Origin of the sequence: Bradyrhizobium sp. SZCCHNS3016 (genome assembly GCF_032484535.1) — a bacterium.
GTDB lineage: Bacteria > Pseudomonadota > Alphaproteobacteria > Rhizobiales > Xanthobacteraceae > Bradyrhizobium.
This window is the reverse complement of record NZ_JAUETE010000001.1, coordinates 512,791-570,296: the sequence shown is the minus strand read 5'-3', so window position 1 is coordinate 570,296 and position 57,506 is coordinate 512,791. Positions and strand designations below refer to the sequence as shown.

The window sequence follows — 57,506 nt, the reverse complement described above, 5'->3', positions numbered from 1 at the left end:
GCCAGCTTGTGGCCCATCTCCTCCAGCTTGTGGACGAAGGCGTGACGGCCGGAATGCTTGCCCATCACCAGCGAGGTCTGCTTCACGCCGACCGTCTCCGGCAGCATGATCTCGTAGGTCTGCGCGTTCTTCAGCATGCCGTCCTGATGGATGCCGCTCTCATGCGCGAACGCGTTGCGGCCGACGATCGCCTTGTTGTACTGCACCGGGAACGAGGTCGCAGCCGACACCACCTTCGAGGCATGCGTCAGCTGGGTGGTGTCGATCTTGTTCCAGTACGGCAGCTTGTCGTTGCGCACGCGCATCGCCATCACGACCTCTTCCAGGGCCGCGTTGCCGGCGCGCTCGCCGATGCCATTGATGGTGCATTCGATCTGGCGGGCGCCGGCGCGGACGCCGGCCATCGAGTTGGCGACCGCCATGCCCAGGTCGTTGTGGCAGTGGACCGAGAACACCGCCTTGTCGGAGTTCGGCACGCTCTCGCGCACGCGCTTGAACAGGTCGTAGTACTCCTCCGGCACGGCATAGCCGACGGTGTCGGGAATGTTAATGGTGGTGGCGCCGGCCTTGATCGCAGCCTCGACGCAGCGGCACAGGAAGTCGAACTCGGTGCGGGTGCCGTCCTCGGACGACCATTCGACGTCGTCGGTGTGGTTGCGCGCGCGCGTCACCGAGGAGATCACCAGCTCGAACACCTGCTGCGGATCCATCTGCAGCTTGTACTTCATGTGCACCGGCGAGGTGGACAGGAAGGTGTGGATGCGGCCGCGCCTGGCCGGGCGGATCGCCTCCGCACAGCGGTCGATGTCCTTGGCGCCGGCGCGCGACAGGCCGCAGATCACCGCGTTCTGGGACCGCTTGGCGATCTCGTTGACAGCCTCGAAGTCACCGTCGGACGCGATCGGGAAGCCGGCCTCGATGATGTCGACGCCCATGCCGTCCAGCATGGCGGCGATGTTGAGCTTCTCCTCGAAGGTCATGGTGGCGCCGGGGCACTGCTCGCCGTCGCGCAGGGTGGTGTCGAAAATGACGACGCGGTCCTTGTCGGACTGAACGGGATTGGACATCTGCTTTCCTCGAACTTTTCGGGTGGTGCGCGTGGCTTCCAGAGGCGCTGAAGGGTGTTTCGGTGTCGAAGCAGCCCCCTGAGTGCCCAGGCGCATCCCGCCCAGCCGGCCCTCAGGGGCAGCTAAGAAGCAGAAGCTCGATCGCGCCGATCAGGCCGGCGGGCTGCAGCGCGGCGAGCGCGATCGTCCGGGCGTCTGCCCCGGCGATGGCCTCGATCTCTGCGCTGCGAATCAGCATTGCCAAACCCTTTTGTGAGAACACGAAAACTGTGCGGCAAAACCATTGATGGTTGGTTGCCGAGGTGCCCTCGACAGCACTTTTACTGGGAATGGGAGGGTCTCGCAACGCCGAATAATGGTCAGGAGGGGTGACGTATTGAGGGGGACTGCCCAGCGGCGAGGTCCCGCCCCGCCCACCGCTGTCATACCCGGGAAAGCGGGTATCCAGTACGCTGCGGCCTCTCGGCTGAACCACAACCGTCCCTGGAATACTGGATCGTCCGCTTTCGCGGACGATGACAGTTGGGGTGGAGCGACGCGCTCCCCCCGCGTGATTGACGCAACACCCGCGCGCCTCACTCTCATCAGACCTCGGCCAAACAGCCTGCATCAGAACGCACCTCATCATCCCCGCAGCACGACCGTGCCCAGGCTGATCATCAGCATCAAAGCCCTCGTCAATCGAGGGTGCAGGGAAGACCGGGCGTCTGCCGACACCCGCGGCCCCCGTGCGTGAAGAAGTGCACGGGGCAGGAACCACAGGTACGGCCAGGACATCCCGGCCTCCCCTGCGCAACGGCTTTACGACTTACTTCGTGCTCTCCTCGGGGACCGGCTTGATTGCCCCCGTCACCGGCGCGCTCGTCATGAACAGCGCCGGCTTGACACCAGCATCGGGGTGCCAGGACCACACGACTTCGCCGTCCGCAAGGACACCGTCGTCCACCGGCACCCTCACGGCCATCGCTCCCCGCACTCCACGTATCGTGACGACGCGTACGCCCCTCTTCGACGAGGCGGGATGGCGCATACAACCATGATTTCTGAAAAAAAGAAAGTAGAATTTTTGTGCATGATGCAGCGACACGGCCTGTGATAGGCACGAGCCATGACCAACCGCCTCTTTCTCCACGGCGTCCCCGATACGCCCGCGATCTGGGGCCCGCTGATCGCAGCGCTCGGCGAAACCGTCGCCGTGCCCTGCCTGCCTGGCTTCTGCGGCGAGCGGCCCGCGGGCTTCGCAGGCACCAAGGACGCCTACGCGGACTGGCTCCTGGCGCTGATCGAGGCGCAGCATGCGGCGTTCGGGCCGATCGATCTGGTCGGGCATGATTGGGGCGCGCTGCTGGTGCTGCGGGCGGCGTCGCTGCGGCCCGAACTGGTGCGCTCCTGGGCCGTCGCGGGCGCGGCGCTCGATGCGAACTATCGGGGACATCTGATCGCGCGGATCTGGAACACGCCGATCCTGGGCGAGCTGTTCATGGCGCTGTCGTCACAACGCATGATGGCGCGTGCGTTCCGCCAGAGCGGCCTGCCAGCAGAGCTTGCTGCGCGCGAAGCCGCGGCATGGCAGGCACCGATGCGCCGGACGATCCTCACGCTGTATCGTTCCGCCAACGCGCTTCGCTTCAGCGGTGACTGGATCAAACGGCTGGCGAATCTGCCACGCCGCGGCCTCGTGATCTCGGGCACGCGTGATCCTTACATGTCGCTCGACACCCTCAGCCGCTTCGCGCAGCGCCATGGCGCCCAGCTCCATGTCGAGCAGGACGCCGGCCACTGGAGCATCGTCGAGCGGCCGCAGAGCATTGCCGCCGCGCTGCGGGCGCATTGGTCCGACCGAGAGGGCCGATGAGGATGATTGCCGTGTGAGGCCATCGTGCCTCGCACGTCTCCCTGGGGTTACGGATCCCGGATCGGCGCGCGCGTTGCGCGCTTGTCCGGGACGACACGGGATATGAGGCGAGCGCCGGTGGCAGCATGACGTCATCAATGGACGCTTGGTCGCGGATGCTCCGTTGGCCCACAACGCCAGCTCAACGCTCGTTGCTGCGCAATCTCGTCTACCAGGCGCAGATCGAGTAGCGCCGGATCGGGCGTGAAGCAGCCGTTCACAAATCGGGCGCTGCGCAAAGCTATTCGCGCGAAAGCTCCAGTTCTGCGGCGCGCGCGGCGATCATCACGCAATCTTTGATTGATTGTCGCGCTCTGATAGCATGTCCTACGCACCGTTCGCCGGGGGAAATGCCATGTTGCGTGTCAGGACCGGATTCTGGTTTGCCGTCGCCCTACTGCTCGTTTGTCCGCTCACGCCCCACGCGGCCGCCGATGAGGCGAGCCGAGCCGGCTTTCCGCAATCCGACTGGCCAATCGCCACCCCCGAGGATGAAGGGATGGATTCGGCGGCCTTGGCGAAGCTGGTCGCCGCGGGCAAGACGTTCAGGTTCGACAGCCTGCTGATCACGCGCCATGGCCGCATCGTGGTCGATGCCAGCTACGCGCCCTACAAGGCCGACGAGCCGCACATCATCAATTCCGCGACCAAAGCCGTGGTCTCGACGTTGATTGCCATGCTGCTCAAGGACGGCGTGCTCGACAGTCTCGATCATCCGGTGCTCGACTTCTTCAGGGACCGCAAGATCGACAATGTCGACGCGCGCAAGCAGGCGCTCACGGTGCAGCACCTGCTCAACATGACCTCCGGGTTCGACTGGGACGAGGGTTATAGCGGCGGCGCCGAGACATCCCTCTACGAGATGGGCCGGAGCCCGGATTGGGTGCAGTACATCCTTGACCGGCCGATGGCGCAAGCGCCCGGCGAGATGTTCTACTACAACAGCGGCAACTCCCATCTGCTCTCCGCGATCGTCACGAAGCTCACCGGCAAGAGCGCGGAGGACTTCGCCAAGGAGAGGCTGTTTGGGCCGCTCGGGATCACCGAGCACACCTGGTTCAAGGATGCCCAGGGAATTTCCGCCGGCGGTTTCGGGCTGGCGCTGAAGCCGCGCGACATGGCGAAGATCGGCTACCTCTATCTGCGGCGCGGCCGCTGGGGCGAGCAGCAATTGCTGCCGCCGGACTGGATCGAAGCCGTCAACCACGCCACCGTCAGCATGAATGCGAAGTTCGATCCGGGGCTCTCCTACGCCGATCAGTTCTGGGCCCTGCCGGACAAACACGTATTCATGGCGGTCGGCTACCACTGCCAGGTCATCATGGTACTGCCCGACCGCGACATCGTGGCGGTGATGACCGCGCGCGAGTTCTGTCCATTCCGCAAGCTCGCCAACACCATTTCGGCGACTGTGACATCTGACAGCGCCCTGCCTGCGGCGCCGGAAGCGGCAGCCGAGCTGGCCGCTGATGTCCGCGAGGTCGCGACGGAAACGCGAGGCCCGGTCGGAGCCGTGCCGGAGATGGCGGCTTCCGTCTCGGGCAAGACCTACAGCTTCCCGCCCGGCCCGCTCGGCATCAACACGATCAAGCTGGACCTCACGGGAACGGAACCGCAGGTCACCTGGGACATCCCCTCGCGGGACCGCGCCGGAGGCACGGTGCATCTGCAGAGCCCGATCGGCCTCGACGGCTCCTATCGCAAGACGGCGCTACCCAATCCGTGGCAGCCCTACATCTATCGGGCCATGAAGGGCAACTGGATCGACGCCACGACCTTCGCGATCGACGTGCAGTTCATAGGTCAGGGCGAAGAGCGCACCTGGCGGCTCAGCTTCGATGGCGACAAGGTGACCTTCAAGACGAAGGGGCGATACGGCAAGGAACTGGCGGTCGAGGGGCAGGCGCTCAAATGAACCTTTGAGACCGCCGCGACGCATGTTCGTCTCCTCGCTGGGCGGGCCTGATCAATCTCAATTATACTGCTGTCGCATGCCGCCTGGCGGCATAGGGATCCTTCGTGATCGATAGCGCTCTGCGTGTCGCAGGCGGCGGATGCGATCTCCCGTCGTTTTCTCAACCAACGCATCTCGTGTATGTCTGCCCTCCCGCCGAGGCTCTCGCTCCGCGGCGGGGGATCGTTTTTCGATTGCGGTGGCACAATGTTGGGATTGCTGGAGCGGCTGGGGCTGCGTTTCGAGGATACCGTCGAGGAGCGGCGTTTCGTCGACCATTACGTCCGCGGCAGCACCGCCTGGACGCAGATCGCGATGCTGCTCGGCGCCCTCACCTTTGCCGGCTACACGCTGTGGGACTGGGTGCTCTATCCCGAGATCGTGCCGACCACGTTCGCGATCCGCGGCGGGACCGCCGCGCTGGTGCTGCTGCCGCTGACGGCTTTGCTGTCGACGCCGGCGCGCCGATGGGCCGAGCCGATTCACCTGGTCTATTGCGTGATCCCCGGCTGCGTGCTGCCGACGATCTACTGGGTGCTGCCGTCGGGCTTCACCTACTCCGCGGCTGGCATGATCATCGTCATCCTGTTCGTATCGACCATGCTGCCGTTGCGCACCGGCTCCTACGCGATCTTCTGTGCAACGAGCTGGAGCGCGCTGGCGGTGGCCGAGAGTCTTGCGACCGAGCCGCTGCCGCTCGGCCTGCGCTTCATCGATCATTCGCTGGTCGGCAATGCCTGCCTGCTCTCGCTCTATGCCGTCGGGGCGCGGGAGTACCAGGCACGCAAGCAGTTCCGCACCGCCGAGGCGCTGCAGCGCGAGAAGGAACGCTCCGAGGCCTCGTTGCGCGATCTGCATGCCACGCAGGCCCATCTGGTGCAGGCCGAGAAGCTGGCCTCGCTCGGCCAGCTCGTCGCCGGCGTCGGCCACGAGGTCAGCACGCCGCTGGGCCTCGCGCTGACCACCTCGACGGCGATGGAAGGCGACGTCGAGGCGATCGCCCGCATGCTCGGCGGCGGCCCGGTGCGCCGCTCGGATCTGGCGCGGGGGGTCGAGCGGCTGCAGCAGGGTCTGCACCTGACGACGCAGAGCCTGCATCGTGCCTCCGAGATGGTGCACAGCTTCAAGCAGGTCGCCGTCGACCAGGCCAACGAAACGCTGCAGACCTTCGAGCTGCAAAGCTGGATCAGCGATCACGTCGCGAAGCTCCGCCCGCTGCTGGCGCGCCAGGGACTGACGGTCGTGCTCTCCTGCCCGGAGGGCATCGTGCTCACCAGCTATCCCGGCGCGCTCGGACAGGTCATCAGCATCCTCGCCTTCAATGCGGCGACGCATGCCTATCCTGGCGACATCAGCGGCGTCTTCACCGTGGAGGTCGCACCACCCAGCGAGGACTCGGTGCGCATCGTCTGTGCCGACCAGGGCGTCGGCATGCGCGACCACGTGCGCGGCCGGGTGTTCGATCCGTTCTTCACCACGCGCCGCGAGAAGGGCAATGCCGGCCTCGGTCTGCACATCGCCTTCAACCTCGTCGCGTCCACGCTCGGGGGCCGCATCGAGCTCGACAGCCAACCGCAGCAGGGCACGCGCGTGACGCTCGACATTCCGCTGATCGGCCCCGGCAAGCCGGCGGAGCTGGAGCTCGCAGCGGCACAATAGTCCCGGCCGATCGCGCGTATCGATGGGGCACGATGAGCGCGCATTCCGGCACGACGTATCCGATGCGCTGACAAGGGTCGGCGCCGAGTCCCGAAAAATGAGACCGACGGTGCTTCATTCGCCAAAGCGGGTGAAGAAGCGCCGCGCATGCGCAACGTCTGCGCGTTCGTGCATCGGTCTGCGCACGCCATGATCAGTTCGCGCGCGAGGCCGCAAAGCTGCCGCGTGCGCGCGCATGTCCGAACCAATTCAGAACATTTCGGCGCCGCGCTGCTTAGAGCAATTCAACGACACGCGGCGTGTTCATCGCTCGACCTCGTTGCTACACACCACGTCATGCAAACCGTTCGCTTGAACGGCGCGACGTTGGAAGTGAAAGTAAACGATGACGAAGATGGAAGGCCGGCGCGATCCGCGCTCCGGCACGTGTCACACGATTGCGATCCTGAGTGCCCTGACCGCCGACCTGCTCTGCTCCTCCACACTGCATGCCCAATCCGAGCTGCCGCCGGTGACGGTGGACTCGTCCACACCGAAGCGCAAACCTCAAACCACTCCCGGCGCACCACAGCGCCGCGCCCAGGCGCAGCCGTCACGGCGCGCCGCGCAACCACCGCCGATGCCGACGCGCGCCGAGCGCGCCGCAGCCGAGGCCGCGGTGCTCGATGCCGCCAAGCTCAACTACAGGGCCATGCCGAGCGCGACGACCCTGCGCAGCGGCGCCTCGCCGCTCGATGCGGCGCAGTCGGTCAATGTCGTGCCCGCGCAGGTGATCAAGGATCAGTTGCCGCGCAATCTCGACGACGCGCTCGCCAACATCTCTGGCGTCACCCAGACCAACACGCTCGCCGGCACCCAGGACGCGGTGATGCGGCGCGGCTTCGGCGACAACCGCGACGGCTCGATCATGCGCAACGGCATGCCGCTGGTGCAGGGACGCAGCCTCACCGCCGCCGTCGAGAGCGTCGAGGTGCTGAAGGGGCCGGCCTCGCTGCTCTACGGCATCATGGATCCCGGCGGCATCGTCAACACCATCAGCAAGCGCCCCGAACTCTATCAGCACGGCTCGGTCACGCTGCTCGGCTCGGCCTATGCCAACGACAGGACCGGCGCCGACGGCACGATCGACGTCACCGGCCCGATCGGCGACGGCGGCCTCGCCTATCGCTTCATCGGCTATGGCGTCAGCGAGGACTACTGGCGCAATTTCGGCCGCCACCGCGAGATGCTGGTCGCGCCGTCGCTCGCCTGGTACGGCGACATGACGACGATCCAGCTCGCCTACGAGCATCGCGAGTTCATCAGCCCGTTCGATCGCGGCACCGCCTTCGTCAACGGCGCGCCGCTCGCGATCCCCGCGACGCGGCGGCTCGACGAACCCTACAACAACATGTGGGGGCAGTCCGACCTCGTTCAGGCCTCGGTCGAGCAGAGGCTCAACGAGGACTGGAAGCTGACAGCGGCCTACAGCTACAACACCGAGACCTACAGCGCCAACCAGTTGCGCATCACCTCCATCGACGCGACCACCGGCGCGGAGACGCGCAGCAACGACGGCACCTGGGGCTCGCTCAGTCGGGTCAGCTACGGCACGTCTTACCTGCAGGGCGTCTTCTGGATCGGCGGCCTGCGCAACGAGGTGCTGTTCGGCGGCGACGCGCAATATCGCACCATCTATCGCCAGGACCTGATCCGCCAGAAGGTCTCGAGCTCGTTCGACGTCTACAACCCGGTCTATGGGCTGATCCAGCCGGGCACGACGATCTCGGCCACCGACAGCGACCAGACCGACAAGCTCGGCACCTACTCGCTGTTCCTGCAGGACACGCTGCATCTCACCGACAGGCTCGCGCTGGTCGGCGGCGTACGCTACATGGACTACGAGCAGATCGCCGGACGCGGACGCCCGTTCAAGGCCAACACCGATGTCGCCGCCGACAAGGTGCTGCCGCTCGGCGGCGCCATCCTCAAGCTCAGCGACCAGCTCTCGCTCTATGCCAGCTACACGCAATCGCTGAAGCCGAACTCGACGATCGCCCCGCTCAGCGGCGGCGTCGTGCTCGGCTCCAGCATCGCGCCGGAGGAAGGCACGGCCTGGGAGGCCGGCTTCAAGTTCGACCTCGACAAGCGGCTGTCCGGCACCATCGCCGTCTACGACATCGACAAGCGCAATGTGCTGGTGTCGCAGACCAATGCCAGCAACGTGGTCGAATACACCACCGCCGGCAAGGCGCGCTCGCGCGGCGCCGAGGTCGACGTCACCGGCAAGCTCTCCGACCACTGGAGCATGATCGGCAGCTACGGCTACACCGATGCTCGGGTCACGGAGGATCCGGTCTATGCCGGCAAGCGGCTGCAGAACGTCGCGCTCAACACCGCCTCGCTCTATCTCGTCTACGACTTCGGTACCGCCCTGCCCGGCCAACTGCGGCTCGGCGGCGGCGCGCGCTATGTCGGCGACCGCGCCGGCGATGCCGCCAACAGCTTCGTGCTGCCGTCCTATGTGGTCGCCGACCTCTTCGCGACCTATGAGACCAAGCACCAGAACCTGCCGGTGATCTATCAGCTCAACGTCAAGAACCTGTTCGACAACGTCTACTATCCGTCGGCGGTGAGCGCGCTGAACGTCGCGGTCGGCGATGCCAGGCGGGTGTCGCTGTCGGCCACGGTGAAGTTCTAGCAACGAGGCAGGGAGGACGCCGCTTGACGCCATTGCGCATCAAACCAGCGCTGCTGCAGATCCACTCCGTCCTGGGCCTCGCGGCGGCGCTGATCCTCGCCTTGATGGGCCTCACCGGCGCGGTCATGAGCTTCGAGGACGAGATCCAGGCCGGCCTCAACGCCTCGCTGGCGCGCGTCGCTCCGCGGGTGGAGGCGCGGCTGTCACTGGCCGAACTGGTGGCGCGGCTGCAGGCTGATCCAGCGCTCGGCAAGGTCTCGGCGGTCACGCTGTCGCGCGATCCCACCGCCGCCGTGCGCGTCCGCTTCGCGCGCGGAGAGGACGGCGGGCGGCCAACCTCGGCGCTGGTCGATCCCTATGACGGCCGCATGCTCGGCCCGATCAGCGGCGAGGCGTTCTTCGCCACGGTCCGCCGGCTGCATCGCTGGCTGCTGCTGCCGGGCGACGGCAATGGCGCCGGCCGCCAGATCACCGGCGCCGCGGTGCTCGGGCTCGTGGTGCTGCTGATCACGGGCCTCGTGCTGCGCTGGCCACGACGGGCCGGCAGCGCGACGCTGTGGCTCAAGCCGCAGCTCGGCCTGAACGGTCGCGGCCTGCATCGCTCGCTGCACAGCGTGATCGGCACGTGGGTGCTGCCAATCTACCTTGTGATGGCGCTGACCGGTCTTTCCTATTCCTACGCCTGGTACAAGGACGGCCTGACCTGGCTGCTCGCGCCGTCCTCGTCGCCCGCCCCGATGCCCGGCAAGGCCTCACGCGACGCCCGGGCAGATTCCACAGCGCAGGCCAAGCTCGTCGCGCTCGACGCAGTGTGGGCCACGTTGCGCGAACAGATCGGGGATCGCTTTGCCGTAATGCAGATCACCTTGCCCACGGGCGTCGGCACGGCGGTGCGCGTGCGCACCTGGCCGAGCGAGGCGCACGACGGCAGGCGCGACGAATTCCGCATCGACGGCGCGACGGGCCGGCGGCTCGCGGCCGAGCGTTACGCCGACAAGACCGTGGGCGAGCGCGCCCTGGCGCGGATCCTGGATATCCACCGCGGCAGCATTCTCGGCTGGCCCGGCCAATTCGTCTTCATGCTCGCCGCCGCGCTGATGCCGCTGTTCGGAATCACCGGCGTATTGCTCTACGTCTCGCGCAGACGGCTGCGCCGTCGGCCAGAGCCGGCACGGACGATCCAGCTCGCTCCGGGCGAATGAGGACGCGCGCTCAGGCCACCGCGCGGGCGTGCGACGCGTGCCGGACGGCGTTGGCGGCGATGATCACGTGCAGCAGCAGCGACAGGCCGCCAGCAGCGCTGCGGCCATGAACGCGGCACCGGCAACCCAGTGACGGGTGAGAAGGTCCAGCATCACCTATTGATGTGCGAGTCGGCTGACTTGCCAAGCCGGCTTGCTCCGGAGCGACGCCGCCTGCTCCGGGAGGCTGCGGCCTCATGTCCCGTCGCAGCCTCCAAACCTTATGGGGCGCGGCGCGACCTACTTCAGCAGCACCAGGCATTCGCCGGCCGGCGTGGCGTTGGCGCGGGCGGTGTCGCGATCGAACTTGCCGGCCATCACCAGCGGCCTGACACGCTCGACGATCGCGTCCTTGACGACGCTGTCCGGGCCGATGGCCGGCGCGGTCACGTCGTAGATCTGCTTCGCCACCGGCGACAGCTTGGCGGCGCAGCTGTCGGCGGCGGCGCGGTTGCCGGCCAGCGCGGCCTGCGACAGAAGACATTGGGAGATGGCGATGATTGTGACAAACGGGAATGCGACGCGCAGCATGGCAATCAGTCCTTCGTTCAAATGAGGTTCAGCCCGGTGCAAGCAGGCTCGGCCCGGAGCCCATCCACTCATTGTCCGGCCGCCCGCATGCGGGCTCTGATCTAACCCGAGCCGGCGGCAACGCCTACTCGATTTCGCCCGTCCGCCAGCCAAGGTCCAGACCGTGCAGCAAGCTCCTGAAATGCTTCGAAAAACCCCGGTGCAGAAGCGCACGCGGCAGACCCTCGACGTGATCTTCGAGGCGACTGCTCAACTTCTGCAGAGCGGCGGCGGCAAGGGCCTGAGCACGAACGCCATCGCCGAGCGCGCGGGCTTCTCGATCGGCACGCTCTACAGCTACTTCAGGGACAAGACCTCGCTGTTGCGTGCGCTGGTGCTGCGCGAGTTCGCCCGCCAGGAGGAGCAGTTCGCGGACGCGCTCGAGGCGCATCGCGGGCTCGGCCGCGAGGCGATCGTGCGCGCGGCGGTGCGCCAGGGCTTTGCCCCGTTCGCCGGCCGTCACCGCGTGCGGCGCTATCTGCTCGGCCTGTTGGGCCATGACGCGGAGCTGCAGAAGGCGCTGCACGAGATGGTGGACCGCATGACCGAGCGGCTGATCGAGGCGGCGGGATTGCGGAGCGAGACGATGCCGGCCGCGCGCCGCTTCATCCTGGTGCGCGCTGCGCTGGGACCGATCCGGACCGCCGTCATGCGCGAGCATCGCCTCGTCGGCACACGCGAGCTGGAGGACGAGCTGGTGCGGCTGATGCTGTTTCTGATGGAGCAGGACACGGCGCCGGCGCGATCGGTCTAGTCACGAGCGATCGCGCCGCGCAGCCGACGAACGCCGTGCGGGTCCGTTCGGCGCGGTCTCGGATGGCCGATGGCGGCGCAGATCGCGGATGGCGCGCGAGAGTTCCTGATCCGACATCGGATGCATTAACGGACCGGAGCGGCCGTCGTTCCCCACCGTGCTGCTCTCGCCATCGGCAGCTGCACCGCCGAACAAGCGCCGGACCAGGTCGAGGAACGCAATGTGGGGCATGACTGTTCTCCCGAGGCGGCGCCCGGTGACTTTTACCCGCATCTTCTGCGCTCAACTTTAGTTCGGAACTGCCGGCGGCATCATCTCATTTGATATGCGAGAGGACGACACGGGCACGATTGCGATGGAAGCGAACCGGACCGTCATCACCAAGCTCAAGGAGCATTCGCAGCTCTCGAACGACGACGTCGCCGAGATCAAGACGCTCAGCTTCGCCCCGCGCGAGCTGGTCGATCATGAGGACCTGATCCGCCAGGGCGACGAGCCGGACCGCTCCGTCGTCGTGCTGTCCGGATGGGTGGCGCGCTATCACCTGCTGCCGAGCGGCGCGCGGCAATATCTCTCCTTCCACATGCCAGGCGACTGGCCTGACGCCCAGGCGCTGTTCCTCAACCGCATGGATCATGCGGTCTGCGCGATCGGACCGGCCGCCGTGGCCAGCGTGCTGCACAAGGAGCTGATCCGGGCGATGAGCCGGCGCCCGGCGCTCGGCTTTGCGATCTGGCGCGAGACCCTGATGGACGCAGCCATCTTCCGCGAGGCGATCACCAACAACAGCGCACGGAGCAAGCCGGCGCGCCTGGCGCACCTGTTCTGCGAGTTGTTCTATCGCGCCCGGGTGCCGGGCCTCGTGCGCAACAGCCAGCTCCGGCTACCGGTCAGCCTGATCCAGCTCGGCGAGGCCCTGGGCATGGCGATTGCCACCGTCAACCGCACCCTGTTGGAGCTGCGCGCCAGCCGCGCCGTCGATTTCCGCAGCGGCACGCTGACAGTGCATGACTGGCCGCGCCTGAGCGAGATCGGCGAATTTGATCCGGCCTACCTGCACTTGACGAAGCAGCAGCGCTGAGACGGCGGCCTTCAGCGCTGCGGCAAAGCCGGGCTCGCAATCGCCGCTCGCCAAAGTCTGTCGCGATGAGGTGCGGGCGATGGTCGTCGCCCGCACCTCTTCGATTGCGGCTCAGCGTCGGATCACGGGCCTCTGCGAGGCCGGCCGGGTACGGCTCGGGCCGCCAGACGCCGTGGTTGTGACGGGCCCTTGGTTCAGATGCCCTTGGTGATGAGCTTGACCGCGTAGGCGTAGGGCCCGTTCGGGCTCTTCTCGGCGATCCAGGCGCAGTGCCAGTCGGAGCCGTAGCGCTGGCCCGTGTCCCATCCCGAGCCGCCGCCGTGCTCGTTGTCCCACGACCAGGCCTTGCGGTCCTTCTGCGGATCGGCGGGGAAGCTGCTGCCGTTGTAGACGCAAATCTGCCCCTGCTGCGCGCGGAAGGGTGCGTTCGTGCTCCACTTGAGCCACAGATTGCCCTGCTCCTCGTAGGACGTTAGCGACCACTGGAAGGACGCCGAGACGGTCTGCGGATTGGTGCTGGTGGCCGAGGTCTGCTCAATGACTGCCATGATAGTCTCCGTTCAAAATGTGATGAAAAATCTTCACAGTACCGGCTGCCAAAAAGACAACCAAAACTTGCATATCTGATTAAACTCGCCTCGGCAACGAGCCTGCTCGCACAACGCCGTGATCGCGCGGAAGGCATGGCGTCCCAGCCACGGCTGCGAGTCCCGGCGCTCAGATGCAGAGACCGATGACCTTGATGCTGAGGTGGCAGTCCTTGGAGGAGGATGTCGGCGGCTTGGCGCCCCAGCGCGTCGCCGGCGTGGCGTTGCCTTTCTCGGATCGGGTCGCGGTCTGCGCGACGATGGCCTTGGCCTTGCTCTTCGGAGCGCCCTTCCGCTTGTCGGCGTCGTAGTCGCCCGCGATCACCATCGCCCAATAGGTACGCTTGCCGCTGGCATTCTTTGCGCTGGCGATGCCGACCTTGGTCGCCTTGGGCAGCAGCAGATTCTTGCGATGACCCGCCGAGTTGATCCACTGCCCCAGCGTCTTGTCGAAATTGTCATAGCCGTAGGCGATGTTCTCGGCCGCGCGGCCGGCCTTCGACGGCGCCACGCGGCGCGTGAACGGGCCGAGCACCTCGTGGCTGAGATCGTCCTTGTCGGCCATCGCACGCGCCTGCTCCATCGCGATGCGGTCGAGCGTCGCGTCGCGCGTCACGCGGCCTTCGCCATGCGCGAGCCGGAACGCCGAGATCTGATCGGCCGGTGCGGCGTCGCCGGCAAATGCCGCATGGGCCGACAGCGCCAGCAGCGCTGCAACCAAAACCGCGCCAAAGCCGCGCAACGTGAAACGAAGCTCCCGCATGCTAGGACACGTACTCATCAATCCGGAGTGGGTAACGGTAGCTCGATCCCGTTTTGATCCGAAGCGACGGACGTGCTGCACCGCCGCGGAACCACCCGATATGACAATGCCGGAATTCAGTCCAATGCGGGAGGTCGATACTTCTCTATGCTATTTCGACACTTTGTGCCAAGTCGGCGCCACCGTGCTGGCGGGCGCGGCCTCCGAGATCGAGAACGTCAGCCACGTGTTCCAGCCCGACGGCCGGTTGGCGGCGTCGAACTCGCCATATCCCTTCAGCCCCAGGAACGCCTGATTGCTGCCGATCTGGAAAATATATCCGATCTGCGGGCCAACGCCGAGGACGCGCGAGCGGAAGCCGCCGAAAACGGCGGGTTGACCGAAGTCGTCGGTAATCTGCTGATAGGCGTAGCCGACGAAGCCGACGAAGACCTGCTTCGACAGGAACTGCGACACGCCCCAGTCCAGATGGAAATCGATACCGCTCTGGTATTGGGTATCGGGATTCTTGAAATTGTAGGTCAAGCCGCCGACGGCCGAGAATTCCGTGCCGGTCGTTGGATTCAAATAAGTGTAGCCGCCGCCAAAGTCGATGGCGCCGTGACCGATGCCGATGTTGGCCAGCCGGTTCCGACTATAGTCGCCGACGGGAATATCGCCCGCGCCGTAGACCATGGTGTTGTGGACGCCGTTATTCCACTTCAGCTTCACGGTCGGATAGAGATCTCCGTAAGAGACGAGTGCGTCTTCGAGGAATCCGGTGCGCGTGCTGACGATCGGCCCGGCAACCGTCGTCAACGTACCGGCGATGCTCGCGGAATTTCTGCCGTAGACGCTGGCCAGCGTCGCCGACAACTGGCCGCCGAGCACGGGCGTCGCAAACGTGTAGGTCGGCGCGATGAACATCAGATCGGCCTGGCCGCGCAAAGCCAGATTGAGATCGATGTTGACGGTCGGAGAAAATCGTCCGACCTGGAACTCGCGCGACGCCGCGGCCGCGCCTGAGGCACCCACGCTCGTATGGTAGTAGATGGCAGCCACCGACCAGCCCGGCGTGGCAGGCGTTGCGGCGAGGCTGCCGTACAATCCCGGCAGCCAGAACGAGATGCCGCTCTCATCGGCATGGGCGACCAGAGGCGAAAAAGAAGCCAACGCGGCGGACGCGAAAACGCCGCTCAGCCACAATCGCAGGAAGCCGGACCTGCGTCCCGATCTATCGCGCTGCAATCGAAATCCCCCCACGCTCCCATTTCAGGCGGCATGCCTGAGTTGTCGTCGACGACTACGGCTTGTAGTCGCTCATCCCCCGTCCGGTCTTGTCGTAGACATTGAAAAACTCGTCCGACATGATCGTAGCGATACCACTTTTGGGTACCTCGGTCAGATCTTTCTCAAGCGTCTTGATCCGGAACTTCCACCCGAGAACCTCGGCTCCACGGTGCTTGCATTTTGCCCTACGGCCCCCCTAGGCTTGAGGCCAGGAGGATCGTCGCCAGAATGGCTATTTTCATTGCCGCTCCTTCTCAAGGGACCGATCGCTGACCTGGCGAGCGCGAAGAGCGAATCAATCGGACAGTCCTTTCTTCAACGCCGCTGCCTTGCGGGCTTGGACGGCTTCTTCATTGTCGGCCTTCTTCATACCCACTAGATCGATCGTCACCTTGCCGATCTTGCCTGCGAACTTGAACGGCACCTTGTAGGCCTCGGTAACAGGCGTGCCCTCATCGGCGCCGACGTCAGCGCCTTCGTCCGCGGAGTAGAAGCAGCATTGGGTTCGTTCGATCCGGCCGGTCGCGACTGTCTTTCCGTTCACGAGGATCGTGCCCACGCCACCCTTGCCCAGGCCGCCACCGTCATAAGCGAACTCAAAGCGCAGTACGGCTTTGCCTGCCGGAAGAGCCTGCTTGGCGGTTACGGTGTATCGCTGCAGACCGAGAAAATTATACGTGTAGGTCGGCTTGCCGTCCTTCAGGTAGAAGGTCCAGCCACCGAACCGTCCGGCCTGAGCGATGATGACGCCATTGGCTCCGCCCTTCGGGATGTCCAGATCGGCAGTAATGGCGTGCGATTGGTTCTTCAGGTTGATGAAGACATTCTCCGTCATCCCGATCATGCCTTCGTAGACCGTCAGGCTGGTGCGGCCGGCCATCAGGTCGGGACGTCCGACCAGCGCTGCGTTGGTGCGCTCCAGGGTGCGGTCGTCGAGCGGCAGCACGTTGTATTTCACTGCTTCCCTCAGGAACAGCTCCTGCATCTCCTTCAGCTTGTCCGGATTTTTGGCAGCCAGATCGTTGCTCAGGCTGAAGTCCGATCGCGCATCGTAAAGCTCCCAGATATCCTGCTGGAGCGGCCGCCGCGGCTTGGTTTCCCAGGCCGCCCGGTGCACCGTGCCGGCAAGCCAGCCATCGCTGTAGATCGCGCGGTTGCCGAAGATTTCGAAATACTGCGTCACATGCCTGCTCGGCGCCTTGGCGTCGGCAAAGCTGTAGGCCATGCTTACGCCTTCAATGGGAGTCTGCACCGTTCCATTTACGCTCTTGGGCTCGGGCAGTTTCGCTGCTTCGAGAATGGTCGGCACGATGTCGATGACGTGATGCCACTGCGGACGAAGCTCACCTTTCGCCGCGATCCCCTTCGGCCAGTGGACGACCATGCCGTTGCGGGTGCCGCCATAGCTCGAGGCCACTTGCTTGGTCCAGGTAAACGGAGTGTCGCCAGCGACCGCCCAGCCGGCCGCGTAATGGCCGTAGGTGTTGGGACCGCCGAGTTCGTCATAGTGCTTCAAGACGTCCTGGACGGTTTCCTGCACTCCATTGAAATAGGTCATCTCGTTGTACAGGCCGTTCGCACCGCCTTCAGCACTCGCGCCGTTGTCGCCGACGATGTAGAAGATCAACGTATTGTCGAGTTGGCCCGTTGTCTTGATGGCGTCGATCAGGCGGCCGATCTCGGTGTCGGTGTATTCGCCAAACCCGGCGAATACTTCCATCTGGCGCACGAACAGCTTCTTCTCGTCAGCGCTCAGCTTGTCCCAATCCTGGATGGCGTCCGGCTTCGGGGCGAGCTTGGTATCGGGTGGCACCACGCCGAGCTTGATCTGCCGCGCCAACGTCTCCTCGCGCAGCTTGTCCCAGCCCTGATCGAACTTGCCCTTGTACTTGGCAATCCATTCTTTGGGCACCTGATGCGGGGCATGGGTGGCGCCGGGTGCAAAATACATGAAGAACGGCTTGTCCGGCGTCAGCGATTTCTCCGACCGCATCCAGTCGATCGCCTTGTCGGTCATGTCGGTCATGAAATGATAGTTCGGGTCCGTCGACGGCTCGACCTGGGTCATGCCATCGTAGATCAGCGGCGCCCATTGATTGGTTTCGCCGCCCATGAAGCCATAGAACTTGTCGAAGCCCTGGCGCGTCGGCCAGCGGTCGGTCGGGCCGGAGGGACTGACCTCCCATGCCGCGGTCTCGTGATTTTTGCCGAAATGCGCCGTGCTGTAGCCGTTCAACCGCAGCATCTCCGCGACGGACGCGACATTGTTGGGACGCTGACCGGTCTGTCCCGGGAAGGACGTCGCGGTTTCCGCGATCGAACCGAAATTGTTCATGTGATGGTTGCGGCCGCTGAGCAGCGCCGCGCGGGTCGGCGAACAAAGCGCCGTGGTGTGAAACTCGTTGTAGCGGAGACCCTCGTTGGCGAGGCGGTCGACCGTCGGCATCCTGATCGGGCCGCCAAATGCGCTCGACTGGCCGAAGCCCATGTCGTCGATGAGCACGATCAGTACATTAGGTGCACCGGTCGGCGCCTTGACTTCAAACCGCGGCGGCGGCGGCGCATCGCGCGCATCGAATACGGTGCTGTGTGGAGGGTTCGGTTCAGGAATCGGCAGAACCGATCGCTCGGTCGGCAACACAGCACTCGGCGGCGCCGACTGTTGGGCCAATGCTGGAAGCACGAGTAGCGTCGTCAACGACAGCACCGACGCAGCCAACTTCATTCGCTTCATGATCACTGCCTTTGCCTTTAGATGAGACAATTGACAAATGAGACAATTGACACTGCTTCTCGCTGCCGGAACGACCCTGCCCGCAAATCGCGATCATCGACGCGGGCAATGACGTTCGGCCGGCCCAACCGGCTCGCGGAGAGCGATAATTCTAGCGTCTGCCGACGCGATTGACCGGCCCGCCTCGATTCATCGGCGTTCCCCGCACGCGCACGCCTGGGGCCACCACGGCGCGCGCCACCGGGCGGGGCCGCAGCACGACGCCGGGCCTCACGACACAGCCGACGGGATACTCGACATACTGACAATACACCACGGCACTTGCCCTTTCGGTGCTCGCAGCTACGAACCCCGTCACCAGCAACAGCCCTGTCAGGGCAACTGATAATTTCATCTTGGCATCCTCCCATCGGAAAGCTCATCATCGGCCCCTCCGGGAGGCACGCCTTGATGCAGGTCAAGCAACCTTGGCAGACATTCCTGCATGTGCGGAAATGACCGACGGAGCAGCTCGATCGCAAGCTGACCAATTTGGGGCGTGAGGTACAAGCGTTGACACGCAGGCCGCCAAAAGCCGGCACGAAGGGTTCGCGGAAGGGATCCGCCGCGGCCCCATCACCGGCTGCGCCGGCGGATCGGCTTGCTTCCGGCGAAGCGGCCTTCTTCAGGCGCGCGACCTGGATAGCAGTAGCGGTCACGATCGCGCTCGTGCTGGTGGTCGGCATGGTTTTTCATCTCCTCAAGGCCGACGGACCGGCCTCCACGGCGCAGGCCTCATTCGTCGCCACCTATGTGGGCAGCGAAAGCTGCGCCGGCTGCCATCAGGCAGAAGCCAAATTATGGGATATTTCGCAGCACAAGGCCGCGATGGCGCACGCGACCGACAAGACGGTGCTCGGTGATTTCAACAAGAGCTTCGACTACTTCGGTGTGCAGTCCCGCCTCTTCCGCGATGGCGGAAAATTCATGGTCGAAACCGACGGGCCCGACGGCAAGCTTGCCGTGTTTGAGGTGAAGTACACGTTCGGTGTCGATCCGCTGCAACAATATCTCGTCGAGTTTCCAGATGGACGCATCCAGGCGCTGCCGATCGCATGGGACGGCCGGCCCAAGGACAAGGGCGGGCAGCGCTGGTTCCATCTCCATCCCGAGAAAGAGATCAAGCACGACGACGTCCTGCACTGGACCAAGCTGAACCAGAACTGGAATTTCATGTGCGCGGAATGCCACTCGACCGGCCTGCGCAAGCATTACGACGCCGCGACGGATCGCTTCGCGACGACATGGGCGGAAATCAGCGTCGGTTGCGAGACCTGTCACGGTCAGGGCTCCGCCCACGCCGCCTGGGCGCGTGACAAGCAACGCTGGTGGCCGTTCGGCAAGCACGAGGATCCGAGCAAGGGATTGCTGGTCCGCTTCGATGAACGGCGCGGCGTCACTTGGCCGATCGATCCGCGGAGCGGAAATGCGATGCGTTCAGCCGCGCCGGCCGCGCTGCGAAAGGAGATCGAGACGTGCGGGCTATGCCACGCGCGCCGTGCCGGCTTCAGTGAGGACTGGGCACCCGGTCAATCGCTGTCCCAGACCCATATGGTCGAGGCGCTGACGCGGACCACTTATCATGCCGATGGCCAGATCCGCGATGTGGAGGAGCCCTATAACTATACGCCGTTCAAGCAGAGCAAGATGTTTGCCGCCGGCGTTGCCTGCAGCGATTGTCACGAGCCGCACGGCGCAAAGCTCCGAGTCTCCGGCGAAGGCGTTTGCCTGCAATGCCATGCGTCCGAAAAATACGCCGATGCAAAGCATCGCCATCACGCGGGCGCCGATCCGGCGCCGACCTGCATGTCGTGCCACATGCCGGCGCGTACCTATATGCAGATCGACCCGCGTCACGATCACGCCTTCCGCGTTCCGCGACCGGATCTTTCGGTCACGTTGGGGACCCCGAACGCCTGCAACGACTGCCACAGCGACAAGCCAGCGCAATGGGCCGCCGACGCGATCGAGCAATGGTTCGGGCCCGACCGAAAGGGCTTCCAGACCTATGGGCCCGCGTTCCACGCAGCACGCAGCGACCAGGCCGACGCCGCCGCGCTGCTTGGCCTTCTGGCCGCGGACAGGAACGCGCCGGCTGTGGCGCGTGCGAGCGCGCTCGGCGAACTCGCCTCGCGCATCGCTCCGGCGAACATTGCGACCGCACGGGCAGGCCTGGCCGATCCCGATCCCATGGTGCGGATCGGCGCGCTGGACATGCTGGAAAACGTGCCTGCCGGCCAGATTTGGCCGCTGGTCTCGCCGCTGCTCACCGATCCCGTGCGTGGCGTGCGGATCAGGGTCGCCTCCCTGCTCGCTTCCGTTCCGACTGCAAGCCAGCCGCTGCCCGATCGCGCACGCTTCGATCAGGCGGCAGGCGAATTCATCACGGCGCAGCGCGCCAATGCCGAACGGCCCGAGGCCCGCACCGCACTGGCAAACTTCCTGGCCTTGCGCGGACGGACCGGGGACGCGGAGACCGAGTACAAGGCAGCCCTCAGGCTCAGCCCGCACTATGCGGCGGCCGCCATCAATCTGGCCGACCTCTATCGCCAAATTGGCCGCGACGGCGACGGAGAAACTGTTCTGCGCGGAGCAATTGCGGCATCACCTGCCGACGCGGCCGCGCATCACGCACTCGGCCTGACCTTGACCCGGCTGAAGCGGCACGACGAGGCGCTCGCCGAGTTGCGCAGAGCAACCGAACTCGAACCGGGTCGCGCACGCTATATCTATGTCTACGCGGTGGCGCTGCATTCCGGCGGGCGAGCCGACGAAGCAATGACGGTCCTAAAGGAAGCTCTGGAAAGCCATCCCAATGATAGGGATGTGCTGTCCGCTCTGGTTTCGCTCAGCCGCGCGAGAGGCGATGCGAAGGCGGCGCTGGGCTACGCCGAAAGGCTCGCAATCATGACGCCGGAGGACCGGAATCTGGCGGCGTTCATCGGCGAGATCAGGCGGCAGATTGACAAGCCAAACTAAGATAGCTGGCTCTCCTGCTTTAGCTCACAAAGGGCGCCCGAGAAGCTCAAATGGAGCGAGCGCGAAATCGACGCTGAAATGACTGGGGACGCAACAAAGTCGAACGGGTCTTCAACGAGATCAAGCACTGTCGGCGGATCGCAACGCAACCACCTCGATCGGGTAGACGTCGATCGCCGGCTCCTCATAGGGATGCGCAGCGCGGATCGCCTGTAGCACGGCCTTCAGCCGGTCCTCGGCGCAGACGGTCTCGATGCGCTCCTCCTCGACCGTCTCGAGCTGGCCGACCGCGCCGATGGTTGGATTGGCGCCTGCCAGCGGACGAAACCGGCCCACGCCCTTCGCGGTAAACGAACAGTGGTCGTAATTGCCGATGCGGCCGGCGCCGGCCTCGCCCATCGCGTGGCGTACGGCGTCCCCCGCCGCTTCAGGGACATAGACGACGATCTTGTAGGTCTTCATGCTGGCCTGGATCCGGACGTCGATCACACGGCCGTTACCATCGCGTCGCCGCCGGCGCAATTTTCAGCGGGTCACGGCGGGTCACAATCGCGCCAACGGCCGGCGCCGGTGACCAGCCATTCCGAAACACGCCTTGTGCGACGCAGCAAAGACGATACGTATGGGTGCCCATTTCCGCATTTCCCTACACCATGGAAGGCCCGCGCCTTGGCTGATACCAGTGCCGACACCATCGAGATCGTCCGTCACCGGCCGATGGGCTTCACCGAATTCGTCATCGTGGTCGCCGCGATCATGGCGCTCAATCCGCTGGCGATGGACATGATGCTGCCGGCGCTGCCGAACATCGGCGCCTCATTCCACATCGACGTCGCCAACCGGCTGCAGACGGTGCTGTCGGCGTTCGTCATCGGCTTCGGCCTCGGTCAGTTCGTCATCGGCCCACTGTCCGACAGCTTCGGTCGGCGCCCGGTGCTGATCGGCGGCATGGTGCTGTATGCGGTCGCCAGCCTGTTCGCGATCGCCGCCCCGTCGTTCGAGCTGCTGCTGCTGGCGCGCGCGCTGGAAGGCCTCGGCACCGCGGCGACGCGCGTGATCGCGACCTCGATCGTGCGCGACTGCTATGCCGGCCGCCGCATGGCGAGCGTGGTCTCGCTGGCGATGATGGTGTTCATCGCCATCCCCGTGATCGCACCGTCGTTCGGGCAGGCGGTGATGCTGCTGACGCAGTGGCGTGGCATCTTCGTCGTGCTGACCCTGTACGGCATCGTCGCGCTGCTGTGGACCGCGGTGCGGCTGCCCGAGACGCTGCCCGAGAGCGAGCGCAAGCCGTTCTCGATCGCCGCGATCACCGCCGCCTTCCGCAACACCCTCACCAACCGCCAGACGCTGGGCTATGCGCTCGCGGCCAGCGGCATCTTCGGCGCCGTCCTCGGCTATGTCCTGTCCTCGCAGCAGCTATTCACCGGCGTCTATCATCTCGGCCACTACTTCCCGCTCGCCTTCGCGGCGATCGCGGTGACCATTGCGGTGGCCGGCTTCCTCAATGCCCGCCTCGTCGGACGGCTCGGCATGCGCATGATCTCGCACGGCGCGCTGGTCGGCAGTGTCGTCATCGCGCTGGCCTGCTTCAGCGCGGCCGTTCTGGGCATGCTGCCGCTGTGGCTGTTCATGCTGCTGTCGGCCGGCATGATGTTTACGTTCGGCCTGATGTTCGCGAACTTCACCGCCCTGGCGATGGAGCCGCAGCGGGCGAATGCCGGCACCGCGTCCTCGCTCTACGGCTCGATCACGACCCTGCTCGGCATGGCCGCCGGCGCCATCGTCGGCCAGGCCTTCGACGGCACCGCGCTGCCCTTCGCCGCGGGCTTCCTGGTCTGCACGTCGAGCGCGCTCGTCATCGTGCTGATCACCGAGAAGGGCCGGCTGTTCCACGGCTCCGGCAAGCCGGTCTAGATCTGATGCGGCCACCGCAGTCGCGATGCCAACTTCTTCGGCGCGGCGGCTGTGCACGCAAGGGCGGCTGCCGGGCCTCGACCGGAAGCAGGCAGCAGCGGGACCGATAGGCCGCTCTTCAAGCGAAGCTGACATTTACAAATGACCGGGTTCTGGACTAGGGTTCCTGAGCCCCACGCCCTGCCGTAAGCAGGTGTGAAGCCAGCCGCCACGATGGATCACGGGCAAATATCGTTCAGGCCGCCCTGCGCGCCCTTCCCCACGTGTTCCAATGCGAAACAAACCAGTCGCTTTCGGCGCTGGCGCTGCAATCGGCGCGCTAGGCGGTCTAATCGGCCTCGGCGGCGCGGAGTTCAGGCTGCCGCTGCTGATCAGCCTATTTCGTTTCCGAGGCCTCGAAGCCGTCATCTTGAACAAGGCCACTAGCCTGATTGTGGTCGCGGCCGCGCTAGCGTTCCGTGCCCGTACAGTGCCCTTTGCCGAGATCGGCGAGCATTGGTCAATCATCGCGAACCTTCTCGCCGGCAGCCTTGTCGGGGCGTATGTCGGTGCTTCATGGGCTACGCGCCTGAAATCGGAAACACTCTACAAAATCATTGCAACGCTGCTGGTTGTTATAGCCGGCGTGCTCTTGTTCGTTCATGACGCTTCTGCCGGGGCTACCGCGCCGTTCGCCGGCTGGCGCCTGGTTGCCGCTGGCATACTGGCAGGTTTCATTATCGGCGTGATCGCTTCGCTGCTAGGCGTAGCAGGAGGTGAGTTTCTTATTCCCACGCTGATCCTGCTGTTCGGCCTTGATGTAAAGCTGGCGGGAAGCCTTTCGTTGGCAGTCAGCCTTCCGACGATGCTTGTCGGATTTGCGCGTTACAGCCGAGATCAGAGCTTCGTCGTGGTCCGAGACAATGCGTCATTCATGCTGGCAATGGCTGCCGGTTCTATCGTTGGCGCCTTTGTTGGCGGCCTGCTACTTGGCGTCGTCCCGAGTGCCATCCTCCTGCCGACGCTCGCCGCAATACTGTTGATTTCGGCGGTGAAGGTATGGCGACATGAGTAGGAATGGCACGTCTGCTGTCAGCCCGAAGCAGAAGAATTCAGCGTTCTTGAGACTTCGCCGCCCGAGCATACCAATATGCTCCCAGCGCCTCGACGAAGCTGTTATCGACGATATGGACGAGGTCTCGCCGATCTCGCGGTACGCGCCATTCAAGGCAATGAACCATCGCGACAGCCAGCGCGTGAGTTAGTCGGCTCCAGCGGTTGCCATAGCATTCGGTCCTCTCCCAATGGGAGAAGTGGACCTCTGCTGCCGCACCAAGCGCGCAGTTCTCAGATGCAGGGGCCCTGCCCGCGCTGCGGGCACAGCTTCAGCACGCTCGACAGCGTCAACAGCAGACGCGCGCTGCGCGTCGAATTGTCGGGTGCGCGGTAGCCGAGCGGCACGGCGACGCCGAGATCGGCGCGCCAGTCGTTCGGGAAGGTGAAGCGCACCCCGGCGCCCGCCGAGGTCAGCGCCACGCCGTCGGACGGCCGGAAGCCATCGTTCCAGGCGAGCCCGGCATCGAAGAATCCGTAGAGCTGATAGCTCGTGAGATACTGCCAGTTCGGTTTCTGCTCGAAGCGGACCTCGAACGTGCCGGCGACGCCATTGTCGCCGCTGATCTCGGCGCTGCCATAGCCGCGGCCATAGGCGAGGCCGCCAAGATAGAACTGCTGCGAATTGTACAGCGGACCCGAAGCAAGCTGGCCGGCGGCCGCGAGCTTCAGCGACCACGCCTCGGACAAGGTCTGATAGCGCGCGAACCAGCCGTTGAAGACCGAGAAGCTCGGCGAGGCGCCCGCGCGCGAGGCGAGTGGATCGTCGAGCCGCGTCGCGCCGAACGCGTTCAGTCCCTGCCGATAGGCCAGCGTCAGGTAGCTGTCGCCGCCGACATTATCCTTCCAGCGGTAGTCGGCGGTGAAGGTCAGCGTCCGGATGCGATCGCGATACCAGATGCCGAACAGGTCACGCTCGGTCACGTCGCTGAAGGCGGCCGCGAGATTGAGCTTCAGCGAGGCGCGCTGCGACTGGATCGGCGCGAGGCCGCCGCGCAGCTCGAGCGTCTCGGTCACAGTGTTGTCGTTGAACAGCCGCCTCCGGTCGCCCGGTCGCACCTCACTATACAGCGCGGACGCGCCGACATAGGCGCCGTCGGTGCCGACCGGCACTTCATAGGACAGCCGGCCGAAGGCGAGCTGGCGCGGATCGCCGGGGGTCGTCGACAGGTTGGCCGAGAGCGTGTCGCCCGGCAACAGATAGGAGTTGAAGGCGGCGGTGGCGTAGCTCTGCCAGGGGCCCACCGTCGACGATCCCAGATTGTCGATGCCGGCGAAGCCGTAGACGTGCCAGGTCTGCAGCTCGATCACCAGGCGGAACCGGCCGGTGGTGCCGCCGATCTCTTCCAGAGAGGAATCGACCAGACGAACGCCGCCGCGACCGTTGATCAGCAGCAACTGCCGCTCCAGGGTCTCGAGCCGGGACGGCCGCTCCGCCAGCACGGGGCCAAGCATCGGCCTGATGCCGAACTCTTCCGCGCCGGCGCCCTTCAAGGCCACTTCGGTGATGCTGCCTTCGACGATCTGGATCCGCACCCGGCCATCGCGGATGTCCTGCGGCGGGATGATCGCACGGCTGAGATGATAGCCGGCGGTACGATACTGATCGCTGATCGCTGTCGCGATGGCAGCGAGGTCGGCCTGCGACACCGGCTTGCCGAGATAGGGCTGATAGCTCGTGGCGAGCTGCTCGGCAGGCAGCGCGGACGCCCCCGTCAGGGTGACGGCGCGCATGGTAAACAAGGGCTTGCGATCGCCGCCGCCCTGGGTCGCGAATTGCGGCGCCCGCGGCCGCGGCGGCGCCGGCTGCGTTGACCGCGACTGCTGCTCGTCGAAATATCGCTCGGTCTGCCGCGGATCGAAGCTCGGTTGGCTGACCTGCTGCGCGTAGGCCGTCGCTGCAAACAGCGCCGCCGAAAGGGAAATGCCGGCGGCAAGCGCGGCTCCATGCAGCCGTCGCGAGGCGTGCGGTATGATGGCCCTGTCGCGCCAACCCGCAGCCCTCCCAGTTCGCTCAACACAACCAGCGCGCATGCCTCGTTTTTAGTTTGTTAAGGTCAATGAAGCGTAAATGCGGGAAGCAAACACGGCTGCAACTCCTAAGGGTCTCTTGAAACATTTCGATTAGTTTCAAAAGCCGCCAACGATGCGAGTTCGTGCCATGTCCTCCAAGCGCTTCCTGATACCGCGGTTAATCGCCGCGTGCCTTTTCGGTGCAACACCGGCCGCATTCGCGGCCGACGGTGAGCCGTGGCTGGTGAGCAAATCGTCCGGTGAGGTCTGGGTCACCACCCAGGGCGCAGCGCAGGTGTCGCTCGGTCGCGAGGACCCGCTTAAGCCAGGCGATACGATCCGCACCGGGCCGACCGGCCGCGTCCGGCTGACACGCGGCGCCGAGACGATCGTCATCGCGCCGAACTCCGAAGTCGGCCTGCCCGCCGCGCCCAAGGACGGCATGGCGACGACCATCCTGCAGCGCGCCGGCTCGATTCTGCTCGACGTCGAGAAGCGCAATGTCCAGCATTTCGAGGTCGAGACGCCCTATCTCGCCGCCGTCGTGAAGGGCACGCAGTTCAGCGTCACGATCTCAGGCCGCAGCACCAAGGTCGAGGTCAGCCGCGGCCAGGTGCAGGTGTCGGATTTCAAGACCGGCCAGATCGCCCAGGTGATGCCCGGTCAGGCCGCCACCGCCTTTGCGACCGGCCGCTCCGGCCTCAGCCTGTCCGGTTCCGGCACCTTCAGCCCGATCGAGCACGGCCGCCCGCGCGCCTCCACGATCGATCGCGTTCCGGTGCCGCGCGACGGCCTGCATCCGCCGCGCGAAGCGAAGGGGAGCGTGATCCACGCACTGAACGCCAACAGCTCGGGCGCAACGGTCGCCGCACAGCAGCATTCTGCAACGGGCTTCGGCGGCGCGAAGCCGGGTGTCGTGCGGATCTCGTCATCGATCGGCGAGGTCAACCTGAACATCCAGAAGGCGACGCGCGGCCTCGCCCATGGCGCCCACACGCCGACCGCCGGTGCAGGACGAAGCACCGCCTGGAATGACGCGCGCGGCAACAGCGGCAATGCGACGAGCAACTCGGCCACCGCGAGCGGCACGTCGGGAGATTCCTCGATCGCAGCCGCCGTCACCGCAGCGATCGGCTCACCGAGCGGCTCCGCCAGCGCCAATGCCGCCAGCAATGGCAACGGCGGCAACGGCAACAACAATGGCGGCAGTGGCAACGGCAACAACGGCCACAGCAACAACGGTAACGGCAACGGCGGTAACGGAAACAGCGGCAACGGTAACGGCGGCAACGGAAACAGCGGCAACGGAAACAGCGGCAACGGCAACGGCAATAGCGGCGACCATGGCAATGGCAGCCACGGCAACGGCAATGCCCACGCCTACGGTCACAACAAGAACTGAGAATCCGCCATCGAGCTTCACGCCGGCATGCGTGGTCATGGGGGAGCGCAGGCCACCAGGGTTCCTGATGGCTCTGCGGTCGGAGTGGGATGAGATTGGGATCGCGAAAGCGGGCGTCGACGTGGCACGCAGTCATTGGGGAGAGGGCATGTTCAGGCGGTTCATGCCGCATATTCTGGTGGTCGTTGCGCTGCTGACGGTCGGCCTGTCAGGCGGCCACGAGCTGTTGAGCCAAGCTCTCGTCGATCTGCGCTTCCGCCTCGACAACCGCCCTGCCAGCGGCGAGATCGCGGTGGTCGCGATCGACCCGCGCTCGATCGAAGCCATCGGCGTTTGGCCGTGGCCGCGGACCCAGCATGCGCACCTGCTGGAGCAGTTGCAGCGCGCCGGTGTCCGCGACGTCGCATTCGACGTCGATTTCAGCACGCCGTCCGACGCGGCCGGCGATCAGGCCTTCCTGAACGCGTTGCAGAATGCCAAGAGCTCGGTCGTGCTGCCGGTCTTCAGGCAGCTCGATGCGGCGGGGAAGGAAACCGCCATTCACCTCAACCGACCGCTGCCACAGTTCGAGCAGCTCGCATGGTCGGCCTTCGTGAACATCGAGGTGGCACGCGACGGTCGCGTCAGAAGCTACGCTTTCGGCGAAAATGATGAGACCGGCGGCGCGAAGACCTACCTGCAGTCCATGGGAGCGTTCCTCGCCGGAAGCGATGCGGTCAAGCACAGCTCGTTCCTGGTCGACTACGGCATCGATCCATCGTCCCTGCCGCGGGTGTCGTATGTCGACGTCGTCCGCGGCGACGTGGCGGCGCTGGCCAGGCTCAAGGACAAGCGGGTGATCGTCGGCGCGACCGCCATCGAGCTCGGTGACTACTACAGCGTGCCGAACGGTCGCGTTCTGCCCGGCGTCATGCTGCAGGCACTGGCGGCCGAGTCGATCATTCAGCACCGCACGCTGCTCTCGACATCGACGACGGCCACCATGGCCGGCCTGCTGCTGATCGTCATCATCATGCTGGCGAGCTGGCGGCAGCTCTCGGCGGCGCGGCGCGCGCTGCTGATCGCCATGATCAGCGTCCTGATCGAGGCCGCGGCCCTGCTGCTGCACGACCGCTATGCCCTGGTGCTCGACACCTCGCTGCTGCAGATCGCGCTGGTCGCCTATCTCGCGGCAACGGCCCTCGACGAGATCGGCTTCCGCGGCCTGCTGCGGCACGTTGCCGAGAGCCGCTTCGAGCGAATCGCGATGTCGATCGGCGACGGGCTTGTCTGCACCGACCGGGACCGGCGGATCACGGTGTGGAATCCGGGCGCCGTCGCGATCTTCGGCTACGGTGCCGACGAGATCATCGGCCAGCCCTTCGCGCGCCTGCGCGCCGACGGCAGCGACACGCATGACCTGTTTCCGCAGCAGGAGGCGGCGCTGCCGGCGACGTTGCTGCCCGGCGGATCCACGATCGAGTTCGACGGCCGCCGCAAGGACGGCGAGGTGTTTCCGGTCGAGGCGAGCTTCTCCGCCTGGCAGGGCGCCGACGGCCTGCAATACGGCGCGATCCTGCGCGACATCTCGGTGCGCAAGCGCGAGGCCGAGCGCATCCGCTACCTCGCCGAGCACGACACGCTGACCGCGCTGATCAATCGCAACACGCTGCAGAGCGAGCTCGCCGCCATGATCGAGACCGCGGATGCCGCGTCCGACCGCGTGGCGCTGCTGGTGATCGGGCTCGATGCGTTCCAGCGCATCAACGACATGCTCGGCCACGCCTTCGGCGACAGCGTCTTGCGCGCGGCGGCCGAGCGGCTCCGCACCGAGATCGGCAACATGGGCCGCGTCGCCCGGCTCAGCGGCGACGAGTTCGCCGTCGCCATTCCCTGCTCCGCCATCGGCGGCACCGTGGCCGAGCTCGCCGACCATCTGTCGCAGCTGTTCGAGGCGCCGCTGGACACGGGCACGCGTCAGCAGCGCGTCAAGGTCACCCTCGGCGTCGCGGTGCATCCCGAGGGCGGGCACTCGGCAGACGAGTTGCTCAGCAACGCGCACCTCGCCCTCTGTCGCGCCAAGATGGACCGGCCGGGCAGCCATGTGCTCTTCGAGAGCGCCATCCGCCGCGAGCTCGAGCAGCGATTGACGCTGGAGGCCGAGCTTGCGCTCGCCGTCGAGCGGAACGAATTCGAGCTGTTCTACCAGCCGCAAGTGGAGCTGTTGAACGGCCGCGTGATCGGCGCCGAGGCGCTGATCCGCTGGCGTCATCCGACGCGTGGCCTCGTGCCTCCTGGTGATTTCATTCCGGTCGTCAACACCTCGCATCTGTCCGAGGCGGTTGCGACCTGGGTCATGGCCACCGCCTGCCGGCAGGCGCGGCAATGGCAGCTCGCCGGCCACGACATCCGCGTCGGCGTCAACCTGTCGCCGTCCCAGTTCCAGTCCGGCGACCTCGCCGCCTTCGTCAGCAAGCTGCTCACGTCGACCGGCCTGTCGCCGCGCCTGCTCGAGCTCGAAGTCACCGAGGACATCCTGCTGCACGACGAACCCGGCGTGCTGCAGACGTTCAACCGGCTGCAGGCGCTCGGCGTCAGCCTGGTGTTCGACGATTTCGGCACCGGCTATGCGAGCCTGAGCTACCTGAAGAAATTCCCGCTCGATGGCCTGAAGATCGACCGCTCCTTCGTGCGCGACGTGCTGACCCAGGCCGACGACGCGGCCATCGTCGGCTCGACGGTCAGCCTCAGCAAGCAGCTCGGCCTGTCCGTGATCGCCGAGGGCATCGAGAACGAGGCGACGGCGGAGTTCCTGCTGCGGCTCGGCTGCGAGCAGGGACAGGGCTATCACTTCGGCAAGCCGATGCCGGCCACCGATTTCGAGCGTCGGTTCCTGGTGGCTGACGACGCCGACCGACGGCAGGCCGGCGCGGCGTGAGGCAATGCCGGGTGATTGCGGCTTTGGCTTCGCGTCTCAGCCGCCGCCCTTCTTGCCACCCTTGCCTTCGCTCTCCAGCGCCTTCCGCACCGCCTTGAACTCCTCGCGCGAGGCGGCATCGACGCGCGGAAAATGCAGATCCAGGCTTTCCAGCGCGGCGACGATGGTCGAGCCGATGACGACACGGGCGAACCATTTGTGATCGGCCGGAACGACGTGCCACGGCGCATAGGGCGTCGAGGTGTGGCGCACGATGTCCTGATAGACCGCCTGATAGCGGGGCCACTTGGCGCGCTCGGTGATGTCCCCCATCGAGAACTTCCAGTTCTTCGCCGGCTCCTCCAGCCGGTCGAGAAAGCGCGCGCGCTGCTCCTCCTTGGAGATGTTGAGGAAGAACTTCAGGATCACGGTGCCGTTGCGCGACAAGTAACGTTCGAAAGCGGAGATGTCCTCGAAGCGCTCGCGCCAGATGTTCTTGGTGACGAGCCTCGGGGGCAGCTTCTCGGCCTTGAGGAACTCCGGATGCACGCGCGTGACCAGGCATTCCTCGTAGTAGGAACGGTTGAAGATGCCGATGCGGCCGCGCTCGGGGAGCGCGATGGCGCTGCGCCACATGAAATCGTGATCGAGCTCCTTCGAGGTCGGCTGCTTGAACGAGGTGACCTCGCAGCCCTGCGGATTGACGCCCTCGAAGATGCTCTTGATGGCGCTGTCCTTGCCCGAGGCATCCATGCCCTGCAGCAGCACCAGCACCGACCAGCGGTCCTGCGCGTACAGTCTCTCCTGGAAATCGGAGAGGCGCTGGCGGTTCTGCTCGATGATCGCCTCGCCCTGCTCCTTGTCGAGGCCGCCCTTGACCTTGGTCTTGTGCGATTTGAGGTGAAATCTGTGCCCGCCATCGATCCGGAACGGCGAGATGAAACCATCGAGCTCATCGGCCAGCGTGCGCGGTTTCTTGCTCATGAGGACGGCTCTCCCGGGCTGAATTGCGTTTCGAGGAAGGCGGTCACGAAGCGCGGCATCGCCGCAGTCAGATCGCTCCTGCTTCGAACCAGCCGGATCGAGCAGAGTTCCGGCTCGTCCTGGGCCGCGAGATTGGCCTCGATGCGGCGCTGCAGAGCCTCGCCCATGTCGGAGGCGTCGAGCACGCGCATCAGCGCGATCGACGCGCCGGTCACGACACAGTCCCAATGCGCCGCGGCCTGATAGTCCGATGGCGCGAGCCCGGTCTCCTCTTCGACCTCCCGCGCGACGTTGGCGGCGAGATCGAGCACGCCGTTGTTGACGTCGGCGAGATCCGGCGTGCCGGCGGGAAAATACAGCCGGCCGGCATTGGCCGTATGCACGCCCATCTCGCCGAGTACGAAGGCGCCGTCGGCAGCACGCAGCGCGCCCATGCCGAAGCCGTTGAAGGCGGAGCGATCCGGAAAGCCCCAGTCGCGCCACGCCAGCAGGCTGGCGAAATCGGTCTCGAAATAGCTCGCTTCGAACAGGCCGTCCGCGAAGCGCGGGTTGCGCCCCAGCAGCACGCGACCGTTCCACAGGCCCGGCTTGGCGCGCCGGCATTCGGCGAAATGCGCCGCGATGTCGTCGCGGCGCTGGTTCGCGAACGGCCACTCCCACGGCTCGACCTTGAGGTCGAGCGCGGTGACGCGGTGGATGACGACCTCGGTCATCCCCCTACTTCGTGCCCTTCGCCTGTTCGACGAACTTGTTGGTGAAGGTCTTGCTGACGTCGACATTGGCCTTGGCGACGTCGGGCGAGCCGGTGCTGAACACCGCGAGCACGGCGTCGGCGCCCTTCGGGTCCATCTTGCCGGTCTGCGAGTACATCGGGATGGTGTTCTTCAGCGCCGCGAGATAGAGCGCCTTGTCCTTGCCGACCAGCTCCTCCGGCATCTTCGCCATGATCTCCTCCGGCGTATGCGAATGGATCCAGCCCAGCGTCGCCACGATGGCGTTGGTCAGCGCCTGCGTCTCCTTGTCATGGCCGGCAATCCAGGCCGCCGTCGAGTACAGCGCGCCGCCGGGATATTCGCCGCCGAACACCTCCAGCGTATCGTGCTGGGTGCGGGTATCGCTGAGGATCTTGAGATCCGGATGCTTGCCCTGCAGCACGGTGACCGAGGGATCGAGCATCACGGCCGCATCGATCTGGCCCTGCTCCATCGCGGCCACGGCGGTCGCGCCGAGACCGACGCCGATCACGGCCGTGCCCGAAGGATCGAGGCCGTTCTTCTTCAGCATGTATTTCAGGAAGAAGTCGGTCGAGGAGCCCGGCGCGCTGACGCCGACCTTCTTGCCGGCGAGATCCTTGACCGAGCTGATCTCCTTGTTGTGCGACGGCGCCACGACGAGCACGAGCCCGGGATAGCGGTCATAGACCACGAAGGACTGCATCTCCTGCTTCTTGGCGGCGAGATTGACGCAATGGTCGAAATAGCCGGAGACGACGTCGGCGCTGCCGCCGAGCACCGCCTTCAGCGCATCCGAGCCGCCCTTGAGGTCGACCAGCTCGACCTCAAGCCCGGCCTTCTCATATTCGCCGAGCTGCTTGGCCAGCACGGTCGGCAGATAGCACAGGCAGGCGCCGCCGCCGATTGCGATCGTGACCTTGGTGGCAGCGCTGGCGAGACCGGTGCTCAGCGTCAGCGCCAGCAGCGCGCCGGTGATCCGGCCCAACATCTTGTTCATTGATTTCCTCCGTTCATGTTATCGGTCAGATTAGGCGTGTGTGCTGTGAATGAGAAGGCCGCCCCGAATTGCCGCTGTCGTCCCGGCGAACGCCGGGACCCATACCGCGTGATGTCGCGGTTGGAGAAGACTGGTCATCGCGCGTGCCACAAACGACGGCCGGTGGTTATGGGTCCCGGCGTTCGCCGGGACGACAGCGGAGCATGTGGCGCCACGGCGACCATCATCGCCCATCCGCCGCATCCGGGCGCCACACCAGCAGCCGACGCTCCACCAGCGTCACGCAGATGTCGATCAGGATGACGAACGCCGACAGCACGAACATGCCGGCAAATACGCCGGCGACGTCGAAGATGCCTTCGGCCTGCTGGATCAGATAGCCGAGGCCGGCCGCGGAGCCGAGATATTCGCCGACCACCGCGCCGACGACGGCGAAGCCCACCGACGTGTGCAGCGAGGAGAACATCCAGGACAGCGCCGACGGCCAATAGACATGGCGCATCAGCTGCCGCTCGCTCATGCCGAGCATGCGAGCATTGTCGCGCACGACGGTCGAGACCTCCTTGACGCCTTGGTAGACGTTGAAGAACACGATGAAGAACACCAGGGTCACGCCGAGCGCGACCTTGGACCAGATGCCGAGGCCGAGCCACAGCGTGAAGATCGGCGCCAACACGACACGCGGCAGCGCGTTGGCCATCTTGACGTAGGGGTCGAACACGGCGGCCACCAGCGGCTTGCGCGCGAACCAGAAGCCGACCAGCACGCCGCCGAGCGAGCCGATCGCGAACGCCAGGATCGACTCCCACAGCGTGATCGCGAGGTGCTTCCAGATCGCGCCGGTGGCGAACCATTTGACGACCTGCGCGAACACGTCGACCGGGTTGGAGAAGAAGAATGGCGGAAGCCAGATGCGTCCAAACACGGGCACGGTGGCGAGCAGTTGCCACAGCGCAATTGCGATGATCGCGACGAGCAATTGCAGCGCGAGCAGACCGAGACGCGACATCACGCTGCTCCATGCGGTGTGGTGGGTACGAAGGTGAAGCCTCTCACGCCGCTCTGCTCCCCTCCCCCTTGCGGGGAGGGGTTGGGGGTGGGGGTGCCACGAGCACCAATCTTTGCTGGGTACCCTCCACCCCAACCCTCCCCCGCAAGGGGGGAGGGAGCGCACCGCCGTGGCCGAGAAGGAAGCGCGCGACAACTCAAGCCCTGCAAACGCCCCATCACACCGCCTCCGCCTGCTTGTAGGTCTTCTCGACCTCGGCCTTCAGCGTCTGCCAGATCTCGCGATGCAGCTCGTGGAACTCGTGCTTCATGCGCACCTCGAAGATGTCGCGCGGGCGCGGCAGCGTGACGCGCCAGTCGCCGATGATGCGCGAGGCCGGGCCGGCCGACATGATGACGACGCGGTCGGCGAGCGCGATCGCCTCCTCGAGATCGTGGGTCACGAACAGCACCGCCTTGCGGTCGGCATTCCAGAGATCGAGCAGCAAATTGCCCATGATCTGCCGCGTCTGCGCGTCCAGCGGCCCGAACGGCTCGTCCATCAGGATGATGCGCGGATTGCGGATCAGCACCTGGGCAAGGCCGACGCGCTTGCGCTGGCCGCCCGACAGCATGTGCGGATAGCGGTTGCCGAAGGCGCCAAGGCCGACCGAGGTCAGCCATTGCTGCGCCTTGGCGGCCGCATCCTTCGATGGTGTGCCCGCGACCTCCAGCCCGATCGCGACGTTCTCCAGCGCGGTCTTCCATGGGAACAGCGCATCGGCCTGGAACAGGTAGCCGGCGTCGCGATTGAGGCCGGCCAGCGGCTGGCCGAAGATCCGCACGCTGCCGGCCGCCGGCTTCAGCAGGCCCGCCGCCACGTTGAGAAGGGTGGATTTGCCGCAGCCGGTCGGCCCGACGATGGCGACGAACTCGCCGTCGGCGACGCTGAGATCCGCCGTCTCGACGGCGGTGTAGGTGCGTCCGCCGGCGAGACGGAATGCCACCGTCGTTCGCTCCAGTGCGACCGCGGCGGCCGTGGGCATCGTCACGTCCAGGTTCCTCCCCCGAGAATGGCCGGGACGGCTTAGCCGCTTGCGGGGCGAAGTTCAACGCGGCGGCCGGACGTGCTAGGTGTTCTGCCTGAGCCCAAGGCCAACCGTTCCACAAGGCCGCATGCAGCGCACGCCGTTCATCGTCTATGCCAATGTCCGCAAGAGTTTCCCCGGCGCGGCAGGCGCCGTGACCGCGGTTGACGGCGTATCGCTGGAGATCGCCGAGGGTGAGTTCCTGGCAATCGTGGGCGGCTCCGGCTCGGGCAAGACCACGCTGCTGCGGCTGACCAACCGCCTGATCGAGCTGGACGGCGGCACGATCCGGATTGCCGGCGAGGATATCGCCGGCCTCGATCCTGTCAGCCTGCGTCGCCGGGTTGGCAATGTGTTCCAGAACGGGGCGCTGTTTCCGCACATGACGGTTGCCGCCAATATCGGCATCACCCCCAGGCTGCTGGGGACCCCGCCGGCCGAGATCACCACGCGCGTCGACGAGCTGCTCGACCTCGTCCAGCTCGACCGCAAGGCGCATCGCGACCGGCTGCCGCACGAGCTCTCCGGCGGCCAGCGCCAGCGTGTCGGCGTCGCCCGCGCGCTCGCGGCGCGGCCGCGCATCGTGCTGATGGACGAGCCGTTCGGCGCGCTCGATCCGCTGACGCGCGATGCGCTCGGCGGCGACTATCGCGCGCTGCACGACAAGCTCGCGCTGACCACGATCATGATCACGCATGACATCACCGAGGCGCTGCTGCTCGCCGACCGCATCGCGGTGATGCGCGGCGGACGCCTCGTCGAGGTCGGCACGCCGGCCGAGCTCGCGGCCAGCCGCGAACCCTACGTGACGGAGCTGATGACGACGCCGCGCCGGCAGGCGGCGCGGCTGGTGGCGCTGCTGCCCGACAGCGGGGCGGCATGAGCATCCTGTCGGATCCACGCTTCGCCGAGGCGCTGTCGCATCTCGCCGACTATCTCGGCAGCCATCTGCGCGTCAGCATCGCGGCGCTCGCGCTCGGCCTCGCCATCAGCTTCCCGCTCGCGCTCGTCGCGCGCAATCGCCCTGCCCTGCGCAATCTGCTGCTCGGCGTCGCCAGCGTGGTGCAGACGGTGCCGGGACTGGCGCTGCTGGCGCTGTTCTATCCGCTGCTGCTGGCGCTGGCGGCACTGAGCTTGCGCTGGTTCGGCCTGTCGTTCTCGGCCTTCGGCTTCCTTCCGGCCATGCTGGCGCTGGCGCTGTATTCGATGCTGCCCGTGCTGCGCAACACCATCACCGGGCTGAACGGCGTCGACGCCAGCCTGATCGAGGCCGCCAAGGGCGTCGGCATGACCGAGCGCCAGGCGCTGACGATGGTGGAGCTGCCGCTGGCGCTGCCGGTCATCATGGCCGGCATCCGCACCGCGGCGGTGTGGGTGATCGGCACCGCGACCTTGTCGACGCCGATCGGCCAGACCTCGCTCGGCAACTACATCTTTGCCGGATTGCAGACCCAGAACTGGGTGCTGGTCGTGTTCGGCTGCGTCGCCGCCGCAGTGCTGGCGCTTGCGGTCGATCAGTTGCTAGCGCTGATCGAGCATGGCTTGCGCAGGCGCAGCCGCGCCCGCGTGGGCCTCGGCACCGCGACGATCGCGCTGATGGTCGGCGCCAGCCTGCTGCCCTCGCTCGCCGGCACGTCCGCGCGCTACGTGATCGGCGCCAAGACCTTCACCGAACAATATGTGCTGTCGGCGCTGCTCAGCGAGCGGCTGCAGGCGGCAGGCCTCACGACCACATCCCGCGCCGGCCTCGGCTCCAGCGTCATCTATGGTGCGCTCAAGAGCGGCGACATCGATCTCTATGTCGAGTATTCCGGCACGCTGTGGGCGAACCAGTTCCACCACACGGAGCAGCTGCCGCGCGTCGCACTGCTCGATGCGTTGAAGCAGGATCTCGCCAAGGACAAGGTCACCCTGCTCGGCGAGCTCGGCTTCGAGAACGCCTATGCGCTGGTGATGCCGCGCAAGAAGGCGGAAGCCCTCGGCATCCGCTCGATCGCCGACCTCGCGCGCCATGCCTCCGAGATGTCGATCGCCGGCGACTACGAGTTCTTCTCGCGCCCGGAATGGGCGGCCCTGCGCGACGCCTACGGTCTCGCCTTCCGCGCCCAGCGCCAGATGCAGCCGGACTTCATGTATGCGGCAGTCGCGTCCGGCGAGGTCGACGTCATCGCCGGCTACACCAGCGACGGGCTGATCGCGAAACACGACCTCGTCGTGCTCGACGATCCCAAGCAGGCGATCCCGCCTTACGACGCGATCCTGCTGCTGTCGCCGAAGCGCGCCGAGGACCACGCATTGCAGGATGCGTTACGGCCGCTGCTCGGCCGCATCGACATCGCGACCATGCAGCAGGCCAATCTGCGCGCTTCCGGTAGTGACGCACAGTCCTCGCCGCAGGCGGTGGCGCGCTGGCTGTGGAGCAAGATGTCGAAGTAAGCCCTGCCTTCGCAGCACGTCATTGCGAGGCGCGTAGCGCCGAAGCAATCCAGAGTCCTTGCGGAGCCCTGGATTGCTTCGCTCGCAATGACGGCGGTGGTTGGCGCGACGACCGCCGCACCAATCAGTTGGGCACGCTCACATCCCCGGCTCGATCGGCTTCTCCACCGCGCCGCCATTCTCGGCCCAGTCCTTGAACGCGCCGACGTTGAACACCTTGTCGTAGCCGAGATCCTTCAGCGTCTTGCCCGACAGCGCCGAGCGGCCGCCCGAGGCGCAATACAGGATCACGCTCTTGTCCTTGGCGAAATTCTTGTCGTGATAGGGCGAGTCCGGATCGGCGCGGAATTCGAGCATGCCGCGCGAAACGTGCACGGCACCGGCAATCTTGCCGCTCTTCTCGACCTCCGGCGCATCGCGCACGTCGACGACGAGGGTGTTGCCCTTGGCGATCATGGCCTGCGCCTCGGCCGGCGTGATCTTCGGAACCGCGGCGTTGGCGGCTTCCAGCATCTGCTTGACTGATGTCGACATCGATTGGCCTCCCGGACGTTGAGGCGGCACCGGTAGCGGGCCTCCACCCGCGTCACAAGCCACGATCGGGCGAGCATCGCGCGTGGCCACCGCACGTCCGACATTTGTCCATATAGTGGACGCATAATCATCACATCTACAAATATATGGACTCTCCAAAATTCCTGGATCATTCTCCGCCGCATGCCCGCAGCTCCACGATCCGCCCTCACCGTCCGCAATCGTGCCCTCGAAACAATGCTGGCCGACAGCGCCGGCGACGCCGCCTTTGCCACCACGTTGGCCAAGGGCCTCATCGTGCTGGAGGCGTTCGGGACGGAATCTCCCGTGCTCGGAAACATGGACATATCGGTGCGCACCGGAATTCCGCGGCCTACGGTCGCCCGGCTGACCCACACGCTCACCGAGCTCGGCTATCTCTCCTTCGACCAGGACCTCGCGAAATATCGCCTTGGTGTCCGCGCGCTGCGGATGGCGCATCCGCTGCTCGCCGACATGCCGTTCCGGCAGCTCGCACGGCCGCTGATGCAGGATTTTGCCGCCAGCGTGCGCGGCACCGTCTCGATCGGCCTGCTCGACGGCAACGCCGTGGTTTATGTCGAGACGGCGCGCTCCGGCGATGTCGGGCCGCACGTTCCCGACATCGGCATGCCGATCACCGTGGTCGCGACCGCGATGGGACGCGCGGCGGCCGCGATCCTGCCTCCAGCCGAAGCCGCGCGCTTCGACGCGCAGCTCGCCGCCGACGATGCCAGGCAATGGGCCAGCTTCCGCACGCTCTATTTCGACGGCATCACGCAATGTGCCGAGCGCGGCTTCTGCACCTGTGTCGGCGAATACATGCCCGCGATTCACGCCGTCGCTGCGCCGCTGCATTACGCGAACAGCTCCGGCCGCGCCTTCGCGATCAATTGCGGCATTCCCGCTTTCCGGCTGCAGCCGGGTCAGCTCGAGGCGGAGATCGGCCCGCGCATCACGGCGCTCGCCGCCAGCATCCGGGCGCTCATCAACGAAGCCGAGCCCGAGATCATCAGGCGCGCGCCGGAGCCGGCGCTTGCGGCCGAAGCCGGCTGAGACAGGTGCATCACGACATGGCCGGGCCACTCCAGGGTTTGCACGTTCTGGACATCGCGACGATCATCGCTGCACCGTTCGCGGCGACGCTGCTCGCCGACTACGGCGCCGAGGTTCTGAAGATCGAGATGCCGGGCCATGGCGACGGTGTCCGCACCTTTCCGCCGTTCAAGGACGGCAAGCCGCTGTGGTGGAAGACCGCCAACCGCAACAAGAGCCTCGCGACGCTCGACCTGCGCACGCCGGAGGGACTCGCGCTGTTCAAGCGGCTGCTGCCGCGCTTCGACGTCCTGATCGAGAACTTCCGCCCCGGCACCCTCGACCGCTGGGGCCTGACGAAAGAGGTGCTGTGGTCGATCCAGCCGCGCCTCGTCATCCTGCGCGCCACCGCGTTCGGCCAGGACGGGCCGTACCGCGACCGTCCGGGCTTTGCCCGCATCTTCGAGGCGATGGGCGGGCTCACCTACATCACCGGCGAGGCCGAGGGCGAGCCGACCCATCCGGGCTATCCGATCGGCGATGCCATCGGCGGCGCGTTCGGCGCACTCGGCGTGCTGGCAGCGTTGTGGAAGCGGGCTGTTGATCCCGAGGCGCCGGGCGAGGAGATCGACCTGGCGCTGACGGAGGCTGTGTTCCGGCTGCTCGACGTGCTGCCGGTCGAGCACGACCAGCTCGGCTTCAGCCGCAGCCGGATCGGCAATGCCAACGGCTACTCGGCGCCGGCCGCGGTCTATCGCACCAGCGACGATCGCTGGGTGACGCTCGCCGGCTCGACCAACGCGCTCTACGCCGCCAATTGTCGCGCGATCGATCGTCCCGACCTGATCGAGGATCCGCGCTTCGCGAACAATGCCTCGCGGGTGAAGCATGCGGCCGAACTCAACGCGATCTTCGCCGCCTGGTGCGCCGCGCATGACCTGGATGATGTCGTCGCCCGCTTCACCGCGGCCAAGGGAACGATCGCGCCGATCTACGCGATCGACCAGATCGCGGCTGATCCGCAGGCGATCGCGCGCGAGATGATCACGCGCGTGCCCGACCGCGATTTCGGCTCGGTGGCGATGTCGAACGTCGTGCCGCGCTTTGGCAACGATCCCGCCACGCTGCGCCATGCCGCCGGCGACGTCGGCCAGGACAACCGCGAGATCTACCAGGGCTGGCTCGGACTATCAGACCAGGAGATGGACGATCTCGCCCGCAGGAAGGTGATCTGACGCGGCGCGAGCAAAGACGACAAGGCGCGGCGAAGAACGCGCCGGAGCAGCCCGGACAAGGGATGCGGCAGACAGGGAGACGCGCGATGAGACAACCGACGATGACGCGCCGCGGCCTGCTCGGTGCAGGGGCCGCGCTGGCGCTGGGCTACGGCCATCGTGCACGAGCCGAGGGCGATTGGCCGACCCGCATGGTGCGGCTGATCTGCCCCTATGGCGCCGGCGGCGCCAGCGACATCTCGCTGCGCCTGCTGGCGACGGAGTTCGAACATCACCTCGGCCAGCAGTTCATCATCGAGAACAAGCCCGGCGCCGGCAGCCGCATCGCCAACGACCTCGTCGCCCGCGCCGCACCCGACGGCTACACCCTGCTCTACGCCGCCGCGCCCTACGTCACCGCCGAAGCGCTGTTCGGCAAGCTGACCTACGATCCGGTGAAGGACCTGCGCCCCGTGGCCGGCACCGTCGTTGCGCCGATCTTCCTGATGATCAGCGCCAACGCGCCGTTCAAGACGCTGGCCGAGCTCATCGCCTACGGCAGGTCCAAGCCCGAGGGCCTGACATTCGCCTCGCCGGGCGCCGGCTCGCAGCCGCATCTCGCGGCCGAGCTGCTGTTCCGCGACGCCAAGGTGACCGGCCTCAACATTCCCTTCCGCGGCGACTCGATGGCCTACACCGAGCTGCTCGCCGGCCGCGTCGATGCGACGCTGACCGCGATCAGCACCGCGCTGCCCTACATCCAGGCCGGCCAGTTCCGCGTGCTCGGCGTCGCCGCCACCGAGCCCAGCGCGATCTATCCGCAGGCGCCGACCCTGCGCGAGCAGGGCCTGCCGAACGTGGTCGCGTCGGGCTGGTACGGCTTCATGGCGCCGGGCGCGACGCCGCAGCCGATCGTCGACCGGCTGTCGCGCGAAATCCTCGCCGATCTCGCCGCACCCGAGGTGAAGCAGAAGCTGCTCGCCCAGGGGCTCGATCCGCAGCCGCGCGACGCTGCAGCATTCGGCCAGTTCATCGCCGACGAAACGAAGAAGTGGAGCGCGGTCATCCGCGACGCCGCCATCAAGGCTGAGTGAGTTTCACAAAAGATATTCAGGGAGTGGATGTGATGAGGATTGGGACCACCGCGCTGGCCGCGCTTGCTCTGCTGTCGCTCGCGGCGACCGCGCCGGCGTTTGCCGCCGAGAAGAAGTACGATACCGGCGCCAGCGACAGCGAGATCAAGGTCGGGCAGACCGTGCCGCTGAGCGGCCCGGCGTCGGCCTATGCCACCATCGGCAAGGCGCAGGCCGCCTATATCAAGATGATCAACGACCAGGGCGGCGTGAACGGGCGCAAGATCAACCTGATCCAGTATGACGACGCCTATTCACCGCCGAAGACGGTCGAGCAGGTGCGCAAGCTGGTCGAGAGCGACGAAGTGCTGCTGACATTCCAGATCATCGGCACGGCGCCGAACGTCGCCGTGCAAAAATATCTCAACATGAAGAAGGTGCCGCAGCTGTTCGCGGCCACCGGCGCCTCGCGCTTCACCGATCCCAAGAACTTTCCTTGGACGATGGGCTTCAATCCGAGCTACGTCGTCGAAGGCCGCATCTACGGCCAGTACATCCTCAAGACCCATCCCGACGCCAAGATCGGCGTGCTCTACCAGAACGACGATCTCGGCCGCGACTATCTCGCCGGCCTGAAGGCCGGGCTGGGCGACAAGGCCGCCAAGATGATCGTGGCCGAATCGTCGTACGAGATCACCGAGCCGACGATCGATTCTCACATCCTGAAGCTGAAGGACGCCGGCGCCGATCTGCTGTTCAGTGCCTCGACGCCGAAGCAGGCGGCGCAGGCCATCAAGAAGGTCGCCGAGCTCGGCTGGAAGCCGGTCCACATCGTCGACATCAATGCCAATTCGCTGGGCGCCACCCTGAAGCCCGCCGGGCTCGAGAATGCCAAGGGTCTGATCAGCGTCGGCTACGTCAAGGATCCGCTCGAGGAAGGCTTCAAGAACGACCCCGGCGTGCAGCGCTATCTCGCCTTCATGGAGAAATACTATCCCGACGGCGACAAGGGTTCGAACTTCAACGTCTATGGCTACATCACCGCCGAGCTCCTGGTCCAGGTGCTGAAGCAGTGCGGCGACGAGCTGACGCGAGAGAACGTGCTGAAGCAGGCCACTAACCTCAACCGTGTCGAGCTCGGCATGCTGCTGCCCGGCATCAGCATCACGACCTCGCCGACGGACTATCGCGTCAACAAGCAGTTGCAGATGATCCAGTTCGACGGCGCCCACTGGCAGAACATCGGCGGCATCGTCACCGACACGGCGGCGGAGTAGCAGCGGGCGTTGCAAACACGTTGCCCGGCCGACCTTGGCGTCGGCCGGTCACAGCCCCCGGATCAGCTCGGCGTCGATCAGCATGCGGTTGAAGCGGCGCGCCTCGGCGCCGTCGCCGCAGGCGTAGAACACGCCCTTGCAGCGGAGCATGATCTCCTTCTGCTCGACAAAGGACGGATCGAGCGGAATGCCGGCCGCCTCCAAGGTGACCAGCGGCAGATAGGCGGCGTCGATCCGATCCATCACGACCGCGCTCTGGCGCGGCTCGAAATTGACGGCATCGACGGCGTAATAGGTCTGATAATAGCGTGGATCGTAGCTTTCGAGCTTCTCGCCGATGCCGGCCTCGTCGAGCTTGGGATCGAGAATGTGCGGCGAGAACTCCGGCTGGTGATCGCCGTAGCGCACGATCAGGAACGGCTGGTCGCCGAAGCGCTTCTTCAGGCTGGCGAGGAAGCGCTGATAGTCCGTCGCGCTCATCGCCTGGCGGCGCAGATACTCATCGATCGAAGGCAGATTGCCGGGCGCTCGCCAGGATGGCGTCAGGTCGGGCCGGAACGTCGTCTCCCACGGGAAATGGTTGGCGGCGAGATAGACGAACATGAACAGCGGCTTTCCGCGCGGCCGGTGCTGCATCAGATCGAGCGCGGCATCGTAGAAGAAGCCGTCGGGCTCGACGCCCTTGGCGCCGAGATCGCGCGCGTCGAGGAAGCGGTCGACGCCCACCGTGGTCTGGAAGCTGCGCGCGCTCATGAAGGCGCCCTGCGCGGGATAGAGCGACACCGTGTCGTAGCCGCAATTGCGCAGCGCCAGCGGCAGGCCGCGCTCGACCCGGCCGGACGCGATCCGGGTCACGAAATAGGCGAAGCGGCCGAACGAGCGCGACGACAGGCCGGCCAGCACGTTGTACTCGGTGAACCAGCTCGGTCCGCCATTGCTCTCGGCCATGAACTGCCGCGCCTTGCCGTCGAACGACTTGAAATGGCTGCCATAGCGCGCTGGTACCTTGATGCCTGGCGCCGAGCGGATGTCGAAGCTCGATTCGTCGTGGATCAGCACGATGTTCGGCCGGCGCGCGGCCGGATGACAGGAATCCGGGACGAAGGCAGCCAGACTTCGATCAGCCGTGGCGTCGGATTCCATGAAGCCGTTGGCGAGGAAGTCCGACACCGCCGTGACGCCGGAGCGGGCGAATTTCGACAGATAGCCGTCGTCATAATAGCCGCGCCAGGTCTCGTCGCGCCAGTTGAGCGAATACAGTGTCAGCGCGGCGAGACACGCGAGCTTGCCAGCCAGCGCCGGCAGCCGCGCCACGCGGAACGGATCGGCCCACCACAGCAATCCCATCAGCGGCAGCACCACCGCCGCCGCCACCAGCACCGACAGCTTCAGGTTCGGGAAGATCGTGAACAGGAACGCTGCGCTGTCGTGATCGATCAGCATCACGTCGACGAAGTTCGCGGTCATCTGGACCACGGCGTGCTTGAGCTGCGACAGCAGCACCAGCACCACGACCATGGTCAGCGCCAACGCGCCAGACACCGCAGGCCGCCGCAGCAGCACCAGCCAGAAGCAGTTCAGGATGCCCCAGGCCAGCACGAAGCCGAGCCGCGAGCCGAAATCGGTCTCGGTGTGCAGCATCAGGGCCAGCGCCGCGACATGCGGCGCGGCGACGGCGGACAGCCGGACGGCCGCGGAGCGTGTTGCGCTCGCCGCGGCGAGCGTGGTGATCGGTTGGTCGTTCGGGGTCAGTGACATCAGGCGGTCGAATGCAGGCGCCCTTCGCCGGCGCATGCCGACAGATCAAGGAAGCCTATCCTGTCATCCGACCGTAATGAAATCGTCACAAATCACAACAGCCCGGATTTGCACGGAGGGCGGCGTGTCGTCTCGCGCCACGACGAGAGGTGGCATCACTGCCATCCTCGCGTACCGATCCTCGCCCTTCTTCAATTCTGGGTACCGGTCTCGAGCAGCCGCTCGCGCACCAGACGCACCGCGCCGCGACTCCAGGAATAATTGGCGCCGAGGCGCAATCCGCTGTCACCGGCGGCGACGAGCGCGCCACTGTCGGCCTGGCGGACACGAAAGCCGATGATGTATTCGGTGCGGCCGATCCGCCGGACGATGCCGAGCAGCGATTGCTGGGCGCCGACGGCGCGGGCCGCCCGGGCCTCGCAATCGTCGCACTCACGCACCGGCTGCCCCGGCTTGATCTCGCCGGCCGCGTCCACCAGGCGATAGCGCCCGGACTGCGCCAGCAGCTGCCGCACCGCGTCGGTCGCCTCCTGCAGCCCCTTCTGGTCGGATTCGGTCTCGCCGAGCGCCGCACCTGCGCTGGTGTCGTCGAGCTCGAACGGCAGCAGCGCCAGCCGGATCGGCTCCGGCGGCGCCAGCGCGTCACGGACCTGGCGCGAAACGAAGATCGCGGCGCGCTGCCAGGCCTCGTCGCTATCGCCGCGGAAGGTGAAGACCTTGTCGAAGACGACCCGATGGGAGGCGACGTCGATGGCCGCGGCGCGCGCCCACTGCACCAGCGTGGAGAGCTTCTGGACTCCGCCGGTGATCACGACGGTTGCGCCGGCCGCGGCCGCCATCTGCAGCCGGGCCTCCGGGGACGCATCGGTGGGACAGGACGGCGCGCAGGACGGGCTGACCGGCCGCAGCCGCGCGTCGGCGGCGACGTCGCTGCGGAGCGCGGCGATGAATGCATCCAGCCGCCGCTGATGCGCTGCGGTCTGATCGACCGGCTCGCCGGACGTGTCGAGATAGCTGAAATCGTCGACCAGCACAGCCGGGACATCGCCGGAGGCGGCGCGGACCGGACCGGCCGCGAAAGCAAGCGCGAGAACGAGACAACGGACGACGCGACGGTTCGACATGGGATCCCCCTGCAGAGATGTGTGGCGATCCAAGGCTAGACGCAGCGGCGCTATGGCCGCAGCGGCCGCGGTCCCGGCGCGGCACGGGAAATTTTCACGACGGTGACGGCGACCAGGCCGCAGCGCTTTTGGCCCAGGCGGTTCTGCCGTTAAATGCCGGCGGGCAGGGCTACCATGGACGTGCCGAAGATGTGGACCCGCTACGACCTCAAATACCGTCTGACACTGCGCATCTCGGTGGTCTCGGCGCTCTGCTTTGGGGCGATCTGCGCCTATGTGCTGTTCGACACCGACCGCTCGGTGCATGCGCGCAATGAGCGGATCGCCGAGATCACGGCCAGGACGCTGCAATTGCAGCAAAGCAAGATGCATTGGGTCAACAGCCCGCCGGCCGGCTTTCCCGACCTCGATGCGGTCGCCGCCGCCGCGATGCGACCGGGCCTGTGCATCGCCTATCGCGGCGTCGACGGCGCGATCGTGCAGCGCATCTGCGGCGGCGCCGAGGCGCAGACGGACGATCCGCCCCGCGCCTTCGCGATGCTGTATCGGCGGCTGTTCGATCCGGGCCGGGAAGCGGCACGGCCGGTCAGCTTTCGCGGCGAAACGACCGGCGATGCCGTCGTCTGGGCCGATGCCGGCGTCATGACCGCGGAGGCCTGGCGCGAGCTCAGCCGGCTGCTACCCGTGCTCGGGACGGCGCTGGCGCTGCTGTGCATTCTGGCCTACGCCGCGCTGGCCCGCGCGCTGCGCCCGACCCGGCTGATCCGCGCCGGGCTGGAGCGGATCGCGGCCCATGATCTGTCGGCACGGCTGCCGCCGTTCGACCTTGCCGAGCTGTCGGCGATCCGCGATGCCTTCAACCAGCTCGCCGAGGGGCTGGAGACAGCGCTGGCCCAGCGCAGCGAATTGACCCGGCGCCTGATTGCGCTGGAGGACGACGAGCGCCGTCACCTCGCGCGCGAGCTGCATGATGAATTCGGCCAGTCGCTGGCGGCGATCCGGGCGCTCGCGGCGTCGATCCGTCACAGCGCGGCGCAGGATTGCCCCGCTTTGGTGGGCGAATGCGACGGCATCGCGCGCACCGCGAGCGACATGATGGACCAGTTGCGCGGCGCGCTGATGCGGCTGCGCCCACCTGACGTCGACGAGCTCGGCCTCGCCGCCAGCCTCGAAGGTCTCGTCGCCGGGTGGAACAGGCGGCAGCACGGCCGCACCGTTTTCGAGATCAGCCTGTCGGGCGGCATCGACCGACTACCCGGCATCATCGCCACCAACCTCTACCGCATCGCCCAGGAGGCGCTCACCAATGCCGTCAAGCACGCCGGAGCGACGCGCGTGCGGCTGCAGTTGACGCTTCAGGACGGGCCGGCGAGCGCGACCGTGCTCACCGTCGAAGACGACGGTCCCGCAGGTGAAGCTCCCGACAAGCCGGGCATGGGCCTGCTCGGCATGCGCGAGCGCGTCGCCTCCATGGGAGGCCAGATGAGCTTCGCGGCCACCTCCGGCGGTGGCGCGCGACTCCGCGTCGAGATTCCGGTCCCGGCCTTGCCCGATCTCTCGCGTGCGCCGCCCCAGCCGGAAACGGCTTGCGCGGCATGACGGCGCCCGCCGGCACCATCCTGCTGGTTGATGACCATGCCGTGGTCCGCGAGGGCTACAGGTCGATGCTGCAGAAGCAGCCGGGGCTGCGCGTGGTCGCCGAAGCCGCCGATGGCGCCGAAGCCTACCGGCTGTTCAAGGAGGTCAGGCCCGATCTCGTCATCATGGACCTGACCATGCCGGGCGTCGGCGGCATCGAGGGTATCCGCCGCATCCGGCAATGGGATCGTAGCGCGCGCATCCTCGTCTTCACGATGCATGAGAATGCGGGCTTCGCGGTGCAGGCGATCCGCGCCGGCGCCCGCGGCTATGTCACCAAGAGCAGCCCGCCGGAGACGCTCGTGCGCGCCGTCATGGACGTGCTCGCCGGCCGCATCGCGATCAGCCCCGACATCGATCACGAGCTCGCGCTCAGCCGGCTCTCCGGCGAGCGGGCGGCCGCCGACGTCCTGTCCGCGCGCGAGTTCGAGGTGATGCAGATGCTGCTGGCCGAACGGACCACCGACGAGATCGCGTCAGCGCTGCATCTCAGCCCGAAGACGGTTGCCAACCTGCACTCGCTGATCAAGGACAAGCTCGGCGTCGCCAGCGACATCGAGCTGGTACGGCTGGCGCTGCGGCAGGGCCTGCTGACCTGAGCCCGCAGGGCTCACGTCAGCGCAGGGAATGTCAGGAGTCGTCGGTGTCGATCTGCGGCGTCGCGGCGGCTTCCGACGCTGGCTCCGTGACGGGATCATCGATCAGGTGAAACTCGCGCCCGAGCCGGCGCTGCACGCTCATCACGGCGCGGTCGATGTCGCTGATCAGGCTGTCGCCGAGAACGACGTGCGGGATCTCCCAGTTGCGGCCGCTGCGCACGTCGAGCGCATGAACGGCCGGCACGCGTGCCGTCTCGCACCCCGGCTGCGCGCGAATCTCCCCCTCGACCAGGCGGGTCAGCTCCGCCTGGGTCTTGCCGATGGTCGTCATCGCCGGCATCAGGCCCTGGTCGCCGGCGTCAGGCCGAGCCGCTTGGCAATGATGCGATCGACGGTCCGCTTCGGAAGCACCCGCACGATCCATTGCCTGATAGCATCGGGCGCGATCTCGTAGCGCACCCTGGGCGCCGGCAGGGTCAAGGCGTCGGCCACCCGCGCGGCGATGGTCTCGGCCGGCAGCCCGGTCTTGCCGAGATGCAGCATGAAGCCACGAATCTTCTGCAGCGCCGGGAAGAACGGCGAGGCCTGGTACGCCGACAGGTCGACCTCCTCGGCCTTGGCCCAGATCGGCGTCTTCACCGCCCCCGGCGCGATGACGATGACGTCGATGCCGAACAGCATCAGCTCGCGGCGCAGGCTCTCGGATAGCCCCTCGACCGCATGCTTCGAGGTCGAATACGGCGCCATCAGCGGGTTGCCATTGCGGCCCGCGACCGAGCTGATCATCACAATCCGGCCGCGCTCTCCCTTCATGGCCGGATCGGCGCCGAGCAGCGGCGCGAACGCCTGGGTCGCAATGACCGGACCGATGACGTTCACTTCCATCTGATGGCGAAACTGCTCGATCGGCAGCTCCGTCACCGGCCCCGCGACGGCGATGCCGGCATTGTTGACGAGACCGGCGAGCGTCTCGCCCTTGAGCGCCGCTCGCACCTCGCCGGCGGCCGCCTTCACCGCCGCTTCGTCGGTCACATCGAACAGCAGCGGCGTGAAGTTGGCGCCGAGCTCGCTGCGCAGACGGTCTGCATCAGCCTGCTTGCGAACGCTGCCGAACACGTGGAAGCCACGCGCGAGCAGGAGCTTCGAACAGGCGAAGCCGATGCCGGTGGAAGCCCCGGTGATGACGACGGATTTCATGGTGACCTCAACGATTTGCGCGGCGATTATCGCACGGGATGCGGCGCGATGCTGGCGCTGATTTTTCGCACGAGGTCATCCCCGCCGAGCCCGCCCCGGAACACCGGGAGACGGCACGCAGCGCACGGCGCACAGCAAAATGGCCGCGGCAAGATTGGGATTTAAGTTTCAATGCTTGGGAGGATGACAGCTGACGTGAGATCGATGGCAGCGAGCAAACTGGATGAAGGAAGGTCTGTGACCTTATGAGATCATTAACCTTTCCGTTTCGCTGGCCTGTCGTCACCGCGTCTGCGGGGAGGTGTTCGGGCCTCATTCCATCGCCTGTCCGGCGAATCTCCGGAAGACCGGCTCCAGCTCGTCGTCCCCCCTCTACGCGTATCGCCTTAATTTTCCGTATCCGTGTTTCTCCGGGGTACTACGTCCTCCGACCCTAACGCGTTGTTATCGCCCGTGCCGAAAACTGCTCCGGCCGAGAGCCTTGCAGCGGGATCACAAGCGCGTCGCTGTCGCTCCGGCCATCCGGACAAACGAGCGCGATCGTGTCACAGCCAGAACAGCTTCCGCCTTCAGAACACTCCATCATCACCGAGCTCGAAGAGGCCGTCCGCAGCGGCTCCTCGGCGAAGCGCGTCAACACGCTGCGCCAGGTCACCAATCTGTTCCTGCATGACGGCGAACGCCTCACCGAGGACCAGATCAAGGTGTTCGACAATGTGCTGTGCATGCTGGTCTCGCGAGTAGAGACCCGCGCGCGGGCCGAGCTCTCCAAGCATCTCGCGCCGGTCGACTACGCGCCCGTCGAATTGATCCAGCAGCTCGCCCGTGACGACGAAATCTCGGTGGCCGAGAGCGTGCTGATGCACTCGAGCCGGCTGACCGAGCATACGCTGGTCGAGGTCGCGGCGACCAAGGGCCAGGATCACCTGATGGCGATCTCCAGCCGTCCGCATCTGACCGAGGCGGTGACCGACATCATCGTCGACCGCGGCGAGCGCCGGGTCATCCGCAAGCTCGCCAACAACCAGACCGCGCGCTTCTCCGATACCGGCTATTCCGGGATGATGGCGCATGCCGCGGATGACGACGAACTGTCCGAGATCATCGGGCTGCGCGTCGACCTGCCCACCAAGCACCTGCGCGACCTCTTACGCCGCGCCACCGAAGCCGTGCGCGCCAAGCTGATGGCCTCGGCGCCGCCAGCGTTGCAGCAGGAGATCAAGAAGATCCTCAAGGCCATCGCGGACGTCGCGCGCAGCGACGGCGGCCTGGTCGGCCGCGACTTCACGCTGGCCGAAGAGGCCGTCAAGCGCATGAAGGGGCTGAACGAGCTCAACGATGCCGCCATCGCCTTCTTCGCCGAGACCCGCCGCTTCGGCGAGGTTTCCGCCGCACTCGGCCTGCTCAACAACGTGCCGACCGAGATGATGGCCAAGGTGCTCGAAGGCCCGCGCACCGACATCGTGCTGATCCCCTGCCGTGCCGCCAGGCTGGCCTGGTCGGTGGTGGCGAAGATCCTGACCCACCGGCCGATCAAGCACGCCATCGACAGCGACACCCTGAAGCTCGCCGAGCGCGACTATGCCCGGCTGTCGCTCGACACCGCCCAGCGCACGCTGCGGTTCTGGATGGTGCACAACAAGGTCGAGAAGTGAGCGGGTGCTCACAAGACGCAATCCTCATCAGCAACGACTCGCGAGCCTCCTCATACTCCGCTGTCGTCCCTGCAAACGCAGGGACGACAGCTATGGTTGTCGCAGGCGGCCGGGCATCATCAAGCCGACCGGCCAGCGTTATCGCCAGGAGATCACCGGGCGCCGGATTGACTTTGGTGCGCCCGCACTCCTACGCTGATCGTGACGGTGCCCCTCGACCGGGGCTCAAAAGGGAATGCGGTGCCGGATGCGTCTCGCAAGAGACGAGATCGAAGGCCGCAGCTGCCCCCGCAACTGTAAGCGGCGAATCTCGCGTCATAGGCCACTGGGAAATCTCGGTCCCGGGAAGGCGACGTGGAGGTGACGACCCGCGAGCCAGGAGACCTGCCGTCAGCCGTGGTCACACGCGAGGATGCCGGTCGGGGCGTTATTGGCATCGTTTTCAGGCAGGTCTGCAAAGGTCTGCGTGAGACCTCGTTCGCGGTGACGTGCCACTGACGTCATGCCGAGGTCACTCGTGTCTCCCGTTCCCCATGCCAGGCGGCATCGCGCCGTTCTGTCGTCGCTCTGCGTCCTCGCGTCGTTTGCGCTGCTCGGTGCTTTCCCGGCAGCCGCGCAGCAATCCGCCTCCCCCAACCTTTTGCCGCCGGTCGAGGTTGACGCGCCGCGCAAGCCGGCTGCCGCAGGGCGGGCGGTGTCCGGCGGTTCTCCAACCCGCAACGCCGCGCGACGGCAGACGCCGGCTGCAAAGCCGGCAGCGCCGGCCAGCGCCCCCGTCGCCGTCAGCCCGACCGGCGTTGTGACGCCGGTCGCCAACGTCGCGAATGCGATCACCGTGGTGACCGACAAGGATATCGCCGCGCAGCAGGCCCGCACCGTGCCGGACATCCTGAGCACGGTCCCCGGATTGAACATCGTGCAGGCCGGCGGCCCGGGCGGCCAGACCAACGTCTTCATGCGCGGCACCAATGCCAACCACACCAAGCTCATCATCGACGGCATCGACGCAGGCGACGTCACCAACGGCAACGGCGCGTTCGATTTCGCACATCTGCTCGCCGCCGACATCCAACAGCTCGAGGTGCTGCGCGGGCCGCAGAGCGGGCTGTACGGCTCCGATGCCATCGGCGGCGTCATCTCGGTGGTCACGCGCAAGGGCGACGGACCGGCGCGGGCGACCGCCTCGGTCGAGAGCGGCTCGTTCAAGACCTTCAACCAGAGCGCGGGGCTGAGCGGCTCTCAGGACAATGTCAACTACGCAGTCAACGTCGCGCATCTGCACGCCGGTGACGTTCCGGTGACCCCGTGGCAATTGCTGCCTGCGGGGCAGAAGGCCATCGGCAACGCCTACGACAACGTCACCGCCTCGTCCAAGCTCGGCGTCGATCTCAACGAGGCCTGGACGCTCAATTCGGTGGTCCGCTACACTGACGCCACCCTGCTGTTCACCGGCGACAGCGGCCTTCCCAGCTTTCCCGACGCCGCCCAGAGCAACCATACCGTCCATCAACTGGCGACGCGCGAGGAAGCCGTATGGTCACTGCTCGGCGGCCGCATCAGGAACTACTTCGGCGTCAACTATGTGAACAACTGGTCGTCCGATCTGACGGCCGGCAATCCCGTCGCCGCGGTCGCGACCGGCGAGCGCATCAAATATGACTGGCACGCGGTGACCGAGCTCGCCCCGCGCAACAACCTGATCGTCGGCCTGGAGCAGCAGACCGAACGGCTGAAGACCACCGACCTTTCGGCCGAGAACGGCAACAAGGCCGGCTTCGTCGAGCTGCAGACCGAGTTCGCGAAGCGCTGGTTCGTCGTGGCGAGCCTGCGCAACGACGTCAACGACCAGTTCGGCGGCCATGGCACCTACCGGATCGCGCCGGCGGTGATCCTGCCGGTCACCGAGACCAAGCTGAAGGCGAGCTACGGCACCGGCTTCAAGGCACCGACCTTGAGCCAGTTGCACCAGGATTTCCCGGCGTTCAACTTCTTCGCCAATCCCAACCTCCGGCCGGAGCAGAGCGCCGGCTACGATGCCGGCTTCGAGCAGCCGCTGTTCGACGATCGCGTCCGCTTCGGCACGACCTACTTCCACAACAGCATCACCAACCTGATCAATTTCAACGCGACCTTCACCTCCTACGCCAATGTCGGCCTCGCCACTACCGAAGGCACCGAGAGCTTCGTGACGGCGCGGCTCACCGATCGGATATCGCTGCGCGCGGACTACACCTTCACCCGCGCCGTCGACGCGGCCACCGGCCAGCAATTGCTGCGCCGGCCGAAGGAGAAATGGAGCGCCACCGCCACCTGGCTGCCGATCGATGCGCTGAGCCTGTCGGCCACCTTGCTGCGGGTCGGCGACTGGCTCGATGTCAGCCGCGACGGCATGACCACCGGCCTCGTCGCACCCGGCTATACGCTCGTGAACCTGCGCGGCGACTACGCGCTGTCCGACCAGGTCAAGGTGTTTGGCCGGATCGATAACCTGTTCAACCGTCACACCCAGAACCCGACCGGCTTCCTGGCACCCGGCTTCGGCGTGTTCGGCGGCATCCGGCTCGCGAGCTTCGGCGTGCAGTGATGCAGACCTCCCGAAGCGGCTGACAGCCGCCTCAAAACTGGACTACAATTGCAACAACAGGAGATGTTCCATGACTCTCGACGTCCTCGCCCCCTCTGGTTCCGAGGCTCGCCTCGCGCCCGTCCCGCCGCGGCATGCAGCCGCGTTTTGTTTCGGGCTGCTGACGACCGCCTGTGCGCTGGCGAGCTTCGTGTTCGCCTGCGCGACGCCGTTTGCGGCCTTCGCCGTGATTGCGGCCGCCATGCTTCCGCTGCGCACGGCGCTGCCGGTGATGATCGGCGCCTGGCTGGTCAACCAGGGCATCGGCTTCGGCGCCCTGCACTATCCGGTCGATGCCAACACGCTGGCCTGGGGCGCGATGATCGGCGCCGCCGCGCTCAGCGCCACTGCCACGGCCCGGGGCGTGCTGCAGGCTCTGCGCGCAAGCCCGGCTCCGCTCGCCTTTGCCGCCGCCCTGCTGGGCGCCTACACGGCGTATGAGCTGGTGCTGCTGGCCGCCACGCCCGCACTCGGCGGTGCCGCGAGCTTCACGCTCCCGATCGTCGCCCGCCTCGGCCTGACCAGCGCCGCCTGGCTCGTCGGCCTGGTCGCTGTCAGCGAGATCGTCCGCCTGCTCGCGCCGCTGGCCTCACGCCGCGCGACGTCCTGAAACAGCCTAAGGACTCACCTACCAAACAAAAACGGCGGGCCTCGGCCCGCCGTTCTCAATTCTCAGCAAGTCCTGCGCGAACTCAGTTCTTCGACTTGTCGACCAGCGCGCCCTTCTTGATCCAGGGCATCATGTCGCGCAGCCGGGCGCCGACCTCCTCGATCGGATGCTGGGCGAGCTTGGCGCGGGTCGCCTTGAACGAGGTCTGGTTGACCTTGTTCTCCAGCATCCAGTCGCGTGCGAAGCGGCCGGACTGGATGTCGCCGAGCACCTTCTTCATCTCCGCCTTGGTCTCGGCCGTGACGATGCGCGGGCCGGTGACGTATTCGCCATATTCGGCGGTGTTGGAGATCGAGTAGTTCATGTTGGCGATGCCGCCTTCATAGATCAGGTCGACGATCAGCTTCACCTCGTGGAGGCACTCGAAATAGGCCATCTCCGGCGCGTAGCCGGCCTCGGTCAGGGTCTCGTAGCCGGCCTTGATCAGCTCGACCAGGCCGCCGCACAGCACCGCCTGCTCGCCGAACAGGTCGGTCTCGCACTCTTCCTTGAAGGTGGTCTCGATGATGCCGGCGCGGCCGCCGCCGATCGCCGACGCATAGGACAGGCCGAGATCATGGGCATTGCCCGAGGAATCCTTGGCGATCGCGATCAGGCAGGGCACGCCGCCGCCGCGCTGGTATTCGGAGCGGACGGTGTGGCCGGGGCCCTTCGGCGCGATCATCAGCACGTCGAGATCGGGGCGCGGGTCCAGCAGGTTGAAATGCACGTTGAGGCCGTGGGCGAACACGAGCGCGGCGCCCTGCTTCATGTTGTCGTGCAGGTGCTCGCGATAGATGTCGCCCTGCAGCTCGTCCGGGGTCAGCATCATCACCAGGTCGGCCCATTTGGCGGCCTCGGCGACTTCCATCACCTTGAAGCCGGCGCCCTCGGCCTTCTTGGCCGAAGCCGAGCCCTTGCGCAGCGCGATCGCGACGTCCTTGACGCCGGAATCCTTCAGGTTGAGCGCGTGGGCGTGGCCCTGGCTGCCGTAGCCGACGATGACGACCTTCTTGCCCTTGATCAGGTTCAGATCGGCGTCGCGATCGTAGTAGACACGCATTGTCGTTTCCTCTTTGAGATGGCCGGAATTGGCTGAAAAGTCAGACGCTTGGGTGAGGCACGGGCGGCTGCGCCCGGACGAAATCCGGCCCGTGTCTAGAGCATTTTGGCCCTGCTTGGAAACCCCGATCTCGCATGGCGGCCGCCTCCCTCATGCGTCCATGAAGACGGGATAGAGCGAGGCGAGCAGCAGCACCGCCATCAGGATGTTGAAGCCGCGCACCGCGCGTTCGGAACTCAGCAGCGGCCGCAGCGCCGTCCCGAACAGGGTCCAGGTGATGGTCGAGCCGATCGCCATCACGAAGCTGATCCCGACCTGCAGCGCGACATTGGCAGGGAAGCTGGCGATCGCGGCATAGGCGGTGATGGTGCTGATCACCATCACCCAGCCCTTGGCGTTGACCCACTGGAACAGCGCCGCGCCCCAGAACGACATCGGGCCGCGCGGCGTCGTGTCGTCATCCGGCTTGGCCGATCCTGAGAACGCGATCACCACGGCGAGATAGATCAGGTAGGCGGCGCCGAGATATTTCAGCACCTCCTGCAGCACCGGATAGGAGATGAACACCGTGGCGAGGCCGAAGCCGACGGCGCCGACCATGAAGGCGAAGCCGAAGCTGACGCCCATCATGTGCGGCACCGTGCGGCGGAAGCCGTAGGTCACGCCCGACGACAGCAGCATGATGTTGTTCGGCCCTGGCGTGAACGCCATCACGAACGCGAAGGTGACGAAGGCGATGAGGAGCTGCTGGGACATGGTTAGCCTACTCCCGCAACATCGGGCGGCACGGGCCTCATGGTTCGAGACGCGCCGAAGACGGCGCTCCTCACCATGAGGGGAAACAGCACGCCGCGACGAAGATCCTCATCCTGAGGAGCCCGCCGAAGGCGGGCGTCTCGAAGGATGGCCGCACGTAAAGGTCTCGGCCCGAAGTACAGCCAAGCACTCCCTCCGTATGGCTGCACGTCCGCGCCGCCAGGGTTCACCAGACTCACCATCGCCGCGTGCCTACCCCTGCCCCGCCGGCTTCTGCAGCACATACGTCGCGTGCATCGGCGCGTGGTAGTCGGCGGAGACGGTCACGAATCCGACCTCGGCGAGCATGCGCTCCATCACCCAGGCGAAGGTCGAGTTCTCGTCGCGCATGTGGGTGATGACGCTGTCGCGAGCGAGGTCGTGGTTCTTGATGTTGAAGTCCGCCCACTGCTCGACCGAGCGCTCGGCGCCGTCGGGCATGCTGACATAGACGATGTCGCGCAGGAAGAACTGCGCGCCCGGCTTCAGCGCCGCGAAGATGCGCGCCAGCGCCACCGCCTTCCAGAAGTCCGGCAGATGGTGCAGCGTGAACTCGCTGGCGATCAGGTCGTAGGTCGCAGCCTCATAGGCGAACGACAGCAGCCCCGCCGAATGCATCCGCACCGCGGTACGGCGGTCGCGGCTGTAGATCCGGGTCAGCGCCAGCATCGCCGGCGAGATGTCGATGGCGTCGACGACGGCGCCCATCAGCGCCGCCTCGGTCGCCAGCACGCCGTTGCCGCAGCCGATGTCCGCCACCCGCCAGCCCGGCTTGACGCCGAGCATCTTCAGAGCGGCGCGCGCGCGCTCGTCGGCATCATCGCCCGAGCCATAGATCGAGGCCACGGCATGGTCGAGCCCGATCCGGTTGCGTTCGTTGTAGTACCAGTCGCGCGCCAGCATGGCTCACATCCCTTCCGATCCCCGCCCGATCGCCGCAATGCCGGTCCTGGCCACTTCGACCAGGCCGAGCGGACGCATCAGATCGATGAACTGACTGATCTTGTCGGTATTGCCTGTGATCTCGAACACGAAGCTTTCCGTGGTGGCGTCGATCACCCGGGCGCGGAACGCATCCGCCAGCCGCAGCGCCTCGACGCGCGGCTCGCCGGTGCCGCGCACCTTGACCATCGCGAGCTCGCGCTCGATCGCGCGCTTGGTGAGCGTCATGTCGACGACGCGGTAGACCGGGATCATGCGGTCGAGCTGGTGCTTGATCTGCTGGATCACCATCGGCGTGCCGGTGGTCACGATGGTGATGCGCGACAGATGCTTCTGGCTCTCGGTCTCGGAGACGGTGAGGCTCTCGATGTTGTAGCCGCGGCCCGAGAACAGGCCGATGACGCGCGCGAGCACGCCCGGCTCGTTCTGCACCAGCACCGCCAGCGTGTGCGTCTCGTTCGGATCGTGACGCTCTTCCATGAAATAGGCCGATGC

General features: G+C 66.1%; 49 protein-coding genes and 1 riboswitch (2 of these 50 only partly in view). Of the genes, 24 read left to right on the top strand and 25 right to left on the bottom strand.

The window, feature by feature from the left end:
- Together QW881_RS02625 and QW881_RS02620 are read right to left on the bottom strand one after the other, a co-directional pair.
- On the bottom strand, window positions 1-1,067 hold the 5' portion of the coding sequence (locus QW881_RS02625) for a 2-isopropylmalate synthase (protein WP_315756322.1). 511 nt of this gene lie to the left of the window's left edge; the window shows 1,067 of its 1,578 coding nt (coding positions 1-1,067); its start codon is at window positions 1,065-1,067; the stop codon falls past the left edge of the window.
- Window positions 1,068-1,179: 112 nt separating this feature from the next.
- Entirely contained in the window at window positions 1,180-1,305 is a 126-nt protein-coding gene (locus QW881_RS02620) for a hypothetical protein (RefSeq protein WP_315756323.1), read from the bottom strand.
- Between the two features lie 870 nt (window positions 1,306-2,175).
- On the opposite strand from QW881_RS02620, the gene QW881_RS02615 reads away from it, so the two are divergent.
- From QW881_RS02615 to QW881_RS02595, 5 genes are all read left to right on the top strand, one after another.
- Entirely contained in the window at window positions 2,176-2,922 is a 747-nt protein-coding gene (locus QW881_RS02615; RefSeq protein WP_315756324.1) for an alpha/beta hydrolase, read from the top strand.
- A 394-nt stretch (window positions 2,923-3,316) separates the two neighbouring features.
- Window positions 3,317-4,876, top strand: a complete 1,560-nt coding sequence (locus QW881_RS02610) for a serine hydrolase (RefSeq protein ID WP_315756325.1) — start codon at window positions 3,317-3,319, stop codon at window positions 4,874-4,876.
- A 246-nt stretch (window positions 4,877-5,122) separates the two neighbouring features.
- Entirely contained in the window at window positions 5,123-6,574 is a 1,452-nt protein-coding gene (locus QW881_RS02605; protein WP_315756326.1) for a HAMP domain-containing sensor histidine kinase, read from the top strand.
- A 385-nt stretch (window positions 6,575-6,959) separates the two neighbouring features.
- The gene (locus QW881_RS02600) at window positions 6,960-9,254 is read left to right on the top strand and encodes a TonB-dependent siderophore receptor (RefSeq protein WP_315756327.1); all 2,295 of its coding nucleotides are present in this window, start codon (window positions 6,960-6,962) and stop codon (window positions 9,252-9,254) included.
- A gap of 23 nt (window positions 9,255-9,277) precedes the next feature.
- Window positions 9,278-10,456 carry a PepSY-associated TM helix domain-containing protein gene (locus QW881_RS02595; protein WP_315756328.1) on the top strand — a complete coding sequence of 393 codons (1,179 nt, stop codon included), beginning with the start codon at window positions 9,278-9,280 and terminating at the stop codon, window positions 10,454-10,456.
- Between the two features lie 279 nt (window positions 10,457-10,735).
- Here QW881_RS02595 and QW881_RS02590 read toward each other — a convergent pair whose 3' ends face one another.
- Window positions 10,736-11,026, bottom strand: a complete 291-nt coding sequence (locus QW881_RS02590; RefSeq protein WP_315756329.1) for a hypothetical protein — start codon at window positions 11,024-11,026, stop codon at window positions 10,736-10,738.
- 181 nt (window positions 11,027-11,207) lie between these two features.
- Here QW881_RS02590 and QW881_RS02585 point away from each other — a divergent pair, with 181 nt between their 5' ends.
- Window positions 11,208-11,819, top strand: a complete 612-nt coding sequence (locus QW881_RS02585; RefSeq protein ID WP_315756330.1) for a TetR/AcrR family transcriptional regulator — start codon at window positions 11,208-11,210, stop codon at window positions 11,817-11,819.
- Here QW881_RS02585 and QW881_RS02580 read toward each other — a convergent pair whose 3' ends face one another.
- Window positions 11,820-12,050, bottom strand: a complete 231-nt coding sequence (locus QW881_RS02580; protein WP_315756331.1) for a hypothetical protein — start codon at window positions 12,048-12,050, stop codon at window positions 11,820-11,822. It abuts the gene before it with no gap.
- Between the two features lie 124 nt (window positions 12,051-12,174).
- Between QW881_RS02580 and QW881_RS02575 the strand changes: the two genes are divergently transcribed.
- Window positions 12,175-12,900 carry a Crp/Fnr family transcriptional regulator gene (locus QW881_RS02575; protein WP_315756332.1) on the top strand — a complete coding sequence of 242 codons (726 nt, stop codon included), beginning with the start codon at window positions 12,175-12,177 and terminating at the stop codon, window positions 12,898-12,900.
- A gap of 194 nt (window positions 12,901-13,094) precedes the next feature.
- Here QW881_RS02575 and QW881_RS02570 read toward each other — a convergent pair whose 3' ends face one another.
- The 4 genes from QW881_RS02570 to QW881_RS02555 form a co-directional block, all read right to left on the bottom strand.
- Complete coding sequence (locus tag QW881_RS02570; RefSeq protein WP_315756333.1) at window positions 13,095-13,448, bottom strand: hypothetical protein; 354 nt, start codon at window positions 13,446-13,448, stop codon at window positions 13,095-13,097.
- A 169-nt stretch (window positions 13,449-13,617) separates the two neighbouring features.
- Window positions 13,618-14,250 (bottom strand): CAP domain-containing protein, encoded by a 633-nt coding sequence (locus QW881_RS02565; protein ID WP_315756334.1) that lies wholly within the window; start codon window positions 14,248-14,250, stop codon window positions 13,618-13,620.
- 150 nt (window positions 14,251-14,400) lie between these two features.
- Window positions 14,401-15,402: a transporter gene (locus QW881_RS02560; protein ID WP_315756335.1), complete on the bottom strand. Its 1,002-nt coding sequence runs from the start codon at window positions 15,400-15,402 to the stop codon at window positions 14,401-14,403.
- 412 nt (window positions 15,403-15,814) lie between these two features.
- Window positions 15,815-18,022: an arylsulfatase gene (locus QW881_RS02555; RefSeq protein ID WP_316158052.1), complete on the bottom strand. Its 2,208-nt coding sequence runs from the start codon at window positions 18,020-18,022 to the stop codon at window positions 15,815-15,817.
- Here QW881_RS02555 and QW881_RS02550 point away from each other — a divergent pair.
- On the top strand, window positions 18,015-18,278 hold the full coding sequence (locus QW881_RS02550) for a hypothetical protein (protein ID WP_315756337.1): 264 nt from the start codon (window positions 18,015-18,017) through the stop codon (window positions 18,276-18,278). The two genes, QW881_RS02555 and QW881_RS02550, sit on opposite strands and share 8 nt — an antisense overlap.
- Window positions 18,279-18,404: 126 nt before the next feature.
- Here QW881_RS02550 and QW881_RS02545 read toward each other — a convergent pair whose 3' ends face one another.
- The gene (locus QW881_RS02545) at window positions 18,405-18,647 is read right to left on the bottom strand and encodes a hypothetical protein (RefSeq protein WP_315713314.1); all 243 of its coding nucleotides are present in this window, start codon (window positions 18,645-18,647) and stop codon (window positions 18,405-18,407) included.
- Between the two features lie 314 nt (window positions 18,648-18,961).
- On the opposite strand from QW881_RS02545, the gene QW881_RS02540 reads away from it, so the two are divergent.
- Window positions 18,962-21,271 (top strand): tetratricopeptide repeat protein, encoded by a 2,310-nt coding sequence (locus QW881_RS02540; protein ID WP_409998984.1) that lies wholly within the window; start codon window positions 18,962-18,964, stop codon window positions 21,269-21,271.
- A gap of 120 nt (window positions 21,272-21,391) precedes the next feature.
- Here the strand turns inward: QW881_RS02540 and QW881_RS02535 are convergent, their stop codons facing one another.
- Window positions 21,392-21,733, bottom strand: coding sequence for a YqfO family protein (locus tag QW881_RS02535; protein WP_315736923.1), 342 nt, complete (start codon window positions 21,731-21,733; stop codon window positions 21,392-21,394).
- Between the two features lie 207 nt (window positions 21,734-21,940).
- On the opposite strand from QW881_RS02535, the gene QW881_RS02530 reads away from it, so the two are divergent.
- Window positions 21,941-23,188 carry a multidrug effflux MFS transporter gene (locus QW881_RS02530; RefSeq protein WP_315736922.1) on the top strand — a complete coding sequence of 416 codons (1,248 nt, stop codon included), beginning with the start codon at window positions 21,941-21,943 and terminating at the stop codon, window positions 23,186-23,188.
- A 271-nt stretch (window positions 23,189-23,459) separates the two neighbouring features.
- The gene (locus QW881_RS02525; protein ID WP_315756338.1) at window positions 23,460-24,242 is read left to right on the top strand and encodes a sulfite exporter TauE/SafE family protein; all 783 of its coding nucleotides are present in this window, start codon (window positions 23,460-23,462) and stop codon (window positions 24,240-24,242) included.
- Window positions 24,243-24,514: 272 nt separating this feature from the next.
- Here the strand turns inward: QW881_RS02525 and QW881_RS02520 are convergent, their stop codons facing one another.
- Window positions 24,515-26,314 carry a ShlB/FhaC/HecB family hemolysin secretion/activation protein gene (locus QW881_RS02520; protein WP_315756339.1) on the bottom strand — a complete coding sequence of 600 codons (1,800 nt, stop codon included), beginning with the start codon at window positions 26,312-26,314 and terminating at the stop codon, window positions 24,515-24,517.
- A 127-nt stretch (window positions 26,315-26,441) separates the two neighbouring features.
- Here QW881_RS02520 and QW881_RS02515 point away from each other — a divergent pair, with 127 nt between their 5' ends.
- Together QW881_RS02515 and QW881_RS02510 are read left to right on the top strand one after the other, a co-directional pair.
- Window positions 26,442-27,695, top strand: a complete 1,254-nt coding sequence (locus tag QW881_RS02515) for a FecR family protein (protein WP_315756340.1) — start codon at window positions 26,442-26,444, stop codon at window positions 27,693-27,695.
- 148 nt (window positions 27,696-27,843) lie between these two features.
- Window positions 27,844-30,612: an EAL domain-containing protein gene (locus QW881_RS02510; RefSeq protein WP_315756341.1), complete on the top strand. Its 2,769-nt coding sequence runs from the start codon at window positions 27,844-27,846 to the stop codon at window positions 30,610-30,612.
- Between the two features lie 36 nt (window positions 30,613-30,648).
- On the opposite strand, the gene QW881_RS02505 is transcribed toward QW881_RS02510, so the two are convergent.
- The 5 genes from QW881_RS02505 to QW881_RS02485 form a co-directional block, all read right to left on the bottom strand.
- Entirely contained in the window at window positions 30,649-31,575 is a 927-nt protein-coding gene (locus QW881_RS02505) for a polyphosphate kinase 2 family protein (protein WP_315756342.1), read from the bottom strand.
- The gene (locus tag QW881_RS02500; RefSeq protein WP_315736917.1) at window positions 31,572-32,288 is read right to left on the bottom strand and encodes an NUDIX hydrolase; all 717 of its coding nucleotides are present in this window, start codon (window positions 32,286-32,288) and stop codon (window positions 31,572-31,574) included. Before QW881_RS02500 ends, QW881_RS02505 begins: the two co-directional genes overlap by 4 nt.
- A gap of 4 nt (window positions 32,289-32,292) precedes the next feature.
- Window positions 32,293-33,306: an ABC transporter substrate-binding protein gene (locus QW881_RS02495; RefSeq protein WP_315756343.1), complete on the bottom strand. Its 1,014-nt coding sequence runs from the start codon at window positions 33,304-33,306 to the stop codon at window positions 32,293-32,295.
- A gap of 223 nt (window positions 33,307-33,529) precedes the next feature.
- Window positions 33,530-34,315: an ABC transporter permease gene (locus QW881_RS02490; protein ID WP_315756344.1), complete on the bottom strand. Its 786-nt coding sequence runs from the start codon at window positions 34,313-34,315 to the stop codon at window positions 33,530-33,532.
- Between the two features lie 217 nt (window positions 34,316-34,532).
- Window positions 34,533-35,339 (bottom strand): ABC transporter ATP-binding protein, encoded by an 807-nt coding sequence (locus QW881_RS02485; RefSeq protein WP_315756383.1) that lies wholly within the window; start codon window positions 35,337-35,339, stop codon window positions 34,533-34,535.
- Window positions 35,340-35,469: 130 nt separating this feature from the next.
- On the opposite strand from QW881_RS02485, the gene QW881_RS02480 reads away from it, so the two are divergent.
- On the top strand, window positions 35,470-36,264 hold the full coding sequence (locus QW881_RS02480) for an ATP-binding cassette domain-containing protein (protein ID WP_315756345.1): 795 nt from the start codon (window positions 35,470-35,472) through the stop codon (window positions 36,262-36,264).
- Complete coding sequence (locus tag QW881_RS02475; protein WP_315756346.1) at window positions 36,261-37,817, top strand: glycine betaine ABC transporter substrate-binding protein; 1,557 nt, start codon at window positions 36,261-36,263, stop codon at window positions 37,815-37,817. Before QW881_RS02480 ends, QW881_RS02475 begins: the two co-directional genes overlap by 4 nt.
- A gap of 138 nt (window positions 37,818-37,955) precedes the next feature.
- Here QW881_RS02475 and QW881_RS02470 read toward each other — a convergent pair whose 3' ends face one another.
- Window positions 37,956-38,351 carry a rhodanese-like domain-containing protein gene (locus QW881_RS02470; RefSeq protein WP_315756347.1) on the bottom strand — a complete coding sequence of 132 codons (396 nt, stop codon included), beginning with the start codon at window positions 38,349-38,351 and terminating at the stop codon, window positions 37,956-37,958.
- A gap of 237 nt (window positions 38,352-38,588) precedes the next feature.
- Between QW881_RS02470 and QW881_RS02465 the strand changes: the two genes are divergently transcribed.
- The 4 genes from QW881_RS02465 to QW881_RS02450 all read left to right on the top strand — a co-directional run bounded on the left by QW881_RS02465 (window position 38,589) and on the right by QW881_RS02450 (window position 42,968).
- Complete coding sequence (locus QW881_RS02465) at window positions 38,589-39,425, top strand: IclR family transcriptional regulator (protein WP_315756348.1); 837 nt, start codon at window positions 38,589-38,591, stop codon at window positions 39,423-39,425.
- Between the two features lie 17 nt (window positions 39,426-39,442).
- The gene (locus QW881_RS02460) at window positions 39,443-40,639 is read left to right on the top strand and encodes a CaiB/BaiF CoA-transferase family protein (RefSeq protein ID WP_315756349.1); all 1,197 of its coding nucleotides are present in this window, start codon (window positions 39,443-39,445) and stop codon (window positions 40,637-40,639) included.
- An 86-nt stretch (window positions 40,640-40,725) separates the two neighbouring features.
- Window positions 40,726-41,712, top strand: coding sequence for a tripartite tricarboxylate transporter substrate binding protein (locus QW881_RS02455; protein WP_315756350.1), 987 nt, complete (start codon window positions 40,726-40,728; stop codon window positions 41,710-41,712).
- A gap of 32 nt (window positions 41,713-41,744) precedes the next feature.
- The gene (locus QW881_RS02450; protein WP_315756351.1) at window positions 41,745-42,968 is read left to right on the top strand and encodes an ABC transporter substrate-binding protein; all 1,224 of its coding nucleotides are present in this window, start codon (window positions 41,745-41,747) and stop codon (window positions 42,966-42,968) included.
- 48 nt (window positions 42,969-43,016) lie between these two features.
- Here the strand turns inward: QW881_RS02450 and QW881_RS02445 are convergent, their stop codons facing one another.
- The gene (locus tag QW881_RS02445) at window positions 43,017-44,726 is read right to left on the bottom strand and encodes a sulfatase-like hydrolase/transferase (RefSeq protein WP_315756352.1); all 1,710 of its coding nucleotides are present in this window, start codon (window positions 44,724-44,726) and stop codon (window positions 43,017-43,019) included.
- Window positions 44,727-44,917: 191 nt separating this feature from the next.
- Window positions 44,918-45,850, bottom strand: coding sequence for a DUF2380 domain-containing protein (locus QW881_RS02440; protein WP_315756353.1), 933 nt, complete (start codon window positions 45,848-45,850; stop codon window positions 44,918-44,920).
- A 189-nt stretch (window positions 45,851-46,039) separates the two neighbouring features.
- Here QW881_RS02440 and QW881_RS02435 point away from each other — a divergent pair, with 189 nt between their 5' ends.
- On the top strand, window positions 46,040-47,449 hold the full coding sequence (locus QW881_RS02435; protein ID WP_315756384.1) for a sensor histidine kinase: 1,410 nt from the start codon (window positions 46,040-46,042) through the stop codon (window positions 47,447-47,449).
- Entirely contained in the window at window positions 47,446-48,087 is a 642-nt protein-coding gene (locus tag QW881_RS02430) for a response regulator transcription factor (protein ID WP_315736899.1), read from the top strand. Before QW881_RS02435 ends, QW881_RS02430 begins: the two co-directional genes overlap by 4 nt.
- Before the next feature lie 31 nt (window positions 48,088-48,118).
- Here the strand turns inward: QW881_RS02430 and QW881_RS02425 are convergent, their stop codons facing one another.
- Both QW881_RS02425 and QW881_RS02420 read right to left on the bottom strand, forming a co-directional pair.
- Window positions 48,119-48,427, bottom strand: a complete 309-nt coding sequence (locus tag QW881_RS02425; protein ID WP_315756354.1) for a hypothetical protein — start codon at window positions 48,425-48,427, stop codon at window positions 48,119-48,121.
- On the bottom strand, window positions 48,427-49,284 hold the full coding sequence (locus QW881_RS02420) for an SDR family oxidoreductase (RefSeq protein WP_315756355.1): 858 nt from the start codon (window positions 49,282-49,284) through the stop codon (window positions 48,427-48,429). The genes QW881_RS02425 and QW881_RS02420 overlap by 1 nt, the downstream gene beginning before the upstream one ends.
- Before the next feature lie 542 nt (window positions 49,285-49,826).
- On the opposite strand from QW881_RS02420, the gene QW881_RS02415 reads away from it, so the two are divergent.
- From QW881_RS02415 to QW881_RS02405, 3 genes are all read left to right on the top strand, one after another.
- Window positions 49,827-50,939 carry a DUF2336 domain-containing protein gene (locus QW881_RS02415; protein ID WP_315756356.1) on the top strand — a complete coding sequence of 371 codons (1,113 nt, stop codon included), beginning with the start codon at window positions 49,827-49,829 and terminating at the stop codon, window positions 50,937-50,939.
- Window positions 50,940-51,127: 188 nt separating this feature from the next.
- Window positions 51,128-51,346: riboswitch (cobalamin riboswitch) on the top strand.
- 95 nt (window positions 51,347-51,441) lie between these two features.
- Window positions 51,442-53,523 (top strand): TonB-dependent receptor plug domain-containing protein, encoded by a 2,082-nt coding sequence (locus QW881_RS02410; protein ID WP_409998985.1) that lies wholly within the window; start codon window positions 51,442-51,444, stop codon window positions 53,521-53,523.
- 70 nt (window positions 53,524-53,593) lie between these two features.
- Window positions 53,594-54,172 (top strand): hypothetical protein, encoded by a 579-nt coding sequence (locus QW881_RS02405; protein WP_315756358.1) that lies wholly within the window; start codon window positions 53,594-53,596, stop codon window positions 54,170-54,172.
- An 82-nt stretch (window positions 54,173-54,254) separates the two neighbouring features.
- Here QW881_RS02405 and ilvC read toward each other — a convergent pair whose 3' ends face one another.
- The 4 genes from ilvC to ilvN form a co-directional block, all read right to left on the bottom strand.
- Entirely contained in the window at window positions 54,255-55,274 is a 1,020-nt protein-coding gene (ilvC, locus tag QW881_RS02400; protein WP_315736892.1) for a ketol-acid reductoisomerase, read from the bottom strand.
- Between the two features lie 150 nt (window positions 55,275-55,424).
- Window positions 55,425-56,030, bottom strand: coding sequence for a LysE family translocator (locus QW881_RS02395; protein WP_315756359.1), 606 nt, complete (start codon window positions 56,028-56,030; stop codon window positions 55,425-55,427).
- Between the two features lie 252 nt (window positions 56,031-56,282).
- Window positions 56,283-56,972, bottom strand: coding sequence for a class I SAM-dependent methyltransferase (locus QW881_RS02390; RefSeq protein ID WP_315756360.1), 690 nt, complete (start codon window positions 56,970-56,972; stop codon window positions 56,283-56,285).
- 3 nt (window positions 56,973-56,975) lie between these two features.
- Window positions 56,976-57,506: the 3' portion of an acetolactate synthase small subunit gene (gene ilvN / locus QW881_RS02385; protein ID WP_315756361.1), read on the bottom strand. It continues 12 nt past the right edge of the window; only the last 531 of its 543 coding nucleotides appear in the window; its start codon lies off the right edge, out of view — the gene reads right to left on this strand; its stop codon occupies window positions 56,976-56,978.

Coding starts and splice junctions, on each gene's coding strand:
- QW881_RS02620 (WP_315756323.1), bottom strand. CDS start 1,305: ATGCTGATTCGCAGCGCAGAGATCGAGGCCATCGCCGGGGCAGACGCC.
- QW881_RS02615 (WP_315756324.1), top strand. CDS start 2,176: ATGACCAACCGCCTCTTTCTCCACGGCGTCCCCGATACGCCCGCGATC.
- QW881_RS02610 (WP_315756325.1), top strand. CDS start 3,317: ATGTTGCGTGTCAGGACCGGATTCTGGTTTGCCGTCGCCCTACTGCTC.
- QW881_RS02605 (WP_315756326.1), top strand. CDS start 5,123: ATGTTGGGATTGCTGGAGCGGCTGGGGCTGCGTTTCGAGGATACCGTC.
- QW881_RS02600 (WP_315756327.1), top strand. CDS start 6,960: ATGACGAAGATGGAAGGCCGGCGCGATCCGCGCTCCGGCACGTGTCAC.
- QW881_RS02590 (WP_315756329.1), bottom strand. CDS start 11,026: ATGCTGCGCGTCGCATTCCCGTTTGTCACAATCATCGCCATCTCCCAA.
- QW881_RS02585 (WP_315756330.1), top strand. CDS start 11,208: ATGCTTCGAAAAACCCCGGTGCAGAAGCGCACGCGGCAGACCCTCGAC.
- QW881_RS02580 (WP_315756331.1), bottom strand. CDS start 12,050: ATGCCCCACATTGCGTTCCTCGACCTGGTCCGGCGCTTGTTCGGCGGT.
- QW881_RS02575 (WP_315756332.1), top strand. CDS start 12,175: ATGGAAGCGAACCGGACCGTCATCACCAAGCTCAAGGAGCATTCGCAG.
- QW881_RS02570 (WP_315756333.1), bottom strand. CDS start 13,448: ATGGCAGTCATTGAGCAGACCTCGGCCACCAGCACCAATCCGCAGACC.
- QW881_RS02565 (WP_315756334.1), bottom strand. CDS start 14,250: ATGCGGGAGCTTCGTTTCACGTTGCGCGGCTTTGGCGCGGTTTTGGTT.
- QW881_RS02550 (WP_315756337.1), top strand. CDS start 18,015: ATGAGCACGATCAGTACATTAGGTGCACCGGTCGGCGCCTTGACTTCA.
- QW881_RS02545 (WP_315713314.1), bottom strand. CDS start 18,647: ATGAAATTATCAGTTGCCCTGACAGGGCTGTTGCTGGTGACGGGGTTC.
- QW881_RS02535 (WP_315736923.1), bottom strand. CDS start 21,733: ATGAAGACCTACAAGATCGTCGTCTATGTCCCTGAAGCGGCGGGGGAC.
- QW881_RS02525 (WP_315756338.1), top strand. CDS start 23,460: ATGCGAAACAAACCAGTCGCTTTCGGCGCTGGCGCTGCAATCGGCGCG.
- QW881_RS02520 (WP_315756339.1), bottom strand. CDS start 26,314: ATGCGCGCTGGTTGTGTTGAGCGAACTGGGAGGGCTGCGGGTTGGCGC.
- QW881_RS02515 (WP_315756340.1), top strand. CDS start 26,442: ATGTCCTCCAAGCGCTTCCTGATACCGCGGTTAATCGCCGCGTGCCTT.
- QW881_RS02510 (WP_315756341.1), top strand. CDS start 27,844: ATGTTCAGGCGGTTCATGCCGCATATTCTGGTGGTCGTTGCGCTGCTG.
- QW881_RS02505 (WP_315756342.1), bottom strand. CDS start 31,575: ATGAGCAAGAAACCGCGCACGCTGGCCGATGAGCTCGATGGTTTCATC.
- QW881_RS02500 (WP_315736917.1), bottom strand. CDS start 32,288: ATGACCGAGGTCGTCATCCACCGCGTCACCGCGCTCGACCTCAAGGTC.
- QW881_RS02495 (WP_315756343.1), bottom strand. CDS start 33,306: ATGAACAAGATGTTGGGCCGGATCACCGGCGCGCTGCTGGCGCTGACG.
- QW881_RS02490 (WP_315756344.1), bottom strand. CDS start 34,315: ATGTCGCGTCTCGGTCTGCTCGCGCTGCAATTGCTCGTCGCGATCATC.
- QW881_RS02485 (WP_315756383.1), bottom strand. CDS start 35,339: ATGCCCACGGCCGCCGCGGTCGCACTGGAGCGAACGACGGTGGCATTC.
- QW881_RS02480 (WP_315756345.1), top strand. CDS start 35,470: ATGCAGCGCACGCCGTTCATCGTCTATGCCAATGTCCGCAAGAGTTTC.
- QW881_RS02475 (WP_315756346.1), top strand. CDS start 36,261: ATGAGCATCCTGTCGGATCCACGCTTCGCCGAGGCGCTGTCGCATCTC.
- QW881_RS02470 (WP_315756347.1), bottom strand. CDS start 38,351: ATGTCGACATCAGTCAAGCAGATGCTGGAAGCCGCCAACGCCGCGGTT.
- QW881_RS02465 (WP_315756348.1), top strand. CDS start 38,589: ATGCTGGCCGACAGCGCCGGCGACGCCGCCTTTGCCACCACGTTGGCC.
- QW881_RS02460 (WP_315756349.1), top strand. CDS start 39,443: ATGGCCGGGCCACTCCAGGGTTTGCACGTTCTGGACATCGCGACGATC.
- QW881_RS02455 (WP_315756350.1), top strand. CDS start 40,726: ATGAGACAACCGACGATGACGCGCCGCGGCCTGCTCGGTGCAGGGGCC.
- QW881_RS02450 (WP_315756351.1), top strand. CDS start 41,745: ATGAGGATTGGGACCACCGCGCTGGCCGCGCTTGCTCTGCTGTCGCTC.
- QW881_RS02445 (WP_315756352.1), bottom strand. CDS start 44,726: ATGTCACTGACCCCGAACGACCAACCGATCACCACGCTCGCCGCGGCG.
- QW881_RS02440 (WP_315756353.1), bottom strand. CDS start 45,850: ATGTCGAACCGTCGCGTCGTCCGTTGTCTCGTTCTCGCGCTTGCTTTC.
- QW881_RS02435 (WP_315756384.1), top strand. CDS start 46,040: ATGTGGACCCGCTACGACCTCAAATACCGTCTGACACTGCGCATCTCG.
- QW881_RS02430 (WP_315736899.1), top strand. CDS start 47,446: ATGACGGCGCCCGCCGGCACCATCCTGCTGGTTGATGACCATGCCGTG.
- QW881_RS02425 (WP_315756354.1), bottom strand. CDS start 48,427: ATGCCGGCGATGACGACCATCGGCAAGACCCAGGCGGAGCTGACCCGC.
- QW881_RS02420 (WP_315756355.1), bottom strand. CDS start 49,284: ATGAAATCCGTCGTCATCACCGGGGCTTCCACCGGCATCGGCTTCGCC.
- QW881_RS02410 (WP_409998985.1), top strand. CDS start 51,442: ATGCCGAGGTCACTCGTGTCTCCCGTTCCCCATGCCAGGCGGCATCGC.
- QW881_RS02405 (WP_315756358.1), top strand. CDS start 53,594: ATGACTCTCGACGTCCTCGCCCCCTCTGGTTCCGAGGCTCGCCTCGCG.
- ilvC (WP_315736892.1), bottom strand. CDS start 55,274: ATGCGTGTCTACTACGATCGCGACGCCGATCTGAACCTGATCAAGGGC.
- QW881_RS02395 (WP_315756359.1), bottom strand. CDS start 56,030: ATGTCCCAGCAGCTCCTCATCGCCTTCGTCACCTTCGCGTTCGTGATG.
- QW881_RS02390 (WP_315756360.1), bottom strand. CDS start 56,972: ATGCTGGCGCGCGACTGGTACTACAACGAACGCAACCGGATCGGGCTC.